The organism is Arthrobacter psychrochitiniphilus (assembly GCF_003185915.1).
Lineage (GTDB): Bacteria > Actinomycetota > Actinomycetes > Actinomycetales > Micrococcaceae > Specibacter > Specibacter psychrochitiniphilus.
In genome coordinates this window covers 1-56,013 of record NZ_QHLZ01000015.1, presented here as the reverse complement: position 1 = coordinate 56,013, position 56,013 = coordinate 1, and the positions used below count along the sequence as shown (strand labels likewise).

56 protein-coding genes, 1 tRNA gene and 1 other RNA gene (1 of these 58 only partly in view) are annotated in these 56,013 nt (G+C 58.4%); 27 read left to right on the top strand and 31 right to left on the bottom strand.

The window, feature by feature from the left end; genetic code table 11:
• Positions 1 to 270, bottom strand: partial view of a cysteine synthase A gene (gene cysK, locus CVS29_RS16810; RefSeq protein WP_110107604.1) — the 5' end (the start) only. The gene continues 666 nt to the left of window position 1, outside the view; 270 of the gene's 936 nt are visible here — the first part of the coding sequence; its start codon is at positions 268 to 270; its stop codon lies off the left edge, out of view.
• Positions 271 to 373: 103 nt separating this feature from the next.
• The gene (msrA, locus tag CVS29_RS16805) at positions 374 to 898 is read right to left on the bottom strand and encodes a peptide-methionine (S)-S-oxide reductase MsrA (protein WP_110107635.1); all 525 of its coding nucleotides are present in this window, start codon (positions 896 to 898) and stop codon (positions 374 to 376) included.
• Positions 899 to 986: 88 nt separating this feature from the next.
• On the opposite strand from msrA, the gene CVS29_RS16800 reads away from it, so the two are divergent.
• Both CVS29_RS16800 and CVS29_RS16795 read left to right on the top strand, forming a co-directional pair.
• Entirely contained in the window at positions 987 to 2,027 is a 1,041-nt protein-coding gene (locus CVS29_RS16800) for a Nif3-like dinuclear metal center hexameric protein (RefSeq protein ID WP_245932310.1), read from the top strand.
• Between the two features lie 49 nt (positions 2,028 to 2,076).
• Entirely contained in the window at positions 2,077 to 2,814 is a 738-nt protein-coding gene (locus tag CVS29_RS16795; RefSeq protein WP_110107602.1) for a zinc ribbon domain-containing protein, read from the top strand.
• A 78-nt stretch (positions 2,815 to 2,892) separates the two neighbouring features.
• On the opposite strand, the gene CVS29_RS16790 is transcribed toward CVS29_RS16795, so the two are convergent.
• Complete coding sequence (locus CVS29_RS16790; RefSeq protein ID WP_110107600.1) at positions 2,893 to 3,657, bottom strand: YaaA family protein; 765 nt, start codon at positions 3,655 to 3,657, stop codon at positions 2,893 to 2,895.
• A 262-nt stretch (positions 3,658 to 3,919) separates the two neighbouring features.
• Between CVS29_RS16790 and CVS29_RS16785 the strand changes: the two genes are divergently transcribed.
• Both CVS29_RS16785 and rnpB read left to right on the top strand, forming a co-directional pair.
• On the top strand, positions 3,920 to 5,401 hold the full coding sequence (locus CVS29_RS16785; protein WP_281268052.1) for a glyceraldehyde-3-phosphate dehydrogenase: 1,482 nt from the start codon (positions 3,920 to 3,922) through the stop codon (positions 5,399 to 5,401).
• An 89-nt stretch (positions 5,402 to 5,490) separates the two neighbouring features.
• Positions 5,491 to 5,874: RNase P RNA component class A (gene rnpB, locus CVS29_RS16780), an RNA gene on the top strand.
• A gap of 307 nt (positions 5,875 to 6,181) precedes the next feature.
• Here the strand turns inward: rnpB and CVS29_RS18550 are convergent.
• Entirely contained in the window at positions 6,182 to 6,340 is a 159-nt protein-coding gene (locus CVS29_RS18550; RefSeq protein ID WP_170121021.1) for a hypothetical protein, read from the bottom strand.
• A gap of 261 nt (positions 6,341 to 6,601) precedes the next feature.
• Here CVS29_RS18550 and CVS29_RS16775 point away from each other — a divergent pair, with 261 nt between their 5' ends.
• Positions 6,602 to 7,435, top strand: coding sequence for an HNH endonuclease family protein (locus tag CVS29_RS16775; protein WP_245932309.1), 834 nt, complete (start codon positions 6,602 to 6,604; stop codon positions 7,433 to 7,435).
• Between the two features lie 45 nt (positions 7,436 to 7,480).
• Here CVS29_RS16775 and CVS29_RS16770 read toward each other — a convergent pair whose 3' ends face one another.
• The 5 genes from CVS29_RS16770 to orn form a co-directional block, all read right to left on the bottom strand.
• Positions 7,481 to 9,091 (bottom strand): peptide chain release factor 3, encoded by a 1,611-nt coding sequence (locus CVS29_RS16770; protein ID WP_110107599.1) that lies wholly within the window; start codon positions 9,089 to 9,091, stop codon positions 7,481 to 7,483.
• 98 nt (positions 9,092 to 9,189) lie between these two features.
• The gene (locus CVS29_RS16765; RefSeq protein WP_110107597.1) at positions 9,190 to 10,056 is read right to left on the bottom strand and encodes an acyltransferase domain-containing protein; all 867 of its coding nucleotides are present in this window, start codon (positions 10,054 to 10,056) and stop codon (positions 9,190 to 9,192) included.
• A 213-nt stretch (positions 10,057 to 10,269) separates the two neighbouring features.
• The gene (def, locus tag CVS29_RS16760; protein ID WP_110107595.1) at positions 10,270 to 10,842 is read right to left on the bottom strand and encodes a peptide deformylase; all 573 of its coding nucleotides are present in this window, start codon (positions 10,840 to 10,842) and stop codon (positions 10,270 to 10,272) included.
• 111 nt (positions 10,843 to 10,953) lie between these two features.
• A tRNA-His gene (locus tag CVS29_RS16755) sits at positions 10,954 to 11,029 on the bottom strand.
• Between the two features lie 191 nt (positions 11,030 to 11,220).
• Complete coding sequence (orn, locus tag CVS29_RS16750) at positions 11,221 to 11,823, bottom strand: oligoribonuclease (RefSeq protein ID WP_110107593.1); 603 nt, start codon at positions 11,821 to 11,823, stop codon at positions 11,221 to 11,223.
• Positions 11,824 to 11,937: 114 nt separating this feature from the next.
• On the opposite strand from orn, the gene mptB (CVS29_RS16745) reads away from it, so the two are divergent.
• Positions 11,938 to 13,449, top strand: a complete 1,512-nt coding sequence (mptB, locus tag CVS29_RS16745; protein ID WP_245932308.1) for a polyprenol phosphomannose-dependent alpha 1,6 mannosyltransferase MptB — start codon at positions 11,938 to 11,940, stop codon at positions 13,447 to 13,449.
• 22 nt (positions 13,450 to 13,471) lie between these two features.
• On the opposite strand, the gene CVS29_RS16740 is transcribed toward mptB (CVS29_RS16745), so the two are convergent.
• Both CVS29_RS16740 and CVS29_RS16735 read right to left on the bottom strand, forming a co-directional pair.
• A complete protein-coding gene (locus CVS29_RS16740; protein WP_110107592.1) occupies positions 13,472 to 14,725 on the bottom strand; it encodes a glycosyltransferase 87 family protein in 1,254 nt (417 codons plus the stop codon).
• Between the two features lie 40 nt (positions 14,726 to 14,765).
• Positions 14,766 to 16,259: a hypothetical protein gene (locus tag CVS29_RS16735; RefSeq protein ID WP_373366692.1), complete on the bottom strand. Its 1,494-nt coding sequence runs from the start codon at positions 16,257 to 16,259 to the stop codon at positions 14,766 to 14,768.
• A gap of 234 nt (positions 16,260 to 16,493) precedes the next feature.
• Here CVS29_RS16735 and mptB (CVS29_RS16730) point away from each other — a divergent pair, with 234 nt between their 5' ends.
• A complete protein-coding gene (mptB, locus tag CVS29_RS16730) occupies positions 16,494 to 18,059 on the top strand; it encodes a polyprenol phosphomannose-dependent alpha 1,6 mannosyltransferase MptB (RefSeq protein ID WP_245932307.1) in 1,566 nt (521 codons plus the stop codon).
• A gap of 15 nt (positions 18,060 to 18,074) precedes the next feature.
• Here mptB (CVS29_RS16730) and CVS29_RS16725 read toward each other — a convergent pair whose 3' ends face one another.
• Positions 18,075 to 18,770, bottom strand: a complete 696-nt coding sequence (locus CVS29_RS16725) for a DNA alkylation repair protein (protein ID WP_245932306.1) — start codon at positions 18,768 to 18,770, stop codon at positions 18,075 to 18,077.
• Positions 18,771 to 18,807: 37 nt separating this feature from the next.
• On the opposite strand from CVS29_RS16725, the gene CVS29_RS16720 reads away from it, so the two are divergent.
• The 4 genes from CVS29_RS16720 (at position 18,808) to CVS29_RS16705 (ending at position 22,751) form a co-directional block, all read left to right on the top strand.
• The gene (locus CVS29_RS16720) at positions 18,808 to 19,638 is read left to right on the top strand and encodes a putative protein N(5)-glutamine methyltransferase (protein WP_110107625.1); all 831 of its coding nucleotides are present in this window, start codon (positions 18,808 to 18,810) and stop codon (positions 19,636 to 19,638) included.
• A 133-nt stretch (positions 19,639 to 19,771) separates the two neighbouring features.
• On the top strand, positions 19,772 to 21,139 hold the full coding sequence (gene gad / locus CVS29_RS16715) for a glutamate decarboxylase (protein WP_110107586.1): 1,368 nt from the start codon (positions 19,772 to 19,774) through the stop codon (positions 21,137 to 21,139).
• A gap of 165 nt (positions 21,140 to 21,304) precedes the next feature.
• Complete coding sequence (locus tag CVS29_RS16710; RefSeq protein ID WP_110107585.1) at positions 21,305 to 22,228, top strand: oxygenase MpaB family protein; 924 nt, start codon at positions 21,305 to 21,307, stop codon at positions 22,226 to 22,228.
• 61 nt (positions 22,229 to 22,289) lie between these two features.
• On the top strand, positions 22,290 to 22,751 hold the full coding sequence (locus tag CVS29_RS16705; RefSeq protein WP_110107583.1) for a DUF3817 domain-containing protein: 462 nt from the start codon (positions 22,290 to 22,292) through the stop codon (positions 22,749 to 22,751).
• A 54-nt stretch (positions 22,752 to 22,805) separates the two neighbouring features.
• Here CVS29_RS16705 and CVS29_RS16700 read toward each other — a convergent pair whose 3' ends face one another.
• On the bottom strand, positions 22,806 to 23,519 hold the full coding sequence (locus CVS29_RS16700; RefSeq protein ID WP_110107581.1) for a hypothetical protein: 714 nt from the start codon (positions 23,517 to 23,519) through the stop codon (positions 22,806 to 22,808).
• A 211-nt stretch (positions 23,520 to 23,730) separates the two neighbouring features.
• Here CVS29_RS16700 and CVS29_RS16695 point away from each other — a divergent pair, with 211 nt between their 5' ends.
• The gene (locus CVS29_RS16695) at positions 23,731 to 24,516 is read left to right on the top strand and encodes an isocitrate lyase/PEP mutase family protein (RefSeq protein WP_110107579.1); all 786 of its coding nucleotides are present in this window, start codon (positions 23,731 to 23,733) and stop codon (positions 24,514 to 24,516) included.
• 310 nt (positions 24,517 to 24,826) lie between these two features.
• Here the strand turns inward: CVS29_RS16695 and CVS29_RS16690 are convergent, their stop codons facing one another.
• From CVS29_RS16690 to CVS29_RS16675, 4 genes are read right to left on the bottom strand one after another with little or no spacing between them, the layout of a single operon-like run.
• Positions 24,827 to 25,855: a hypothetical protein gene (locus tag CVS29_RS16690; protein WP_110107577.1), complete on the bottom strand. Its 1,029-nt coding sequence runs from the start codon at positions 25,853 to 25,855 to the stop codon at positions 24,827 to 24,829.
• 58 nt (positions 25,856 to 25,913) lie between these two features.
• On the bottom strand, positions 25,914 to 26,267 hold the full coding sequence (locus tag CVS29_RS16685) for a GntR family transcriptional regulator (RefSeq protein ID WP_110107575.1): 354 nt from the start codon (positions 26,265 to 26,267) through the stop codon (positions 25,914 to 25,916).
• Complete coding sequence (locus CVS29_RS16680; RefSeq protein WP_110107574.1) at positions 26,264 to 26,962, bottom strand: hypothetical protein; 699 nt, start codon at positions 26,960 to 26,962, stop codon at positions 26,264 to 26,266. Before CVS29_RS16680 ends, CVS29_RS16685 begins: the two co-directional genes overlap by 4 nt.
• A 33-nt stretch (positions 26,963 to 26,995) precedes the next feature.
• The gene (locus CVS29_RS16675; RefSeq protein WP_146213094.1) at positions 26,996 to 27,193 is read right to left on the bottom strand and encodes a hypothetical protein; all 198 of its coding nucleotides are present in this window, start codon (positions 27,191 to 27,193) and stop codon (positions 26,996 to 26,998) included.
• 223 nt (positions 27,194 to 27,416) lie between these two features.
• On the opposite strand from CVS29_RS16675, the gene CVS29_RS16670 reads away from it, so the two are divergent.
• Positions 27,417 to 27,644, top strand: a complete 228-nt coding sequence (locus CVS29_RS16670; protein WP_110107570.1) for a hypervirulence associated TUDOR domain-containing protein — start codon at positions 27,417 to 27,419, stop codon at positions 27,642 to 27,644.
• A 937-nt stretch (positions 27,645 to 28,581) separates the two neighbouring features.
• Positions 28,582 to 28,839, top strand: a complete 258-nt coding sequence (locus CVS29_RS16665; RefSeq protein WP_110107568.1) for a DUF6458 family protein — start codon at positions 28,582 to 28,584, stop codon at positions 28,837 to 28,839.
• Between the two features lie 202 nt (positions 28,840 to 29,041).
• Here the strand turns inward: CVS29_RS16665 and CVS29_RS16660 are convergent, their stop codons facing one another.
• The 4 genes from CVS29_RS16660 to CVS29_RS16645 all read right to left on the bottom strand — a co-directional run bounded on the left by CVS29_RS16660 (position 29,042) and on the right by CVS29_RS16645 (position 32,582).
• Positions 29,042 to 30,040 (bottom strand): diacylglycerol/lipid kinase family protein, encoded by a 999-nt coding sequence (locus CVS29_RS16660; protein ID WP_110107566.1) that lies wholly within the window; start codon positions 30,038 to 30,040, stop codon positions 29,042 to 29,044.
• 48 nt (positions 30,041 to 30,088) lie between these two features.
• Positions 30,089 to 30,922, bottom strand: a complete 834-nt coding sequence (locus CVS29_RS16655) for a phosphatase PAP2 family protein (protein WP_110107564.1) — start codon at positions 30,920 to 30,922, stop codon at positions 30,089 to 30,091.
• A 53-nt stretch (positions 30,923 to 30,975) separates the two neighbouring features.
• Positions 30,976 to 32,052, bottom strand: a complete 1,077-nt coding sequence (locus CVS29_RS16650; protein ID WP_245932305.1) for an App1 family protein phosphatidate phosphatase — start codon at positions 32,050 to 32,052, stop codon at positions 30,976 to 30,978.
• A 128-nt stretch (positions 32,053 to 32,180) separates the two neighbouring features.
• Entirely contained in the window at positions 32,181 to 32,582 is a 402-nt protein-coding gene (locus CVS29_RS16645; RefSeq protein ID WP_373366691.1) for an ArsR/SmtB family transcription factor, read from the bottom strand.
• Between the two features lie 99 nt (positions 32,583 to 32,681).
• Here CVS29_RS16645 and CVS29_RS19120 point away from each other — a divergent pair, with 99 nt between their 5' ends.
• The 5 genes from CVS29_RS19120 to CVS29_RS19300 all read left to right on the top strand — a co-directional run bounded on the left by CVS29_RS19120 (position 32,682) and on the right by CVS29_RS19300 (position 34,487).
• Entirely contained in the window at positions 32,682 to 32,813 is a 132-nt protein-coding gene (locus CVS29_RS19120) for a hypothetical protein (RefSeq protein WP_257032514.1), read from the top strand.
• A gap of 67 nt (positions 32,814 to 32,880) precedes the next feature.
• Positions 32,881 to 33,297: an arsenate reductase ArsC gene (locus CVS29_RS16640; RefSeq protein ID WP_110107562.1), complete on the top strand. Its 417-nt coding sequence runs from the start codon at positions 32,881 to 32,883 to the stop codon at positions 33,295 to 33,297.
• Between the two features lie 29 nt (positions 33,298 to 33,326).
• Entirely contained in the window at positions 33,327 to 33,893 is a 567-nt protein-coding gene (locus CVS29_RS19310; RefSeq protein ID WP_373366690.1) for a hypothetical protein, read from the top strand.
• Positions 33,847 to 34,194 (top strand): hypothetical protein, encoded by a 348-nt coding sequence (locus CVS29_RS19305; protein ID WP_373366689.1) that lies wholly within the window; start codon positions 33,847 to 33,849, stop codon positions 34,192 to 34,194. Before CVS29_RS19310 ends, CVS29_RS19305 begins: the two co-directional genes overlap by 47 nt.
• Positions 34,191 to 34,487, top strand: coding sequence for a hypothetical protein (locus CVS29_RS19300; RefSeq protein WP_373366688.1), 297 nt, complete (start codon positions 34,191 to 34,193; stop codon positions 34,485 to 34,487). The genes CVS29_RS19305 and CVS29_RS19300 overlap by 4 nt, the downstream gene beginning before the upstream one ends.
• 985 nt (positions 34,488 to 35,472) lie before the next feature.
• Here CVS29_RS19300 and CVS29_RS16630 read toward each other — a convergent pair.
• The 6 genes from CVS29_RS16630 to CVS29_RS16605 all read right to left on the bottom strand — a co-directional run bounded on the left by CVS29_RS16630 (position 35,473) and on the right by CVS29_RS16605 (position 41,313).
• Positions 35,473 to 35,766, bottom strand: coding sequence for a Dabb family protein (locus CVS29_RS16630; protein ID WP_110107560.1), 294 nt, complete (start codon positions 35,764 to 35,766; stop codon positions 35,473 to 35,475).
• 59 nt (positions 35,767 to 35,825) lie between these two features.
• Positions 35,826 to 38,279 (bottom strand): xanthine dehydrogenase family protein molybdopterin-binding subunit, encoded by a 2,454-nt coding sequence (locus CVS29_RS16625; protein WP_110107558.1) that lies wholly within the window; start codon positions 38,277 to 38,279, stop codon positions 35,826 to 35,828.
• Positions 38,276 to 38,773 (bottom strand): (2Fe-2S)-binding protein, encoded by a 498-nt coding sequence (locus CVS29_RS16620; RefSeq protein WP_110107556.1) that lies wholly within the window; start codon positions 38,771 to 38,773, stop codon positions 38,276 to 38,278. Before CVS29_RS16620 ends, CVS29_RS16625 begins: the two co-directional genes overlap by 4 nt.
• Positions 38,770 to 39,567 (bottom strand): FAD binding domain-containing protein, encoded by a 798-nt coding sequence (locus tag CVS29_RS19295; protein ID WP_110107554.1) that lies wholly within the window; start codon positions 39,565 to 39,567, stop codon positions 38,770 to 38,772. Before CVS29_RS19295 ends, CVS29_RS16620 begins: the two co-directional genes overlap by 4 nt.
• Before the next feature lie 12 nt (positions 39,568 to 39,579).
• Positions 39,580 to 40,323: a maleate cis-trans isomerase family protein gene (locus CVS29_RS16610; RefSeq protein WP_110107553.1), complete on the bottom strand. Its 744-nt coding sequence runs from the start codon at positions 40,321 to 40,323 to the stop codon at positions 39,580 to 39,582.
• Positions 40,324 to 40,518: 195 nt separating this feature from the next.
• Entirely contained in the window at positions 40,519 to 41,313 is a 795-nt protein-coding gene (locus CVS29_RS16605) for an enoyl-CoA hydratase/isomerase family protein (protein WP_110107619.1), read from the bottom strand.
• Between the two features lie 107 nt (positions 41,314 to 41,420).
• Between CVS29_RS16605 and CVS29_RS16600 the strand changes: the two genes are divergently transcribed.
• From CVS29_RS16600 to CVS29_RS16580, 5 genes are all read left to right on the top strand, one after another.
• Complete coding sequence (locus CVS29_RS16600) at positions 41,421 to 43,826, top strand: xanthine dehydrogenase family protein molybdopterin-binding subunit (RefSeq protein WP_110107551.1); 2,406 nt, start codon at positions 41,421 to 41,423, stop codon at positions 43,824 to 43,826.
• On the top strand, positions 43,823 to 44,659 hold the full coding sequence (locus CVS29_RS16595; protein ID WP_110107549.1) for an FAD binding domain-containing protein: 837 nt from the start codon (positions 43,823 to 43,825) through the stop codon (positions 44,657 to 44,659). The genes CVS29_RS16600 and CVS29_RS16595 overlap by 4 nt, the downstream gene beginning before the upstream one ends.
• Positions 44,656 to 45,168, top strand: a complete 513-nt coding sequence (locus CVS29_RS16590; protein ID WP_110107547.1) for a (2Fe-2S)-binding protein — start codon at positions 44,656 to 44,658, stop codon at positions 45,166 to 45,168. Before CVS29_RS16595 ends, CVS29_RS16590 begins: the two co-directional genes overlap by 4 nt.
• A gap of 65 nt (positions 45,169 to 45,233) precedes the next feature.
• Positions 45,234 to 46,259: a quinone oxidoreductase family protein gene (locus CVS29_RS16585; RefSeq protein WP_110107545.1), complete on the top strand. Its 1,026-nt coding sequence runs from the start codon at positions 45,234 to 45,236 to the stop codon at positions 46,257 to 46,259.
• A gap of 81 nt (positions 46,260 to 46,340) precedes the next feature.
• On the top strand, positions 46,341 to 47,471 hold the full coding sequence (locus CVS29_RS16580; protein WP_110107543.1) for an XdhC family protein: 1,131 nt from the start codon (positions 46,341 to 46,343) through the stop codon (positions 47,469 to 47,471).
• 116 nt (positions 47,472 to 47,587) lie between these two features.
• Here the strand turns inward: CVS29_RS16580 and CVS29_RS16575 are convergent, their stop codons facing one another.
• The 4 genes from CVS29_RS16575 to CVS29_RS16560 all read right to left on the bottom strand — a co-directional run bounded on the left by CVS29_RS16575 (position 47,588) and on the right by CVS29_RS16560 (position 53,037).
• Positions 47,588 to 48,262 (bottom strand): GntR family transcriptional regulator, encoded by a 675-nt coding sequence (locus CVS29_RS16575; protein ID WP_110107541.1) that lies wholly within the window; start codon positions 48,260 to 48,262, stop codon positions 47,588 to 47,590.
• Positions 48,263 to 48,456: 194 nt separating this feature from the next.
• Positions 48,457 to 49,083 carry an isochorismatase family protein gene (locus tag CVS29_RS16570; protein ID WP_110107539.1) on the bottom strand — a complete coding sequence of 209 codons (627 nt, stop codon included), beginning with the start codon at positions 49,081 to 49,083 and terminating at the stop codon, positions 48,457 to 48,459.
• Positions 49,083 to 50,954 carry a hydantoinase B/oxoprolinase family protein gene (locus CVS29_RS16565; protein ID WP_110107537.1) on the bottom strand — a complete coding sequence of 624 codons (1,872 nt, stop codon included), beginning with the start codon at positions 50,952 to 50,954 and terminating at the stop codon, positions 49,083 to 49,085. Before CVS29_RS16565 ends, CVS29_RS16570 begins: the two co-directional genes overlap by 1 nt.
• Before the next feature lie 4 nt (positions 50,955 to 50,958).
• Complete coding sequence (locus CVS29_RS16560; protein WP_110107535.1) at positions 50,959 to 53,037, bottom strand: hydantoinase/oxoprolinase family protein; 2,079 nt, start codon at positions 53,035 to 53,037, stop codon at positions 50,959 to 50,961.
• A 361-nt stretch (positions 53,038 to 53,398) separates the two neighbouring features.
• Between CVS29_RS16560 and CVS29_RS16555 the strand changes: the two genes are divergently transcribed.
• The 3 genes from CVS29_RS16555 to CVS29_RS16545 form a co-directional block, all read left to right on the top strand.
• Positions 53,399 to 54,616: a CaiB/BaiF CoA transferase family protein gene (locus tag CVS29_RS16555; RefSeq protein ID WP_110107533.1), complete on the top strand. Its 1,218-nt coding sequence runs from the start codon at positions 53,399 to 53,401 to the stop codon at positions 54,614 to 54,616.
• Positions 54,613 to 55,563, top strand: coding sequence for a hydroxymethylglutaryl-CoA lyase (locus CVS29_RS16550; RefSeq protein ID WP_110107531.1), 951 nt, complete (start codon positions 54,613 to 54,615; stop codon positions 55,561 to 55,563). Before CVS29_RS16555 ends, CVS29_RS16550 begins: the two co-directional genes overlap by 4 nt.
• A 181-nt stretch (positions 55,564 to 55,744) precedes the next feature.
• Positions 55,745 to 56,013: aconitase family protein (locus CVS29_RS16545; protein WP_245932303.1), on the top strand; the 269-nt coding region annotated here is incomplete at its 3' end.

Below are 56,013 nucleotides of genomic sequence, written 5' to 3'. Positions count from 1 at the left end.
CTTGTAACCGCGGGCGGCACCCACCATGGCCAAGGCGATGCCTGTGTTACCGGAGGTGCCTTCAACAATGGTTCCACCAGGCTTGAGTTCACCGGAGGCTTCGGCGGCATCAACAATGGCCACGCCAATCCGGTCCTTCACGCTGTTAGCCGGGTTGTAGAACTCCAACTTCACAGCGACGGTGGCGTTCAGGCCTTCAGTCAGGTGGTTCAGGCGCACCAACGGGGTGCCGCCAACCAGCTGTGTGACATTGTCATAGATACGTGCCATGGGTGGTCCTTCGTCGTTCTAATGGGTGTTGGCAGCGGGAGTTCACGCAAGGGAACTTCATGCTGTGCTTTGTGGTCAGCGTAGTCAGTACCAAGACGTGGTTCTAGGCGGTCAGCCACTTCGCGTAATGTTTTCTAACTTTCGCAATTTTTGGGTTGATAATGACCCGGCAGTAGCCCACCTCGGGGCGCTGCGCATAGAAATCTTGGTGATAATTCTCTGCCTCATAGATGGTCCCTAGCCGGGTGACTTCCGTGACTATGGGGTCTTTCCACAGCGGCTGATTGCGCACGATTGCTGCCCGGAATTCCGCTTCTTCACTCTCATCACGGTAGAACATGGAAGAGCGGTACTGGGTGCCGGTGTCATAACCCTGGCGGTTCAAGGTAGTGGGATCGTGCTGAACAAAGAACATGTCCAAAATGGTTTCAGAAGGGATGATGTTCTCGTCAAAAGTGACTTGAACAATTTCTGCGTGACCTGTCATGCCCGAGCAAATTTGATCATAACTGGGGTTGGGTAGAGCGCCGCCGGTATAACCGGACACTACCGATTGAACGCCCCGGGTCATCTGATACACGGCGTCGAGGCACCAAAAGCAACCACCGCCCAATACAAAAGTCTTCATGTTCATTTATAAGTCATTTCTGAGCCAGATGATTCCCAACCCTCACAAAGTGTGCTCCGCACCGGCCGCCCGCAAGTAAGGTAGGAACATGAGCGAGGAACCAACTTTCCCCCCGTCAGAGCCCGGATCTGGCGAAGTTGCCCGGATGGGCGATACCCCGGAGCTATCCGAGGATGCTAGCGATATGGCTGAAGCCGATGTGTTGGACAGCCAACAAAACGGCATCGCGGAAGAATCACCGGAGCATGTCGAGGCCGGCGACGCTGAGGACACGGCGCACGATGCCCCTGAGCCCCCCGTCCTCTCTGATGTTCTGCTCGCTGCGGAAGAACTCTGGCCAGAATCTCTCGCCGAGGAATGGGACCGTGTGGGCTTGGTAGTGGGCCGCCCCGAAGCCGAGGTGGACAGGATCATGTTTGCCGTGGACCCTACCTTGGAAGTGATTGAGGAAGCCCTGGAATGGGGCGCCCAATTACTGATCACCCACCACCCGCTTCTGTTGAAGGGGGTCAACTCTGTGGCCGCCACAACAGGGAAAGGGCGGGCCATCCACCGGCTCATTGAGGGTGGTTGCGCTCTCCTGACGGTTCACACTAATGGCGACAGCGCCGTTGGCGGTGTCTCGGACGTCTTGGCGGACATCTTGAAACTCGGTGACGTGCAGCCACTCATGCCAGCCGTCAACGGACTCGTGGAAGAAGGCATTGGGCGCGTAGGTTTCTTGCCAGCTCCGGAAAAACTTGGTGACCTGGCCGCAAAGGTGTTCCTCACCCTGCCCGCCGTAGCCGGGGGAGTGCGGGTCTCTGGTGAGCGGGATGCTCTGGTGCGCAAGGTAGCTGTATGTGGCGGAGCTGGTGACTCTCTCTTTGACGCCGTACGGGCAAGCGACGCCGATGTGTTTGTCACGGCAGACCTACGCCACCACCCAGCCTCCGAAGCCCGCGAGGCGCGACTGGACGGGCGGCCCTACCTCATTGATCTTTCACACTTTGCCAGCGAATGGCTGTGGCTACCCAACGCCATGGTGGCTCTGGGTAACGTGCTTGCCGATCAGGGATTTGCCGCAGAATTGGCATTGAGCCAGACCAACACGGACCCGTGGGACTTTATTCTGACTCCCGGGAACTAGGCTTGTTCTAAGAACTATTGTCATCACGTGATGCAGCAGGAGGAGTTACATGGCTAAGGCAGCACCGGCCGAGCAAATGCGTTTGCTGGATATTGCGGTATTGGACGGAAAATTGCGCGGACTTGATGTCCAGGCAAAGGCGTTGAAGGAAGATCCCAGGCTGCCAGATCTGCATGCCGGGGTCACCGTGGCGAAGAGCGATCTGGTTGTCCTTGACACGGCTGTCAGCGATTGCCACCGGGCTTTGACCAAGGCAGAGGACGATGTTGCCGCCGTCGTAGCGCGGATTGAACGTGATGAGGCCAAGCTCAATAGTGGCACGGGGCTCTCTAAAGATCTCATGGCACTGCAGAGTGAAATTGAATCACTGACCAAGCGCCGTAGTGACCTTGAAGATACAGAACTTGAAGCCATGGAGGCGTTCGAGGCGGCAACATCTGACCAGGCTGCCCAGCAAGGGCTCGTAGCGCAGATGCAGTCTGTGCTGGATGAGGTCCTTGATGAGGTGCGGAGCAAGTTGGTCGGGTTGAAGCTTGAGCGCGATGCCACGCTAGGCGAGCGCACCGAACTGACGGCCACCTTTGATCCGGCACTGCTGGCCATCTACGACCGTTCGCTGGCTAAGTATGGGGTGGGTGCGGCACGGCTCTTCCACGGCAAGTCAGAAGGTTCGGGCATGCAGCTTAGCGCCGGTGACTTGGTAGATATTAAAAAAGCTCCGGCTGACACCATTGTCTTCTGCCCGGACTCCGGCGCCATTTTGGTCCGCTCGGAGGAGTGGGGCTAAACCGCTCCCTGATCTCATTCCTCGAAGGGGCCGCTTAGGTGGGCCCCATTCGAGGAATGAAAAGTAAAAAGCAGGGGATCAGTCCGTCAGAATGATGTTCAGCGCGTGCGCCTTGCGGGCCGTTCCTGGGACCAGCTCCACAACCCACCGTTCCGCAGCAGCGTGTGCCAGCTGGGCGGGTGTTTCGGGGGTTTTGCCTCGGCGGGTGAGCAGGTGCCTAGCCAGTTCCCCTCGAGTGTGTTTGGCGAAGTGGGAGACAACCTTGCGGGCGCCGTCGCGTTCGGTGAAGACATTCACGGCCACAGTGCGTTCCGGGTCAGGCACCCAGGCAGCCGCGTAACTACTGGAGCGGCAATCCACCAGAAGGTGCCCCTGCGCATGCTCCGCCAGCGCCTGCGCCAGTTGCGGTTTCCAGAAACTGGCCAGCTTTCCCAGTCCGGGCAGGCCCACCGACATGGAGAGCCGGTACGCGGGAATGCTGTCGGCGAATCCCACTGCACCCCATAGCCCGGAGATAACCACGACGGCGGCATCGGCCTTGCGCTTCTGCATTGCCGTCATGCTGTTGTAGCCAAGGGCATCGAAGAGCACCCCCGTGTAAATACTGTGGGCGGGGGCTGCCGGCTCTTGGGCCAGGCGGGTATTGCGGTGCACTTCATGCCCCAAGGAGGCACCCACACCCAATTGATTGAGGGCATCATCCTGGCCGGAGACTAAAGCCAAAGCGGTGGACACGGCCTGCCTTGCCGTGGTGAGTGAGGGGAAACTCAAGGTGGCCAGATCAACGGGGGATCCGGAATCGGCGGGGGTCTTGCCTTCAGAAGGCGGCAACAGAATCAGCACCCTAGGAGCTTATCGCCTCGAAGCTGCACCGCTTTCAAGCGCACCGCATTCCAAAGTGCTGCTAAGGCACGTGCTTGGAGGACAGACAGCGGAATTAACTCTACGTTCGGCAGGAGAAGTAGGGGCGAGTAGCTGCCAGGTGACCAGGGGCTAGACCGGTCTAGTGAAGTGGTTCACGTAACTCGCGGGTAAACACGGAGCGCTGTCACACTGGGAGCAGGCTTAAACCAAGGGTGTTTTGGGCCAGGAAAGGTAGTTTGACGTGACGATCAACCAGGCTCCGACACACACGGATGCCGCATTACAAACCTGGATCCAACGCGAGAGCATGGCCGAGGCCATGATTCCGCTGATCGGACGCCTGTACCGTGAGAACAATGTCATTGCTAATGTTCACGGGCGCTCACTGATCAACAAGTCCCCCTATGACATCCTCAAGGCCCACCGCTTTGCCCGGCACATTGACAGCTGCGAACTGCCCCTAGAGCAGACGCTGCCCCTCATTGAAATCCTGGACAAGCTCGAGCTGGGTCCGGCATCCCTGGATGTTGCCCGCCTCAACGCTGCTTTCAAGGCCTCCGGCGAGGCTGATCTGGAAACGTTCCTGCGCACTGAGTTGGCCTCTATTGTTGGCCGCCGCGGCGAAGACGGACGCACCAGCACCGATGTGGTGTTGTACGGTTTTGGCCGGATTGGGCGCCTGCTGGCCCGCATCCTCATCGAACACAATGGCGGTGGCCACGGCTTGCGTCTGCGTGCCATTGTGGTCCGCAAGGGTGGCGAGACAGATTTGGCCAAGCGGGCCAGCCTGCTGCGCCGCGACTCCGTGCATGGCCCCTTCGACGGCACCATCACCATAGACACCGAAAATAACATCATCCAGGCCAATGGCACATCCATCCAGGTGATTTACTCGGATAGCCCCTCAACCATTGACTACACCGCGTTTGGTATTACGAACGCGATCATTGTGGATAACACGGGCCGCTGGCGCGATGAAGAAGGCCTGTCCCAACACCTGTTGTCCAAGGGTGCTGCCCGCGTCCTGCTGACAGCCCCGGGCAAGGGCGCCCTGAAGAACATTGTGTACGGTATCAACCACCACATGATCGAGGCCGGGGACAAGATTGTCACCGCTGCCTCCTGCACCACTAACGCCATCACGCCCGTGCTGAAGGTCCTCAATGACAAATACGGGATTGTGCACGGACATGTGGAGACGGTGCACTCGTTCACCAATGATCAGAATCTCACTGATAACTTCCATAAGGGTGACCGGCGCGGCCGTTCTGCCGCCCTGAACATGGTCATTGCCGAGACCGGTGCTGCCAAGGCCGTGGCCAAGGCGTTGCCCGAGTTGGAAGGCAAACTGACGGGCAACTCCATCCGCGTACCAACCCCCAACGTGTCCATGGCTATTTTGAACCTGACACTGGAAAACGGGACCACCAAGGATGAGGTCAACGCGTTTTTGCGGGACATGTCACTGAACTCTGACTTCCGTAAACAGATCGATTACATTGATTCACCCGAGGTGGTCTCCTCGGACTTCGTGGGCTACCGGCGCGCCGGGATTGTTGACGGCCTGGCAACCATCAGCACCGATAAAAACCTTGTCCTCTACGTCTGGTATGACAACGAGTTTGGCTATAGCTGCCAGGTAGTGCGTGTCATGGAGGAAATGGCCGGCGTACACCCCCTCCAATTCCCGGCGCTCGAGTCAAGTACCGCATTGATCAGCTAGGTACCCCAGGTGCGTACCGGCGTCGTGCTTAAACGTACGACGCCGCTACGCACCTTTGCGCACCTTGCCCTGTACACTTAGTAGCTGGATAGGGCAGTTGGGCAACCGCGCGTCACGTAAGTGGCTCGAGGAACGTCCGGGCTCCGCAGAACGGGGTGGTGGGTAACGCCCACTCGGGGTAACCCGCAGGAAAGTGCCACAGAAAGTAGACCGCCGGCACGGTTCGCAAGGACTGTTGCCGGTAAGGGTGAAACGGTGGTGTAAGAGACCACCAGTTCCCCAGGTGACTGGGGAAGCTCGGTAAACCCCACCCGGAGCAAGGCCAGACAGGGCATGATTGAGGGCTGTTCGCCCGAGTGCCTGGGTAGGCTGCTAGAGGGCGTCGGCAACGGCGTCCGTAGATGGATGGTTGCCTCTTTGCCGCAGGTAACTGCGGCGGACGACAAAACCCGGCGTACAGACTGCCCTATCCACTTTTTGCATTTTTATGGTGCGTTTTGCCCGTTTTTCAAGGGGGAACGTGCCATATTTATTTGGTTTGCGGGCACCTTCGGTGCATGCTCAGAGGTCTGGCCCCAACACCGCAGGCAGACGGGGCAAATACGGAATCTGGGCGAGATAGAAAACTGCCCAACAACCAGTGCGTACCGCACTACATCTTCTTCACTCCATCTGCATCGCCTACTGAACAGATCCTCGATGCAGAAGGGAAGCGCTGGCTAAGAAGAGGTGCGGGCATGAAAAAGGCCGGCCGCTTGAAGCGACCGGCCCAACCCTCGATTACTTGTTTAGCGCGTTACGCCGTACCCAACCAACCGCAGCCGTAACCACGAACAATACAACGCCAATAATGGCCAGCCACAATAGCCCCTTGACTACAAAGCCCAGGACAGCAAGGACTAGCCAGATGATAAGAAGAACAGCAATGATTTGTACCATTCATCAAACCTACGCTACCCACTTTGCTGAGTAAAATTCGGCACCATGACCACAGCCATAGAAATCCGGGCGGAACTTCTGAGGAGAATAATTGATGTGTAGTTGTTCGGGTTGCGGCAGCCACGCACGTTTCTCTGGATCGTGGTCCTGCCCAAGGGCTCCCGGTGGGCGCTCTTCCTGTGGACAACCCCGCTGTGGACAACCCCGGACGCGCTGGCAGCCAAACTCCTAGACTTAAGGCAACTGGTCAAAGGGGTGTTTATGGCACGGCATGCACGCCTGCTGCCGCGGCGCACACAGCTCCGGGGCCGGCAGCGCCGGGACACCCTGCACCCGGAGCCTCGAGCTCCCACGCGCACCATGGCGGTTTTTGTGATCATTGTGCTGGCGCTGCTGACTGGGTGGCTGCACAGCTCCGGGAGGTGGCCCTTTGAGCCGGATCCGGGACCGCCACCGGCCGTTGCCACCCCGCCGGCTGCCTTGGGGCAACCCGTGCTGGTGGTGGGCTCTGCCTCCGCGCTGGCAATTCTTCAAACGCTGCCGGTCAAAGGTAAGGCGGCACGCAACAATTATGACCGCAGCGCCTTTGGAGAGGCGTGGATGGACGCGGACTCCAATGGCTGCGATACCCGCAACGACATCCTGCGCAGGGATATGACGGCTGTGAAATTCACGGCCGGGTCCCGGTGTCTTGTCGCATCGGGAACGCTCGCCGAGCATTACACCGGTAAGGAGGTTGCCTTCAAACGGGGCAAAGACACCAGCGGTGCGGTGCAGATCGATCATGTGGTGGCCCTCGGTAATGCCTGGCAGACAGGGGCCCAGGTGCTGACCACTGTCCAGCGCCAAAGCCTGGCCAATGATCCGTTGAACCTCCTTGCAGCAGACGGGCCCGCCAATCAAGAAAAGTCAGATGGCGATGCGGCCACTTGGCTCCCACCAGATAAGAAGTTCCGTTGCCACTATGTGGCCCGCCAAATTTCTCTGAAGGCCGCCTACCGGTTGTGGGTCACCCCGGCAGAGAAGGCCGCCATGCAACGGGTGTTAGGGCTGTGCCCGAAACAACAAAGCCTGCCCTCCGGCTATCTCCCCTGAAGGGAAAATACCGGAAGGGCAGGCTTTGTCTGCGGGCTGGCCAGACTACTTTTGCATCGAGGTGCCGATTTCACTCAACGGCAGATCCGGATGGTTCTTTTCCACGCGGCGCATGGCCCAAATATCGTTGAACAGAGCCAGGAACTCTCCGTCACTGCGCTCGAGGACCTCAGCGCCATGAACGTTGGCCAACACGGCCGTTGCATCAGCCGTGGTCAATCTGGCCAAGGAGTAGGGGAGTCGTTCTAAACGCATGGGGGCGTTGAAGTCGTGGTGCATGCGGTCCTCAACCACCTCAAATTGCATGGGGCCCACGGCGGCGAGCACAGGTGCCTGGTCTCCGCGCAGGTCAGAGCGAAGCACCTGGATGACACCTTCGTGCTCGAGCTGCTCAATGCCACGGCGGAACTGCTTGTACTTACTAGGGTCCTTGGAGCGTGCCACCTGGAAGTGTTCAGGCGCGAACAGCGGGATGGCCGGGTACTCCACGGATTCTTCCACGAACAAGGAGTCGCCCACGCGCAAGGATGAGGCGTTGACCAAACCCACCACGTCACCCGGGAATGCGGTGTCAATGACTTCGCGTTCGCGGCCAAACACCTGCTGGGCGTACTTGGTGGCGAAGGACTTGCCCGTGCGTGATTGAGTGACCACCATGCCGCGCTCAAACATGCCCGAGCAAACCCGCACAAAGGCCACATGATCGCGGTGGGCCTGGTTCATACCGGCCTGGACCTTGAAGACGAACCCGGAGAAGGGAGCGTCAACGGGGCGCTCGGTGCCTTCTATATCCGCACGGGGCGTGGCCGGAGGGGCAAAGTCCACCAGGGTGTCCAAGATCTGCTTCACACCGAAGTTCAAGGCGGCAGAGGAGAACAGCAGGGGAGTGGCCTTGCCCGCGTAGAAAGCGTCCAAGTCCAACGGGTTGGCCTCATCCACCACCAGGGAGGCCTCGTCAGTGGAATCCGTCCAGGCATCGCCTTCGGAGATGGCGGCCTGTTCCGGGGTGAGGTACTCAGTCAGCGCAATCTGGGCACCGGAACTATTGCGGGCAAACTTCGCGAACTCATTGCGGCGGATGTCCCACACTCCGCGGAAGTCTCCGGCAATGCCAATGGCCCACGTCAACGGCATAGGGGTCAGGCCCGTGCGCTCGGTGATCTCATCCATGAGTTCCAACGGATCAAGACCCGGACGGTCCCACTTGTTGATGACAGTGATGATGGGAAGGTTGCGCTGGCGGCACACCTCAAAGAGTTTCATGGTCTGGGTTTCCAGGCCCTTACCGGCGTCTACCAGCATGACGGCACAGTCCACGGCGGCCAGCACCCGGTAAGTGTCTTCGGAGAAGTCGGCGTGGCCGGGGGTGTCCAGCAAGTTGATGACAGTATCTCGGTAGGAGAACTGCAGCGCCGCAGAACTGATGGAAATACCGCGGTCCTTCTCCATCTGCTGCCAGTCAGAGATGGTGTCCCTGCGGTTGGATTTGCCGTTTGTAGCACCGGCAGTACCAATCACCTTTGCGTGCAAGGCCAACGCCTCGGTCAGCGTGGATTTACCGGCATCGGGGTGTGAGATGACGGCGAAGGTTCGCCGACGCTCCGCCTGGCCGGAAATTTCGGTGGCGAGGGCGGGGGACTGAGCCGGAGAGGACACGAGACTACTTTCTAGCGGTAAAGACTTAGTTTATGCATGGGCAGGGCGCAACTATCAAGTTTAGCGCAGGGTGCAGGTGGGCGCTTCCGTGTGCTCCATCACTCGCGGCAGGGAAGCGATAGATATCCAAAACCCAGCTGCCAAGTACCTCCGGCATCGATCCGGTTCAAGACGGTCTGTTGCAACGCCGTGGTGCGGGGCAGTGCCCCCAGATTGTCCATGCTGCGGGTGCGGAAGGTGAAGTACACGGCGTCCGTGGGTTCGTTGCGCGGCTCACCATAGGGGGTGAAGAGTCCCGCGAAGGCAGCAATGTTGGACGCCGGGTCCAGATGTGCGCTCAGGTACGGGTCCAGAAGCCATGATTCACAATTGCCGGTGCGTACGGGCTTCTCCGGAAAATACTCGGCAAAGAATGCTGCTGCCAAGGTCAGGCTTTCCTGGACGGCCGCGGTGCCTAGACCGCCGCCTTCGGGAATATGGATGCCCAGAATCCATTCCTCGGCTTCCACGCCTGGGATGCTGGCCACAGGTTGGTGGATCAGGTATTGCAACCGGCCCAGCTGGTAAATGCGGCCGGAGAAAACGTGATTGAGCCACTTGTAAGTATCCATACCGAAGCGGTTGTGGACGCGGCGGTTGATGAGCATATTGCGGCCAAAGTCTGCCAAGGTGGCATTGGAGACTGCCTCGGGGATGTTCTTGGCCCTGTGCCACTGAAGGAGCTCGGGGGAGAAGCGCAGCATGGCGCTGAGCCAGTCGAACTCGGTCACGGGGACTTCGGCGGTGCTAAGGTCCGGGACGGAATCATCGGAACTGCCCAGCCGGGACCTCAGGTGGGCCAAGACTTTTTCAACGGCGGGAGTTGCCGGCCCTTCGAGTAGCGCAATAGATTCCGCACGGTCTTCGGGAGCAATGCCCAGGACGTCCAGGGTCTGTTCAGGGTTCAAGGCGGTGCGAGAGGTCATGGAACCAGTTTAGCGAATCAGTGGCTGCTGGTGATCCGGCGGTTATGCGCCTTGCCACGGTGCTGGCGGTGCGTATGGCGAAAGTGACACAACTTGTCCAACGCCGTGGAGTTCAGCGTGGCACCAGTGCGTCAGTGGCGCCACGTTAGCCCCTGACGGGGCGCATACGGAAAGTCTGTGCGGAGGCAGATGGAATACCAGGCGCCGCAGCGGTCAGTGACCGAAAGGGTCCGGGTCCACGCCGGGCATCCAGGTCAGCCCGGGCACGCCCCAGCCATTGTTCTTGGCCGCACGCTTGGATTTCTTGGAGTAGCGGGCGTTGAGCCGGTCCACGTAAAGTTTTCCATCAAGGTGATCGAACTCGTGCTGCATGCAGCGGGCAAACCAGCCGGTTGCCTCAAAGTCCAGGGCGTTGCCGTCCACGTCGAAGCCACGCACCCGCACCCATTCGGCCCGTTTGAGCGGGAAGTCGATGCCAGGAACTGACAGGCACCCTTCCACCTCGTCATCCACGCTGGGAGGATTGCCGGAAATTTTCCCCACAGTCAGCGTGGGGTTGATGAGCACGCCCCGGGCGGGGACGTCGTCGTCGTTCTCCAGCTGGTAGGTGAAAATACGCAGACCCACCCCAATCTGAGGTGCTGCCAAGCCAACGCCGTGGGCGGCATCCATGGTCTGGTACATATCAGCCACTAGGTCCTTGAGGTCCTGATCGAAGGCAAGAACCTCATCGGCGCGGCGGTGAAGTACTGGCTCACCCAAGATGGTCACGGGACGGATGGTCATGACTGATTCCTTTTCAGGCTCGAAACAATGCCAAGTTTTAGCGCATTCAGGCAATGAAAAACACCCCGATCAATTGACCGGGGTGTTTAGTGATTCGTAATGAACCACACATGGGGTGAGATACGGGGGTTGAACCCGCGACCTCCTGGACCACAACCAGGCGCTCTGCCAACTGAGCTAATCCCACCATGTCCGCCGCTGCGTAGCATGGCATCTTGCGATGTCCTGCGCGCTTTTGGCAACGACAAATAGTCTACCCGAAATAAAAGGGGGTCAAGACCAAAGTGGTCTCTTTTGCCCTATTTGTGATTCAAGTCGCATTATTGCGGCGGTTCAAGTGCGTCAAGTCGCGGAAGTTATCCCGTATTTATCCGGGATTTATCCGGAATATTTGGCCGAAATCTTCTTGGCGGTGGCTGTGTCGGGCCCCGGAGCGGGCACAAAAACGGCCTCCCGGTAGTACTTAAGCTCATTGATGCTGTCAATGATGTCCCCCAGTGCGCGGTGGCCCCCGGTCTTGGCCGGCGACTGGAAGTAGGCGCGCGGGAACCAGCGCCGGGAAAGCTCCTTGATGGTGGAGACATCAATGACCCGGTAGTGCAGGTGATCCACGAGCTCGGGCATGTCACGGGAGAGGAACACCTTGTCGGTGCCAATCGAGTTCCCAGCCAGGGGGGCCTTGTTAGCCACGGGCACATGCTTGCGAATGTAGGCCAGCACCTGCTCCTGGGCGTCCTCGATGGTGGTGCCACCGGCCAGCTCATCCAACAGTTTGGACGTGGTGTGCATGTTGCGCACAAAATCACTCATCTGCGCTAATGCCTCGTCGCTGGGCTTGATCACCACATCAACGCCCTCACCCAGAATGTTCAATTCGGAGTCGGTTACCAGCGCCGCCACCTCAATCAAGGCGTCATTGACGGCATCCAAGCCGGTCATTTCACAGTCAATCCACACAATGCGTTCATTAGTAATAGCCACCGCTCCAATGTACCGTGAACCCTGCGCTCACCGCCGCCTGAGCTAAAATTGGGTCTTCGGGACCGTGGTGCGGTCCTGGGAACCTAAATGGACGACGACGGCCGGAGACTTTCAATGACAGCGTTGGAGCCTGCTGTGCCTCAGCATGGAACGGCCGACCGGCGCCCTTGGATTGCTGTGGTGCAGGGTTTTATTGGCTCAACCATGATCCTTTTTGGCTCCTTTGGCGTGGGCTGGATAGCCAATGGCTCGCCCATGGTCCGCAATCCGATGGTTATTGCACTGCGCACCGAGGGCGCAGGTGTGCTCATTTCAACTACCCTGCTGACCCTTGGCGCAATGCTCCTGCTGCGCTCCTGGCTGAGACTGGGCCAGCATCTCCGCAACTGGGAGGCCGGCTCCTTGGGCACCGTTGTGGCGGCGGTGGCTGCCTGGGGTGCGCCGCTTTTTGGTGCTGTACCCATCTTTTCCCGCGATGTTTACGCCTACGCTGGTCAAGGCCGGCTCATGGCTGAAGGGTTGAACCCTTACACCACGGGAATCTCGGCGTTGAGTAACTGGTTCATGCTTGGCACGGACCCGTCCTGGGCTGAAAACCGAACCCCGTATGGGCCGCTATTCCTCTGGCTGAGCCGCGGTGTTGTTGCCGTGACGGGAGGTCAACCCGATGTTTCGGTGCTGTTTTTCCGGGGCCTTGCGTGCGTTGGTGTGGTGCTTTGCGTGATCTATGTACCCAAGCTGGCAGCCCTGCACGGCGTTGACGGCGCCCGGGCGCTCTGGATTTCCGTGGCAAATCCGCTGTTCCTCATCTCCTTTATTGCTAGCGCCCACAATGATGCGCTCATGCTGGGACTGGCCGTGGCGGGTACGTATTTTGCTGCGACCCGGCGGGGGTTGCTGGGTGTTGTACTGGTCACCGCATCCATCGCCGTCAAACCCATCACCATAGTGCTGCTGCCCTTTATTGGGCTTTTGTGGGCAGGAACGTCAGCTGGCTGGCGCCGGCGGTTCCTGTTCTGGGCGGGCACGGGATCCTTGAGCCTGCTGCTGCTGTGGCTCATGGGAATTGGGCACCAGCTGGGCCTTGGCTGGACGTGGGCGCTTACCGAGACGACTCCTGGCTATACCGGTTATTCACCGTCCGGGTTCGGGGGTCAGATGGCGGAGTTGGCGGCCAACGCCGTGGGCCTGGACGGTTTGGCGGTCAGCGGGGGATTCAGGACCGTGTTGACGGCAGCCAGCATACTGATAGCGGCCTGGTTGGTTTTCTTCGGTGACCGCCGCAAGGGGGTGCGCCGGATGGGGTTGGCGTTTGCCGCGGTGGTGCTTCTGGCCCCTATCATTCAGCCCTGGTACATCCTGTGGTTCTTGCCCTTTTTGGCCGTGACGGGAATGCGCAACAACTGGCAGATCAAGGCCTGCTACGTAGTGGTTGCCTTCTTTGTGGTGTTTGGTGCCCAAGACCAGCTCTTTGTCTGGAACTTTGTGCAACTACCGGTTCAAACCCGGGTGCTCTCAACGGCTGTGACGTTTGCAGGAGTGGTGTATCTGCTGGTGTTGGATGTGCACACCCGCAAGCTTTTATTCAGCAGCGAGAGTGACTTTGCGCCTGTTACGTTGAGGTAGCGGCTCTGCACCGAGGTGGTGCCTACTTCGCAGAGCGAGCGGGGATGGCAGAGCGGCCCAGTTCAACTGTTCGGCGCACAGCCCACACCAGCAGTGTCACAAGGAGCACGTTCCGGGCGGTCAGCACGGCCGCCATGATCGGGTTCGCGTGAATCAGTGGCGTGTAGAACAGCGGATAGACGATGAAGGTCATGAAGGCGATCCCCATGAGCAGAGTTGCCGGTACCTTCCAACGGTTCCAGTCATGAACCAACCCGGCCACCACCACTGGCAGCAGCCAGATGATGAATTGCGGGGAGCCCACCTTGTTGAACACGATGAACGCGGTGACCATCAGCAATGAGCCTTCTAGCAGGAGTTCCTGACGCTCTGCGCCGCGGCGCAGGGCCCACACCATCAGCAGTGCCCCCGCCAATGCGGCAACAATGAGCAGCGGCTGCATCAAGAAGGCTGCCACCTCGGCGCCGGGACCATAAACTTCGGTGGAGTTAATGGCCACGTTGTCTGCAATCTTGGAACCACCTATGTTGAACACGCTGAGCCAGACCCACGGGGTGGAGAAGGTGGCCTCAAGTTGCATGCCACGGTCACCCTGGTTGATGGCAAAATCAAGCAGGTGCGAGCCAGCCCCCGTCAATACCGCAAACGCGGCAACGCCAGCGCTGACCACCACGCCCGTGAGAAACACGTGGAAACGCCGCGCGCTGGCAATGAGCAGGGGAGCAATAACAGCGGCCGGCCAGACCTTGATCCACGTAGCCAAAGAGAGCAGCAGTCCCGCCACCACAGGGCGTTCGGAAGCGTAGAGCAGAGCCACCAATACGAATGAGGTGGTGATCCCTTCCACCCGGGCAAAGCTGAGGAAACCCATGAAAATGGTGAAAAAAAGCCAGAACCAGGCCGGGGCAATACCCGTCTGGGACCGTGTGCCGCGCACCAGGAACGCCATGCCCACAGCATTCAAGGCCGTGATGATCAATGTCCAGCCCAGCAAATACAGGGATGGTCCAAACATATTGGCAGCGAAAATGGGCAGCTGTGCCAGCAAGGGGTAGACCCACGGGCTGATCGCATCGCCTAGAACTGCTGGGTTGTAGCCTAGTTGCGCCCATTGCCGGTATTGCTCGGTGTCACTGAAAGTCTCGCCGTGGATGATGAAGCTCATCATCCACGCCAGGAAAAAGCCGTGGACTGCGGCGAATCCCCACCACACGCTGGCAGGGGTCCGGAACCAGGCAATAGCCGAAGGAGACAGGAGGCGGCCGCGCACTGCCACCGCCCGTTCCAGAACTGTGTCAAACAAGGGAGCTGAAATCTTAGGACTCCTCGGTCACAGCGGCATGGCCCGTGTGTGCGGCGCTATCCGGAGCAGCGCCACTATCCACGGCCGCGGCGGTGTCCGGGCCAGCCAGTGCGGTAGCTTCGGTGGCGGCGGGGGAGGTGACGGCGTCGTGCCTGGGAATAGCCTGGGGATTGCGGCCCATGATGACCAACTGACGTACGCTCCACACAAACAGGATCACCAAGAGGGCATTGCGGGCCGTTAGGACACCTGCCATGAGGGGGTTGTTGTGGGAGAGGGCGTCGTAGAAGAGGGGGTAGACCAGGAACGTCAGGACGGCCACGCCAATGAGCATGGTGGCGGGGACTCGCCACGCCTTCCACTGATGGGCCAAACCGACGGCAACTGCCGGGGCAAGCCAGACCATGAACTGGGGGGAGCCCACCTTGTTGAAGACCACGAAGGCGGTGACCAGGGCGAGTGAGCCAAAGAGCAGCAGCGCCGTCCTGTCGGCACCGCCATTGCGCTTGCCCGTGTGAAGCGCCCAGAAAATGAGCGCCGCTACCAACAGTGCGGCGGCGATGAGTAGGGGTTGCATCAAAAAGCTCATGAATTCCGAGCCCGGACCGTCCACCTGCATGGAGTTGATATCCCGGTTCATGTACATGCGCGCCCCGCCAATGCCCAGCACGCTCATCCACAGCCACGGGGTGGTGAAGGTGGCCTCAAGCTGCATGCCGCGATCGCCCTGTTCCAGGAGGAAGTTCAGCAGCAGCGGCAGGGCGTTCATGCTCAACGCCAGAGCCACCACGAACGCCGTCACCAGCACACCGGCCAGAACCACCTGCACCCGCTTTTTCACCACGGTGAAGAGCGCCAGCACCACGGCAGCCGGCCACACCTTGGTCCAGGTGGCCACGCTCAGGATGAACGAGGTCAGGAACGGGCTGGCCACGCCCAGAGACAGTGCGATCAAAACCACGGGTGCGGTGAGCCCGTCAACGCGGGCAAAGCCCAGCCAGGCCAGCAAGGTGGTGAAGGTGATCCACCACAGTGCCGCCGGAATAGCCTTGGTGTTGCGGCCCCAGCTGGTGAGTTTGCCCACGGCCAAGGTGTTCAATCCGGCAATCATCAAAACCCACAGGAACAAGAATGGTGCCGGGCCAAAAATGTAGGCCACAGACATGGGAACCAGCGCCAGAATCGGATACACCCAGGGGCTGGGGCCCAGCACGCGGTCGCCGTTGAAGTCCACTGAAGCCCAGATGCGGTAAATGAACGTGTCGCTAAAAGCCTCCCCACGGAGCGAGAGCACGCCCGCCAAGACAAGGAAAACAAGGTGCACGCCAGCGAAGACCAGCCACATACCGCGAGGGGTTTTTAGCCAGTTCTGGGTCTTCGCGGGCAGCAACGCATCCCGGGTTCGGCTGAGAGCGGCAAAGAATTTATCCGTGGAGATGGTCCGGTCCTTCTCGAGAGTGGGGTGGTCCGGGCCGGGCCCGGGCCAGAGCAGCTGCAGCAAGATCACACCAATTCGATGGCGTTGCTCCTGCCGACTGCCCAGATGAAGTGGGTAGAATGCCAAGAACGGGGTCCGCAGCTGCTTATATGTTAGCGCAGCGCCACCAAATTGCCCGGGCTGGTCAGAGCGAGATCATGCCAGCCGCAGCCGCCACCACCGGCGGAAACGATCAGGAGTTAGTTGTTGACCAGCACGCACAGCGCCCGGCCGGAGGTGTCAAACAAGGTGTCAAGCAAATCCTTGAGGAAGCTTCCGTTCCGCACGGGAACAGCCGATTCGGCTCTCTGGCAAGGTTTCGCAGGATCCGTGATGCTGCTACTGGGCTCCTTCGGGGTGGGGTGGCTGGCCAGCAGTTCGGTGTTGATCCGGAATCCGTTGTTCATTCTGGCCAGAACCACGCCTGTGGCTGTTATCACCGCAACCGTGCTGCTGTGTGTTGGTGCGGTATTGATGTTGCGGGCCTGGTTGCGGCTGCGTCAACATTTGGCCGGTTGGGATGCCAGCAGCCGCCCTATCCTCATCAAGGCTTTGATCCTGTGGGTTGCGCCCATGATGCTGGCGCTGCCCTTGTTCAGCCGAGATTCCTACGCCTACATTGGGCAGGGCCGGCTCATGCTGGAGGGGTTGAACCCTTACACGGACGGCATCTCCTCACTCAATAACTACTACTTGCTGGGCCCGGACACGCTCTGGACCGAAGCGCCCACACCCTATGGCCCGCTGTGGTTATGGCTGGAACAAATTGCCGTGCTGCTGCCTTCACACAGCCCCGAAATTGCTCTCATCCCGTTCCGGCTCGCCTGCCTGGCCGGGGTTATTCTCTTGGCCATCTACGTGCCCAAGCTTGCCGCCCGCCACGGATTCAACCCACAGCGGGCCCTGTGGCTGGTGGTGCTGAACCCTGTTGTTCTGATCAATTTCATTGCCAGCGTCCACAATGATGCACTCATGCTGGGGCTGGTGGTGGCGGGTATTTATTACGCCTCGGCGAAACGTCCGGTACTGGGCATCTTGCTGGTCACGGCCTCGATTGCGATTAAACCCATCACCTTGATTGCCCTGCCGTTTGTGGGCTTGTTGTGGGCCGGCTCGCAAGCCGGCTGGGTGCGCAAGTTTGGTCTGTGGGCAGCCACCCTTGGCATCTCCACCGCCATCATGGCCTTCATGGGTGCCATCAACGGGCTTGGTTTCGGCTGGCTCGCGGCACTGCAGACGCCCGGCACGGTCTGGATTTGGTATGCCCCCGTGGGGTTGTTCTCCAACGTGGTGGGCTTTGTGGTGGGATTCTTTGGCAGTGCCGGCCCTGCTGTCACCGATGTCATTCAAAACATGGGACAGATCGCCTCGATTCTGCTCGTCATGGCGTTGGCATTCCTGCCGGTCAAGGCCGCAGCGGCACCTTTTACTGAAAAGTTCGACGCCGGCACCCCCGTCCTGGAGGAATCGCAGCGTTACAGCCAAGCAGTTCTGCGACGCATGGCGTGGGCCTTCGCCGCCGTGGTTCTCATGGCTCCCATGATTCAGCCCTGGTACATGCTCTGGTTGTTGGCGTTCTTCGCCGTGACGGGGATTGCCGAAGGGTGGCAGTTGCGCACGGCGCTGTACCTCACGGCGTTCTTCACCATGATCGCCCTGACGGACCAGCTCAGCGTCTTCCCGTGGATTCCGGTGGTGCTGATCCGTGCCGTGGCCATTGTGGTGGGCTTGGCGGGCGTGCTCTACATCATGTTCTGGGACAAGAAGACGCGGGGGCTCTTTGTGCCCAGGCGCGGACTCGTCAGGGCCGGGGAAGCTCCCCAGAACTAGCCAGTGTTCCCACCCTTAGCCAAGGTGTTTGAGGGCCTCACGGCGGGAGAGCGGGCTAAGGTTTTCATGCGCCGCCACGTAGCCGCGCACCCAGTCCGGGTCGCTCCGTGCGTACTGGCGCAGCGCCCAGCCTATGGCTTTGCGGATGAAAAAATCCTTATCCGCAGTATTGACAGCGATGACGTCGCTGAGCAATTGCGTGTCCGTGGCGTTCTTTGCCGGAAGTTGGGAAATGATGGCGGCCCGGCGGAACCACAAGTTATTGTGCTGGCTCCACTGGCGCAGGAGCGGTTCCATGAGTGTGCGGTCCTTTTGCAAAAGCTCGCAGATGCGCGGGGCCACGGCGTCCACGAAATCCCACCATTGCCCCGTTTCAATGACCAGCGTGTAGAACGGCAGCAAGGCTTGTTCACCGCGGCCCAGCCGGGAGTCGGTGAGCATGATGGCGGCGTAGCGTTCTTCCCGATGTGCGGCGTCATTCCAAAGCGTCATGCAGGTGCCTGCCAGCTCGGCGAGACTGTTGAAGGGATGTGTTTTGGCCAGTTCCCGCACGCTCTGGCGAACCATGGGGGAGGGCACCCCCTTGAAGGGCATCGAAGATTTCATGTAAGCGGCCATGCCCTCAGCCTTCCCCGGGATGGCGGCTAGATCCAGCGCCGGGCGCAGGGCAGCAAGAAAGCCCTCATTGGGTGGCATTGCTGAATTTCTCATGCCCATAGCGTAGTGGCAGGACTATCATGTGGTTGGTATGGGGCAAAGCACACGGCTGAAGAGGGCGGAGATTGTTGCTGCGCTGTGCGCCGCCGGATGTGTCTACGCTGAAGAAGAAGCCGCCATCTTGGATGTGAGTGCTGCCACGGCCCAGGAACTTGCCCACATGCTTGCCCGCAGGGTGGAGGGCTATCCCTTGGAACACATTGTGGGCTGGGCCCTGTTTTGCGGGCTGCACATTGCGGTGGACCCGGGGGTATTCGTCCCTCGGCGGCGCAGCGAGTATTTGGTGGAACGAGCCTTGGCGGTACTCGGTTCGCACAGCGGGGGAGGGACTCTGCCACGCATCCTTGACCTGTGCTGCGGAAGCGGCGCAGTGGGAACCGCAATCGCCACGGCTCTGGTGTTCGACGCCGGTGCCGCTCGCGTCATGGCTTGTGAGGTGCACGCGGCGGATGTAGACCGGGCCGCCGTGGTGTGTGCCACCAAAAACCTGGCACCATTTGGTTCTCACGTTTATTGGGGGGACTTATTTGCCCCCATTCCGGCCCTGTTGCGCACAAGATTCGATCTCATTGTGGCCAACGCCCCTTACGTTCCATCGGCTGCCATTGCGTTCATGCCGCCTGAAGCCCGGATCCATGAGCCGGACGCAGCCCTGAACGGAGGCCGCGACGGGTTGGAACTGCACCGGCGCATTGCTGCAACAGCCCCGGACTGGTTGCGGCCAGGAGGATCCCTGCTCCTTGAAAGCAGTCTCAGGCAGGCGCCCGTCAGCGCAGCGATTCTGGCGGCACACGGATTCAGCACCAGCATTTTTAGCAGTGCCGAACTTGCCGGCACCGTGGTGATCGGTACTCTGCCTTGATGCTCCGGATGTTGATGCTCCGGATGTTGATGCTCCGGACGCTGAGCCGCCACGTGGCGAGCCTCTTCATTTTGGCTGCGGAACTGGCTAGCCTCGGTGTATCCGTACCATCCGCGGTTTAGCAGGGAGCAGCATGAGTTTGCACAGGCACCACAGTAATCGCGATGCAACAATCCAGGACGCAGCCTTCGATGGGGGTCTTGGCTCTATTCCCCGTCACAAACTGCCGCAGCGTACCTCCGATGCCCATGCGGCCCTGGAATTTGTGCGCGATGAGCTCATGCTCGACGGCAATGCGCGGCAGAACCTGGCCACCTTTGTCACCACGTGGATGGAGCCACAGGCTGTGGAGCTGATCCAGGAGTCGCTGGAGAAGAACATCATCGACAAGGATGAATACCCGCAATCGGCCGAGATTGAGCGGCGCTGCGTGAATATTCTGGCGAACCTGTGGCACGCCCCTGAGCCCACTGGGGGAGCCGACGCCGTGGGTTGTTCCACCACGGGTTCTTCCGAGGCTGCAATGCTGGCCGGGATGGCGTTGAAGTGGCGCTGGCGTGCACGCCGGGCGGCTGCCGGGCTGGATGCCACCAAACCCAATCTGGTCATGGGCGCCAATGTGCAGGTGTGTTGGGAAAAGTTTGCACGCTACTGGGATGTTGAGGCACGGCTTATCCCGCTCGACGGGGCAACTCACCTCACCCCGGCGCAGGCCGCTGCGGCGTGTGATGAGAACACCATTGGGGTGGTGGCCGTGCTGGGCTCAACATTTGATGGTTCCTATGAACCCGTGGCGCAGATCGCGGCAGCGCTTGATGCGCTCGCGGCCAGCACCGGTCTGGATGTGCCACTGCATGTGGATGCAGCCTCTGGCGGGTTCATTGCCCCCTTCCTTGACCAAGACTTGTTATGGGACTTCCGCCTCGATCGGGTGAAGTCCATCAACTCTTCAGGCCACAAATACGGGCTCGTGTATCCGGGTGTGGGCTGGGTGCTGTGGCGCAGCGCGGAGGACCTGCCGGAGGACTTGATCTTCAGCGTGGACTATCTGGGCGGCTCCATGCCCACCTTCGCCCTGAACTTCTCCCGCCCGGCGGCCCAGGTGATTGCCCAGTACTACACCCTGGTCAGATACGGGTTTGAGGGGTACCGCAGCATCCAGCAGCGCTCGCGGGACATTGCCGGAGCCATCGCCAAGGGCGTCGCCGATCTTGGCCTGTTCACTTTGCTCAGCCGGGGAGAGGAGTTGCCGGTGCTTGCCTTTAGTGTGAGCGCCCCGAATGGCTGGAGCGTCTATGACCTCTCACACGAGCTGCGCAGCTTTGGTTGGATTGTGCCCGCCTACCCCATGCCCGAGGGCATGGCTGAGATAGACGTGCTGCGTGTGGTGGTGCGTAATGGCTTCACTTTTGATCTGGCAGGGATGTTCTTGGCGGACCTTGGGAAGTCAGTGGAAAGGCTCAACGGTAAGGTGCCAGACAAGGTGGCTTTCCACCACTGAGCTGGACCGGTATAGCTGTTGTGGGCCCTCTTAATGTCTGGGAGTCAGTCCCCAGGTAAGTGTGGTGGGCGCTAGACGACCCGGACGCTGTTGGGGAGCCTCAGGTGCGACGCTGTTGGGGAGCCTCAGGTGCGGTCCGCACAGAAAAGGACCAGACTAAGGGTTATGGAGAATATTGTGCAACGCTGGCGCAGGGAGTTGCGCGGCACTTTCAGTAACAACTCGGCCACCATCCCCCAGTGGGAACTTGACTTGGAAAAGGGTGAAGACGGCGGCTACTTTGGGCCGGACTCGGCCGCATGGGCAGTACACGGGTCAATGACAACCCTGGTTGCCGGCATCCAGTCGCTACTGATTCAGGCCCTGCACCCGGGTGCGCTGGCCGGCGTCCACGATCACTCCAGCTACCGCAGCGATCCGCTGGGAAGACTGGCAGGGACCATCCAATGGATCTTTACCATCAGTTATGGTGACACGCAGGCTGCCCGAACGGCCTCCAACAAGGTGCTGCGTATCCATGAGTACATCACCGGCAGCTACACCGCCAACAACGGAGAGGTGCGCCCCTATACGGCGAACGACCCCGATCTGTTGCGCTGGGTACATTTGGCCTTCACCCAGGCATTTTTGGCAACCCATGAAGCGTATGGGGCCCCCATTGCAGCAGGCGCGGATGCTTATGTGGCTGACTGGGCTGTGGCAGGGACCCTCATGAGGGTGGCAAACCCGCCCACCACCGTGGCCGAACTGCAGGCGCAGCTGGCCGCGTTCAGCCCCGAGCTGCGCTACGACGAGCGTGTTGAAGAAATTGTTGCCTTCATCAAGAACCCGCCTCTGCCGCGCTCGCAGCAGGCGGGGTACAAAGTTCTTTTCGCCGCCGCGGTGGCCTCCTTACCGCCGGCCTACCAGGAGATGCTCAAGCTGCGTGCGCCGGCACTTGGCCCGCTCCCGTTACCGGTGACGGTACCCACCAAAGCCGTGCTCGCCGTCGTGGGGTGGAGTTTGGGTTCAACCGCGCCCAGCGAAGCCTCGGCGCGGGCCCGCAGGAAACGGCTGGGTGTGCAGGATCCTCCCAGAAATCACCGCTAGTCTGGTCATGGCATTTTGCCGACACTCTGTCACCCACTATTCCTAGGACTGTATTCAGCCCATGTCGCCACGCACTTTCTACCGCACCCTTGCCATTGCCGAGGCCATCACCTGGACGCTGCTAATTGCCGCCATGATCATGAAATACGTGTTCAAAGTGGGCGATTGGCCCGTCAAAGTGGGCGGTTTTGCGCACGGGCTGGTGTTCATCGCCTATGTCACCACGGCGGTTTTGGTGGGCTTGAACCAGCGCTGGCCGGTGCGGCTCATCGTGGGCGCGGCAGCCACGGCCGTGATCCCGTACCTGACCATCCCCTTTGATAGGTGGCTGGAGAAGAAGAACAGGCTCGACGGCGAATGGCGCACGCAAGCCACGGCGCACCCGCACGACGGGCATTGGGTTCAGGTGGTGCTGCGCTGGATGCTCAACCGCCCGGTGCTGTTGAGCGTGGTGTTTGTGGTTTTTGTTGGCGGCATCATGTCCACCATGATGTTCGTTGGTCCTCCCGGCGGCCGCGCCTAAGCTGATCCGGGCGCTTATTTAGCCGTCCCGCCGGTTGTTCGCCTGCCCTCAGGTTCAATCGTCCTCAGGGTAAACAGCGTCGCTGAGCCGGACTGAGAAGATATCCAAATCCGGGTGGGCGAAGAGATCCTTCAGGCACGGCCCACTGACGCCCAGTAAAACGCTGCGGGCGTAAATGTCCTGCCCCATGCACCAGGCCCTGTCCTGCGGCCACCAATACAGTGGGCGCCGGCCCCCGTGTGCGCCGCTGGGGTGTTCCATGCCGGAGTTGACGGGAGTGCCGGAGTTGCCCGTGGGCTGTGCGCCGTCGCTGAGCGGGCCGGCTAGGATTTTCATCTCCCGATCCGGGGGAAATGTCACCACGCCGTTGTTGCCCGTAACCGGCGCATAGCCGTCCCACTGGGCAAAGAAGCACTCCTCCGGTGTCCTGGTATGTTGTTCCAACACTTCAGCGAGGGCACGGGCTCTCACCTGGTCCAGATCGCCCATGGCGGGAGATGTCCACTCCCGGGGGAGGGCGCCGTCGGCAGCAAGAACAGTCTCGTGCCACTGCATCCACGGGTAGACGGGCGCACCCACGCTCGCTGCCGCCTCGCTCCACGCCAGCCGCCGTGGCTCTGAGCCGAAGCCTTCAACGCCCACAGGGTTCAGAATCCGGGCATAAAACGGGTACCCGGCAGGGACGAATCCGGCAACGGTGTGGCCCTCTGGATCCAGCGCGTCGCGGAGCCAAAATCCAGGTGTTGCATCCGGGGTGGGCGTTGCCATGAGAGTCCTCTCGCAGTGTTTGCCCCAGCCTAGCGGGAGCCGCAACAGCGTAGTGGCACCCGCAACGCCTCGCTCGGAAAAAGGAGGCAGGACCTTCATCAGATTCCGGTTGACGCAACTATTAAGCGGATTCCCCTGTGCCCGCTTCAGTGTGCCTTTGTAGACTGGAGGAACACTGTCCAATTTGTTGGGCGCGGGATGGGAGTCAACGGTGGCCACTTTTCTAGAGCTGCACCACACGGGGGTGCCACTGCTGCTGCCCAACGCGTGGGACGTTGGCTCTGCACTGGCCTTTGCGGCGGCAGGTTTCCTCGCCGTGGGAACCACCAGCTTTGGTATCGCGGCAAGCGCTGGCATGCCCGACGGCGGCCGGGCCAGCAAGGCGGCAACCGCAGCACTCGCCTCGCAGCTGTGCCGCCTGCCAGTGCACATCACGGCGGACATTGAAGACGGCTACTGCGACGATCCCCCCGAGGTTGCACAGTTTGTGGCTCTGCTGGTGGCGGAGGGAGTTGCTGGCATCAATATTGAGGACAGCCGGGACGGGCGCCTGGTAGATCCAGCCTTAGCAGCCTCTAAGATTTCTGCCATTAAGGAAAGCAGCCCGGCCGTATTTATCAATGCCCGGGTGGACAACATCTGGTTTGGAGAGGAAGCCACCATGGATGCTGTTCTACGCCGTGCCCGCAGCTACGCAGAGGCCGGGGCGGACGGCATTTTTGTCCCCGGGCTTGTGGTCCCGGAAGATATCCGGAGCGTCACTGCCGGGATTGAACTGCCTGTGAACGTGCTGGCACATCCCTCGCTGAGCGTTGCAGAGCTGGGCGAACTGGGGGTCCGGCGGGTGAGCTCCGGCTCCCTGCCATACCGGGCAGCCGTGGACGCGGCGGTCAACGTTCTCAACGCCCTGCGCGAGGGGAAACCAGTTCCGCCGGCCACACCCTACGGGGAAATGCAGGAGCGTCTCCAGGCATTCAGCCGAGGCGATGAAGGCTGAAACGGACCAGAACAGCACGTTTCAACAAGCGTGCCGTCCCGGTCACTGCCAACGGCAGTTCCGGTGAAACGGCCTCGGATTTCCGCTATGAAAGTAAGCACCAGATTCCCCAAATCGGTGCAGGGAATTTATCTGATCCCCACACCGAGGACGGACCCTCCCCGCAGGGAAGGCAAAGAGAAACATAGATCTGCGCGGATTGAACGAGCTTGATATGTCCCACAGGAACCACTTTCAGTTCAGTATTCTCCGGGTATTCAGAGCTGCGGCAGAGTTGCCCACCACCTCACTCACACCCACATGGTGCCGTTTAGTCTTCGTCAGCAGCGTACGGGTTCACCGCGCGGCCGTTGAAGGGGGTGAACCACGCGGACAGGTTCAGATCTGCTATTCCAAGCGATTCGTTTAGGGGGCTGGAGCTGATGCCGTCCATGGCCGGATCGTACAGTAGCTCGTGGTCCAGATCCTCATAGAGGGTGTCCTCCGCCATGCCGCGCCAATCCTGGGCCAGTGCCATGTTTGGCAGCATGGATTCAAGTGCCTCTACCTGATCGAGAACTAGTTTCAACGCCAATTCCTGTGCCACGCAGGACGGTGCCGCAAACTCTGTTGCCAGGGCCGAGCCTAGATCAATGGCAACGGTCAGGAACTGCTGGGCAAAAAGCGGTCCATAGCTGGCAGCGTGCAGGGGAGGGAGGTTGGCGATTTGCTGGGTCTCGGCTGCACTTTCGGTGCTCTCGCGCAGAAGTGAGAGGTCCTCAAAGAGCTCATCGATCAAGCTCACATAGGCCCAATTGATGGCGCCGCGCAACATGGTGGCTTCGCGAAGCTGGCTGCCACGCCTGTCCGGGTTGCTCTCTTCCGGGTCATAGCCCAGGCGCACCAGATCGAGTCCGGGCAGCTTGGCTCCATCGCTGAAAATCTTCTCCAGCCACTCATCTTCGCTGTCTTCATCCTCTTCGCCGTCTTCGCTCTCGAGGGCTCCGCTCCCGTGCGCGTGGGGCGTGCTGAGTGTGAAGTCGTCCTCGTCAGCCAATGTGCTATCTGTGCCCGCTGCGTCCTCGTCCTCTTCGCTCTCGTCCTCGGTTCCTTGCACCCACATGGTTGCGCCAAGGGCCTGAACACCAGGAATGCCGGCCACCACCTCAGAGGGCTCCACCAGCATCATGAGGGCCGATTCGGCACCCTCACCAACCTGCTCCACCATCCCGGCCAGGGTCTGCGCATTCTCTCCGGCGTTATCCCGAGCCCAGGCAAGGGCGTGAGCCTGTACCGCGCCGGGATTGGTGAATTCAAGGTCAAGTTCAAGGTGCAGCCGTGCTGTGTGAGAGGTTTCCATGCACGAAATCCTATCTCGGCACGGAGACCTGCCCGTCCGTGGTGGGAGGGCCTGAACGTTATTCGTTCCAGACGGCGTGCAAGACCCGGACGGCGTCGTCAAGGCTCACGCCGGCGTGCTTGCCGGCCTGGGCCAGTTCAATGGCTGCCTTGAGGACATCCCGGGGTGTGGCACAAGCCTGGGCGCTGACTCGGGTGCCACTGCCGATCCGGGTGAGTAGAAAGCCTTCAGCCTCGAGAGACCTATAGGCTTTTGCTACCGTTCCGGGGGCCACGCCAAGGTCACCGGCCAGTTGGCGCACCGAGGGGAGCCGCTGATCGGCTGCAAGGAGGCCTGTAGTGATGAGTCCGCGAATCTGGTCCCCGATCTGCTTGACCAGCGGAGCTCCGGACTCGGTGAGTGTGATGATCATGCCGGCACTGACGGAATCAGCTGACGCGTACGGGCCGGCAGGGTCCGTAAAAGAACGGAAAACCACAGGGCCAGGCCGAGAATGAGCGTCAGGAGGGCAGCCAAGGAGAGGGCGGGGCCCAGCGCGGCGAAGGACGTGCCCTGATCCACCCAGCCGGCCGCTCCTGCAGTGAAGCCGGAGCGCAGAGAAGACGTGCTGGCCAATGATTTCAGGATGGCGCTGAGGTGGAGCAGGAGCCCACCAGTGGTTGCAGCCAAAATGTTGCGAACACGTGCTGCACTCAGTGCGGTATCTGCGCCACCATCAAGGGCAAGTGCCGGGCGGGATATGACAGAGAGGCCCACAAACGTCAACGCGAGGAGTAAAAGGATCAAAATGTAGCAACGGGCAGAGAACCACCAGCCGTAGATGGTGGTGCTGGCGCTGCTGGTAGTTGACGTCTGGACAAGGAAGTTCAGGTATCTTCCCGCCTCATCCGGGCTTGACGCCAGACCTGAGAGGATCGAGACAAGGGCAACACTAAGAAGAGCGCCGGCGGCAAAGCCCACCCATCCTCGGGATGCGAAGGTCACAAGCGAGCGTGGAGCTAGAGCTGCGGTTCCGCCTGGCCCCGGTGACGGCGCCGGCAGGATCAGGAACACTAGCGCCACAATGCTCAGCGCTAGGGGTAGGCCGTACCGGATCAGCTGAATCACCAAGAAGCTATTGCTGTCAAAGGTTGGAAACCACTAGGGGGATATAGTCCAGCTCTGGTAGGTGATCATGGTGCCAAGAGCTAGAACCATGCCAATGGCCGTGAGGCTACGCTCACGTGGGGGCAGGCTTGGCCGGAGAGTTTCCCGCGCTCGCCGTCGGAGCAGGGGTGCGGCGGCGGCCAGGAGCAGTGCAAGCAACACCGGGACGGTCAGGTGAAGCAAAAAAATCATCGTCAAGAACGCCCATAATGTGTCAATGCAGTGGTACATAGTGTGCCATGGGTAGGGAACACAGTGATGCCCTGAATCCGGCTCCACACAGTTCCCTACCTTGTGATGAGAATAAGTTTCCACATATTCCGAACAGACTTGGGGACTAGTCAGCGATCATCACCGGTAGGCCGTGACTAGCCAGGGACTGGGTGCTTACACTAGGCAAAGGAGAGGGGTACTCATGTCCAAGAAGTTCGCTGTAGGGGATCACGTTTCATGGAATTCTGAGGCAGGGCGGGTAGCAGGTCACATCACCAAGGTGCATACGTCTGATTTTGACTACAAGGGGCATACTCATAGAGCCTCGGAGGAAGATCCGCAGTACACAATAAAGAGCGATAAAACCGACCACATTGCCGCGCACAAGGGTGGTGTTCTACGCCTCATCAAAGAGAAGTCCGGCAAGTGACTTAGCCCTCCTAGGAAGCATGCCGCCGTTTTGTGGGCGGGGTGCAGGTCGGCGACCTTGGTGGCATGGACGAAGCCAGCGCAGACCGGGACGTACGTACAATCCGTGCCCCATACCTGGTTCGGTGTCGGTAGCTCTAAGTTGCGGTTGAGCAGGTTAGAACCTCGACGTGTATCTTCAAGGTGCGCAGGGCCGGCATTTAGCTGTGATTAGATCAGCCAGCGGCGCAGCGGTTCGAGCCAACTCCGAGCTTCTGAGCCACCAACCGAGAAGAGCCACATACACACTGCACGGCCACAAACTCTCGGGGGAGAATTCTTGGCCCTAATCACCACCCTTTTCAAAAAAAGACAGCTGCATCAAACTGGAACGGTTCAGTGTGGGGCGAGCTTTCCGTGAGAAGCAACCCAAGCCTTTGAGGCCGTGAAACACTGCAGCGAGCGGGACGCTCAAAAGTCGGCAAATACGCCTGTTTGACACAGTAAGGGCTTGGGAAGCAAAATAATTTGCCTCCCAAGCCCTTACCTTGAACGAACCTGATCTGAGGATCAGGCCCGCCATTTTCCTATGTCAAGAAGACGTACTAAATCGCTGAGACGATCCAGATGATCAAGGCGACTGCCAGGAGTACTCCGACTATTGTCCATACAAGACTGCTTCCGCGCATGTTGGTCATTTCCGTTCTCTCGAGTGGGAATTACTTATCGCTTTTTATGCGACAAGTGAATAACTATAGCGGAACATTCCTCATGCGTTTGCCAAGGAAATGCCAATGTGACGTCCAGTCGAATGTTAGAGTTTGGCCCCAGAGTAGGCAACAGTGCGCTACATTTGATACAAAACCGGGGCACGCCCAGCATGCACGGCAGTAGAAGTGGATAACTTTACCGTTGTGGGTGTCAGGGTTCGCCTCCCACACTTTGAGGAGATAAACATAATGAGTATTGGTTCTGGAATATTTCTGGTCGTCATCGGCGCGGTCTTGAGATTTGCGCTCAACATGGAGCTCAGCTGGATTGACCTTGACCTTGTTGGCAATATCCTTATGGGCGCGGGCGTGGTGGTGTTCGTCTTGGGTTTGGTGTTCATGTTCCGTAAACGCCGTTCGGTTTCAACACGGCGCACCGTTGTAAACCCTCAAGAAGGAGTAAACGAAGTTCGCCGCACCGACAGGATTGATGACACTCAGCTCTAAGGTTGTGTGCCGCGCCGGTTGTGCGCCGAGCCGGTTGTGTGCTGAGCCGGGCAAGACCCTCTGGTTCGGGTCCACCTGACTACGCTCCAGGGGCATCCATGGGGACGGTCTCGATGAGGATCATCGGGACCGTCCCTATCGCTTTCGCTCTGGCGCCGGATAGCAAGCGAAACCCATGACCGGCCTTACAGGTTGTGGCTGCTCAGTTTTCAGAGGACAGAAGCAGCTGCGGGCTGGTGTGGCTCTGGCGCCCGCTCACTTCGGATTCACTCTTTTTCTCTGATGAGGCACTCATCTTGATGGTCAGTGCCAATGGATCAACACTTACCAAGAGGTGAGATACCAAGCCCACAGGGTCGCCGTCGATCTGGAATTCTTGCGGGCTGCTCAGGGTGATCTCTGCTCTCTTGCCCGCAAGGGACCGTACCGCGCGGCTCTTTCCTCGGCCCAAGACCCCGGCCACTACGCCTAGCCACCCAAATTTTTGCTGCGGAGAGAATGTCATGAGATCCAGAATTCCATCTGTTGGAACCGCGCCCTGGAAAATTTCTAGGCCACCCATAACTTTTCCACAATTACCCACCATGACACCTCGAACCTTGTGATGCGTCTCTGACTTTCCGTCCATGGAAATATGGGCAGTGACAGGCTCCCCCCGCAGGTTCCGGATGCCCGATTCTACATAAGCGAGCCAGCCCACGCGGTCCTTGAGGCCTTCCATGGTGTTGGACATGATGGCCGCATCGTAACCGAGTCCGGCTGCGACCAAGAACGTCAGTTCTTTCGCACCATGGTCAAGCACTGCCACGATGACGTCGATCTTGCTCTCGGCCCCTTCCAACACTCCCAGCACTGCTTTCGCCGGGTCCTCGATATCAATCCCCAGGTTGCGCGCTAGTAGGTTCCCTGTCCCCAAGGGCAGCAATCCCATGGGGGTGTCCTGACCGGCAAGAACCTCGGCCACAGCGCGAATAGTGCCGTCACCGCCGCCGGCAATTACAACGTCGACCCCGGCCTCCAGCGCTTCTGCGGCCTGGCCACGTCCTGGATCTTCCTGGGTAGTTTCCAGCCAGAGTGGTTCATCCCATCCTGCGTTGATGCACAGTTCCGTGATGGTTGCCTGGAAATGTTCGTCGGGGGACTTCATGGGATTGATAACCACGGCGGCTCGCTTGCCCTGCTGCGGGTTGTTCTTTGTCATCGGGGCCTCATGTTTTCGGGGAATCGAGCGGTGAACTTAATTATTAGCCTAGCTGGAGCTCGGAGGTGTCCGCTTGACGGTCAGGAACAGGCGATGTGCCGTGATGACCATGACCAGCCACACGGTACCGAGAGTCCAAGCCACGAGAACATCCGTGAACCAGTGGTGCCCCAGATAGATGCGGCTTAATCCCACTGTGAAAGCAAAGGCTCCAGCGGCAAGTACTGCAACGATTCGGCCCCGACGGCTTTCTAAACGCAGGATGATCAGGTAGGCCACAACACCGGCGATCACAGTTGCATTCAACGTGTGTCCGCTCGGGAACGATGGCGAGTATTCGTAGGGCGGGATGGCGTCAGCCAGTGGCGGGCGTGCCCTACCAAAAAGATGCTTGCCAACAATGGTCATCAGCAGCGATCCCGCGGCTGCGGTGAGAAGAAGAATCACCGGAGTCCACGAGCGGCGTTTGAGCGCTAATACAACCATGATGGTGGCAGCCACGATGGGCATACCGATGGTTCCGGCGATGTCGGTGTAACCCGTCGCGATCGCATCCATCCAGGGCGAGCGTACGCTCTTGGCGGCCTCCAGCAACGGATGATCCAGTGCTGCAACTCCATCTGCCTCAGCGACAGCCTCGTAAACTTCTGCGGAAACGTAAGTCAAAGCTGCCGCAATTACTGCGCCGGCGGTGAGCGTGAGAATCAGCGAGGCGTGTGGGCCTAGCCGGGCGCTGAGCCACCGCACAACACCGACGAGCCAGCGTCCCAGGGGTGCCCGCCAACTGGTGAGGTCAGTCTGCCCAACAAAACGGTCGCTATCCAGTTCACCGGAACTGCCGGACTGCGGGTCCCTGGATTCGGGGTGTGGTGGTTTCTTCATACTTTAGCCTTCCCGTTTCTGGTTGCACCGAAAAAAGTGCATTATGTGCGGCATCAGAGAAAACCAAGGTCCTGCAACTGTTGGGCGAGTCCGGCCCCGTCAGGAGCAGATACCCATGCAGCCTCGCCGCGGAGGAACTCTGATCTGGGCTCGTGGGCACGGCCTCCAGCTAATAATGCTTCCCCTGGGGAGAGCTCTCGGATGGCAACCGCGGCTGTCTGTGCGGCGTGAGAACGTGCAAAGTCAGCATAGATTTCCGGGTCATGTTGACCGTCGTCGCCCACTAGCAACCACTGGATGTTGGGGAATTCCTTGGCCAACCGTTTCAAATTATTGTTTTTGTGTTCTTGTCCGCTGCGGAACCAGCGTTGACGGGTGGGCCCCCAATCGGTGAGCAGCAGCACGCCTTTTGGATAGAGGTTCCGCTCCAGGAATCGCACCAGCGCCGGGGCTACGTTCCACGGTCCGGTCGAGAGATACAGGACAGGAGCGCAGGGGTGTTTATCTATGAGCCTATCCAGCAGAACGGCCATGCCCGGAGTGGGTGTGCGCGCCTTTTCGCTCAGAACAAGGGTGTTCCACAATGCGAGGAAGGGCCTGGGCAGTGCCGTGACCATGACGGTGTCATCAATGTCGGAGACGATCCCGAAGGTAGTCTCCGGAGCAACAATGAGGATGTGCGCCTCCGCAGGGGGCGCCTCTTTGCTGCGCAGGATGATGGTGTGCCATCCAGGATCCAAGGAAGCTTCTACTACTACGTCCACAAGCCCGCCGGAATCGGCGTGCACAGTGTGGATAGCGCCGTCGATCTCCACCTCTACTTGGCTGTTGCGGACGTGCACGCTGGTGAACGCCCGCCAACCCCGGAGCTTGCCGTTGGTTGCAGGGGGCTTAGATTTTAGGACCACGCGCGCTAGAACACGCACCCACGTTGTAGTGCCGTAGCCGGGGTAGGCGACGATGGTGGGAGTGAAACCAGTGGCGCGGGCCACCCGTGTTCGTAGTCCGTGGAGAACATCCGCCGTCTGCATCACCAGCCCGAGCACCGCTGGCGCTGCGGGGGTAGTGTCCTGATCCTGCTCTTGTTCGGAGGAAGTTTGTTGCGCTGATTGGTCTGAAGCTGAGGCCATGGTTCTACTTTGCCATGTAGTGGGCCAAGAGACGTACTAGCACGAGCCTAGGAGGGCGTGAAAATTTTTGCGCAGCTTACTTCTACAGACTGCTGGGCAGGATCTGGAATGTCCTAGGGCGCACGAACCTATGAAGAACACACGAGCGTGGCCGCTAGGCTGTCCAGCGGTCCGGGAACGAGTGAGTAGTAGGCCCAGACGCCACGCTTTTCGCGATTGAGCAGGCCTGCGTCCACCAGGATCTTCAGGTGGTGCGAGACAGTGGGCTGGCCCAGCCCCAGCGGTTCGGAAAGGTCACACACGCAGGTTTCCGCATCCGGGGATGAAGAAATAATAGAGAGGATGCGCAGCCGGTTGGGATCGGCCACGGCTTTGAAGCGCGTGGCGAGGGATTCGGCGTCGGAGACGCGCAACAATTCTTTTCCGAGGGAAGGGGTGCAGCACACAGCTTGCGATTCCGCGGCAGAAGCCGGCGCCTGTACCTTGTCTAGTACCGGGAGAACTTGTACCGGGACAACAGGTGAGCTCACGTGGTGTGCCTGGCTTTCTCAGCATTGAAGCTCGGGACATCTTGGGAGATTGACAATCATCGATGTACGTCACCATATTCGAGATATTGATGTTCATCGATGTCTGATTTTTCTGCAGACCGTGCCGTGACGCCTGCCGCCGCACCTGTACAGACGGGGCCGCTCAGCGCCAAGCGTTCTCCCGTGGACCGCTACTTTGCGGTGTGGGTTTGGCTCCGTCTTTTATGGTGATGCTGGCCTAAGTTGCCCTCTGGTCTCGCAAGTACTTCACCACCGTCACCCCATAGAAGGTCAGCGCATGAATACTTCACCCAAGCCGTCCGTCCTGTTTGTCTGCATTCACAACGCCGGACGCTCGCAAATGGCGGCTGCCTTCCTGCATCACCTCTCGGGCGGGCAAATTGAGGTCCGCTCCGCGGGTTCAGCCCCGGCTGACATGGTTAACCCCGCCGCAGTGGCGGCGATGAAAGAGGTAGGCATTGACATATCCGCCGAAACTCCCAAAATCCTGACCACTGAGGCTGCCAGGGAATCCGACGTCGTCATCACCATGGGATGCGGGGACACCTGCCCCATCTTCCCGGGTAAACGCTACGAAGACTGGGAGCTCGAGGACCCCGCGGGACAAGGCGTGGATGCTGTGCGCTCTATCAGGGATGACATCCATGCGCGCATCGAAACCCTCATTTCAGAGCCTCTGCCCGCCACCAAATAGCACCCCTGCCGCCCCAGGAGGAGACGAGAATGAAGCAGATATACCCCGTAGTCATCATCGGAGCAGGTGCTGCCATCCGGGAGTGGGGGCATATCAAGCTTTTCTCTACATGGCGGTATAACATCGATGCCGTGGCACGCAGGCTGCTGGAAACTTCTGCCGGGAACTATGCAGGTGGCTGGGAAACACCGAGGGAAACCCGTCTGCCCACCGGTGCGGAACTGGTCCCTGAATACCTCCAGCCTCTGGCCAACCACCCGGTACTGGCTCCCGTGATCAGCTACGGCCACCGCGTCATTCACATCACCCGTGTCAGTGAGGATGGCAAGGGCGTGGACAAAACACGCACCCAAGGCCGGGAGGATTCGCTCTTTCTGATCCGCACGGAAACCGAAGCCAAGGATGCAGGATTCATCACCTCACCGTTGCCGGATCCACTGAGCGTGGACCGAGACCAGTTCTCAGGAAAAACCATCCTGGTATTGGGGGCGGGGCATTCGGCGGCGAACACGCTGATCAACCTCGGCCGGCTGCGGAGCGGTAGCCCAGTTGCCAGCCCGCGGGCAACTGGGCACGTCTCTGCGCGTCTTTGTTGACAACGGTGACATCACCATCGTGGAAAATGCCTCCGTAGCCTCCATGGAGACGGGGGAGAGGTTGAGAGTTAACCTCACCGATGGCCGCAGCCTCAAGGTTGACCTGCTGGTTCCTGCCACGGGGTTCCGCCCCAACCTGGCCGTGCTTTCCGAGCTCCGCCTGGACCTTGATCAGATTGTGGAAGCCCCCGCGCCCTGGGGCCTCTCATTGACCCCGAATTCCATAGTTGCGGCACGGTCACAGCGCATGGCGAACGCGTCTTGGCGCACCCGGAAACCGATTTCTACATTGTGGGTATGAAGAGCTACGGGCGGGCACCTACTTTCCTCATGGCTACCGGATACGAGCAGGTCCGCTCCGTCTCAGCAGCCTTGTCCGGGGACCGTGAAGCCGCCAGCAGCAGCGTTGAATTACAGCTGCCCGAAACCGGTGTCTGCTCCACTGATCTGGGAAACACCTGCGATGCGCCGGCACCGAGCGGCTGCACACCAGAGCCGGAGGCCGATTCCTGCGCCGGATCTAGACGCACCATATGTGATTCAATTGCCGCTACCCACCAAGGAATGGTTTCCGTAAAGACTCGGACAACGTGATGAGTAGTCAACCGACTTTGAGCAGTACTTCACAACACGCACGTGCAATTCCATCATTACTGGCCGTACTGGCCGTACGGCCGTCTTGGCAGCTGTCTGCAGTTTGCTCAATCCGCGCAATGACGCGTTTTGCGTGCTGGGTCACTCGCTCGCATTGGTTCTGGCTCTTGCCGTGCCTTTGGAGTAAGGCTTGCTGAACCGCCACGCCGGCTCCGCAGCGCGCACGGGCGTTCACAGGTTCTTAGCTATTGGTCTCAGAGTCTTTGGGTTAATCTCGGCTTTGGTTAGAGGAGTGCTCCTGCCCTTCGGATCTCCAGATGGGGCTGCCGGAGACATCGGTGGAATCTTTACCTGGCTGGCATCATCCGCTGGTCTGCTTGTTCTCTCCATTGCCTCAGCCATCAGTTGGCCCAAAAATGCCGCCCGACCGGGAGTAGGCTGTGCTCCTTGAGCAGTTGCAAGCTTGGTCACCTATCATACAAAGTCATGCCCGCTTGGTCCGAGGACCACGCGGGCATGACTTACTAGCGGAGTGCTGCTTTCACTAGGCCGAGGGGTGTACTAACGCGGTGAGAGTGTAAGCCAGTTCGATTCCAGGGGACATGAACTAGGAAATAGAGCGCTACTTTACAGTAGAAATCCACGATCGATTCGTTAAAGGTGCGTACTTGTAAGCCATTGGGCCAGGGGTTCTGGCGGTGGATATATTGAAGAGATCTTCGCTATCCTCCTGTCCCGTTGGCCCAGTATGGTGATGCTAGCGCCTCGACGATTTCTGCCAAACAGGTCTCACATGGCTTAGTCTCGATCCTGAACCCACTCTCGAACAGCCTAGGGACAGGAGCCGCGAATACACCGTTGCGTTCCCTTGCGTACCTGCTCTGCACGGCGTTTTTTTGGGCGCATACTCCACGATCTTGTTGAGCTCAACTCGAAACGATGGAAACAAACTGTCCGGGCCCTTCTCCTGCGTGCTCGATCTTGATTAGCCCGCGAACTGTAAAGCGCTCTTGCTCACCAGGACCGGTTTAATGTGCTCGCTCGCTAGGGCCACATGCGCAGGGTGGGCCGAGTACCCGCGCCAAGAAGACTCGTTAGCGAACGACATCCGAAAGAAAATTGACGCATTTCCTTCAACAAGTCCAAGATCTGAGTGGACGTCAATTTCCTCAAGGCCTTCAATTACTGCCGGCAAGCCCACCAAACCGCTGACGATCGCATCTTTCTGCTCAGTGGTCGCGTCAGTGGTGAGGGTCAGCATGACATTGTGATGGATCATTGTTCTCCTTGGATTCAGTATTTAAAGTGTTCTTCAGGCGAAGTTGTTGGGTGGAGAAGTTATTGGGCAGCACTGGCATTACCCAACCATTTAAGGATCTTCTCCGGAGTGACAGGCACCTCGTTGATGCGCACACCGTAGGGAGATAGCGCATCTTCAATGGCGGAAACCACTGCCGCTGGCGCAGCCATTCTTCCGCCCTCACCGATACCTTTGACGCCTCGGTACGTGAACGGTGAGGGTGTTTCCATATGGCCCAACCGAATAGCAGGAACGTCCAAGAAGGTGGGTAGAAAGTAGCTTCTGAAATCAGTATTCTGTGGTCGAGCCTGTTCATCAAATGCCAACTCTTCGGTCAGCGCTGTGGCGATCCCTTGGACGGTGGCACCCACCACCTGACCGCGTACCGCGTCAGGGTTCACCACTGTTCCGCAATCGTGCATCACAAAGTAGTCCAGAAACGTTACGGCACCGGTCTGTAGGTCCACTTCAACCACGGGAACATGAACAGTGTGACCAACGATCGGGGCGTAATTTCCCCAGTCCGAGCCATCAGCATGCGGCATGCTGGACATTGGATGGTCGTAGGTGTAAGTGCTCTCTAGGCCGCTACGGCATCCAGCTGGAAGCCTGAGCGCATGTCCGTTGGCCAGGTGGGCGATGGCGGCCAGTGTTGCAGAGCTTTCGGGGACACCGACGATCGTGAAACAGGCTCGTGAGGGATCCCACATTAGATCCTCCGGGTTGGCTTCCAATAGGTGCGCGGCCAGTGGACGCATCTTTTCGATGACTTCGCGGACGGCGCCTGCCACCGCTCCCGAGAGCATGACCGTCATCCTGCTGGCCGAGGGACCCATGGCTGGTCCTGCCATCGAGGTGTCAAGCCGTGAGACAGAGACAGAGTCAGCTGGCACTCCGAGTTCCTCGGCCACCACCGTAGCTGCGATGGTCTCCGTTGGCGTTCCCAGTGACGGTGAATGTAGGGCTACGCGTACTGAGCCCTGCGAGTCGATACGCACGGAAGCTGACTCCGCAGCCGTGGTATTGCGGCCGGGTTCCTGATCGAACATCAACCACAGGGCAGTCCCACTCTGGACGCTTCGCTCTTGGCAGGAAACCAAACCAATGCCAATGGCACGGGTTGGATCCTTGACCTCGCGAGCCCTAGCCTGACGTTCGCGCCAGAGGTCATAGGACGACTCCTTGACGGCTCTGTGGAGAGCGGTTGGATAGTCCCCAGAATCGTAAATGTTGCCCGTGGCGGTGCGGTACGGGAACTGTTCAGGTTGCAGCAGGTTCAGTTCCCGGATCGCTACAGCAGACAGACCCAACTCAACCGCGGCCGCATCTACCAACCGCTCCAGCATAAAGTTGTGAGCCGCTCCGCCAAACCCCCGGTAGGCGGCTTGGGGCACCTTGTTGCTCAGTACAGCGGTGAAATCAAAAGCGAAGGCCGCAATGTCATAGGGACCAGTTGCTTGTGCCAAAGGCTCAGCGTTGTTGATCGGACCCAAGATGAACGCCGAACCATAGTCTTCTACGACTGAGAACCGAAGCCCCAGCATCTTGCCAGAACTATCCAGAGCAAGTTCGGCATCGTAGGTGCGGTCCTCACCATGGTTGTCGCCTCCTACTAGGTTCTCCACCCGACCCTCTACATAGCGCACCGGTCTAGTGGTCAATCGTGAGAATAGTGCACAAATCACCATTGCTCGAGGTTGCCAGAACTTGGCGCCAAAAGCGCCTCCAATGTCGCAGGCAATGCCCTTGATGCGATGCGGGGGCAATCCAAGGGTCGGTCCCAGCGTCCATAGCAGGACGTTACTCTGGTGATTACTCCAAAATGTGAGCTCGTCAACGCCTGGCTGCCATTGTGCAACACAGCCGAACGTCTCCAACGCAGCGCCCGTTTGCCGGGGCCATCTAAGTTTGCGCCGGACAACGTGATCCGCGTTTTTGAATACACTTTCGGCGTCGCCGAAGTCGTGCTGTCGATGCATAATCAGGTTGCCAGCAATATTCTCATGAACGAGCGGCGCACCGGAGGCTAAGGCTGCATCTGCATCCGCCACCGGTGGTAGGTCCTCATATTTCACCCTTATGAGCCTGACTGCATCTTCTGCAATGGCGCGGGTTCTAGCGGCAACAGCCACCACGGGCTCGCCCACATGACGGACCTTGTCAGTGGCCAGGGCATGGAGGGGGATATCCAGTGGCGGTTTGTGCATCTGGGCCATGGTGTAGATGCTCGAGGTGGATTTCTGCACGTCTGCGCCGGTGAGAATCGCGTGCACCCCAAGAAGAGATCGCGCCTGTCTCACGTCTATCTCCACGATTCTGGCGTGAGCTTTCGGGCTACGCAGCAACGCTACGTGCAGCATGCCAGGTAGTTGGAGATCGGCGACGAATTTTCCCCCACCGCGCACATGACGCGCTGACTCGATGGTCTCCCGTGGTTGACCAAATGCGTGATGCGTGTTTGTCTCACGTGGGCTCGGGATTGTTGAGTTCATGAGAGTTCTTCCTCTCGCGCTTGATCCTGTTTTATTAGCGTCGCGGCAAGCTGCACGGACTCGATGATCTGATCGAATCCGGTGCACCGGCAGAGGTTTCCGTGCATCCAGTCACGAATGACGGCGGGACTGGGGTCGGGGTCATGATCGAGCAGGGATTGGGCGGTGAGTAACATACCCGAAGTACAGAATCCGCATTGAAGGCCGTGCGCCTGGCGAAACGCTTGTTGCACCGGAGCTAACACTGTGGGTGAGGCAGCGAGACCTTCAATGGTGCCAATTGTGTCTCCCTCGGCTTGTGTTGCGAGCACAAGACAACTTCGTTCCGGGCGGTTGTTGACCAATACCGTGCAGGCCCCGCACACTCCGTGCTCACAGCCAAGGCGAGTGCCGGTCAATCCGCAGTCATCACGCAGCGCATCAGCCAGGGAAGTCCGGTCCTCGAGAAAGACTTCGTGCACAATCCCATTTACCTCAAGTTTCACTGGTTTCATGTGTTACTCCCTATCGCTTCGTCCAAGGCACGGCCTGCGAGTATCGGTGCAACCTGCCCGCGGTAGCCAGCCCGAGCACGTTCGTCATCAAACGGCAGTATGCGACTGCTCAGCTGTGAGAGAAGCTTGGCTCGATCGGCGCCCACCGCCAGGATTGGGGTTGGCGCGGCCCCGAAGACCACAAGCCGCAACTGCCCGGAGGGCTCCCGAACCGCCACTGCACCCACCACAGGCCAGGTGATGTGTGTTTTTCGGATCAGATGGAATCCCGATCCCGTCAGCTCGACCTCAGGTATTTGGATACTAACAATCAGCTCTCCTCGCCTCAGGACAGTTTGGTGCTGGCCAATTTGGAGATCCGCGGCATCAAGGATGCGCTCTGTTGTTTCTACTTGGGCATTCAGAACAATTAAAGTGCTGGGTAGTTGGGACGTGGAATCGGCCCAAGCTAAGCTGCCACCCAATGTGGCGCGGCTTCGGATTCCCACCGCTCCCACTGAACCGAGCACTCTGATTAGCAGGGGTGCCGAAGTGGCCACCTCAGGTGAACCGCAGACCTCCCACATGGGTACGCCAGCCCCAATCCTCAAAAATCCATCCGCGTGAGTGATGCCTTGTAGCTCTGCCAATCTCGAGATGTCTACCAGAGAGCTTTCGGACCGTTCCCCGAAGCGCAAAGCGGGAATTATGCTCTGCCCTCCAGCGAGAACTGCAGGCATGGACTCTGAACCAAGCATTAGAGAGGCTTCGCGCAGGTCTGTTGGTCGTTGATATGACAGGGGAGGGAGTTTCATGGCTGACCTAGCCTAGTGTTCACGAAGAAGCGCACCATGTCCGGATAGCTGGTCGGTGATCCCGTTCTCCCGGAGCGCCAGCCACCAGGTTGCGGCATTGATTGAGATCACCGGCTTGCCCAAAGTCTGTTCCATTTCGTCGGCCAAGCCGACCGCCGAGAGGTTTGTTCCCACTTGGACGATGGCATCCACACTATCGTCATCAACCTCATAAATGGCTTCGCGCAGGGTTTCTTTGGGTACCCGCGCAATCGAGACAGCTGTTGGACAGCGCAGCCCCTTGATGTTGGCAACGGGATGCCCAATTTCTTCGAAGAAGCGCACCACGTTTTTGTCCCCCACCTCTTGATAAGGGGAAATGACACCGATTTTTTTGGCACCGAACAATTCCAGTGCCTTTCGGCACGCATCTGCGCCGGTGGCCACGCGCAGTCCAGAAAATGACTCGATTTCCTTGGTGAATTTTATGTTTCCCTCGACCCCTCCCCAGAAAGTTTCTGCACTCATCCCCATCACAAGGTAGTCGGGTTCTGCGGTCAGCACACGGGAGCAGGCGTGGTCAATCTCTCCTCGAATCTGCTCCAGCAACGCCTCAAAGGCTGAATCGCTGGTTATTTCTTGGTCCCTGATGTGGATCCGACCAACGTGCGCCGTCACGCCCGGAACTGCCATGCGGTAATAGTCGGGCTCAACGACCGTATTCGTGGAGGGAGCAAGCACTCCGAATACTCCTCGCCATCCAAGTACATCCGTCATGGGGGTTCCTTCCGTTGGGATCAAATTTTCGATGATTGTATACTATCTGACACATAGTGAACGAAGCTTAGCAATCTGAGGAAAGGAAAATTTGGCACTTTAGTCCATACACTCGCGCTAAAGATTGCATTTCTACTGCGAATCTATCGAACCTTCTTGGTCGAGTCAATTAGATTGCATACAATAATGTTTTATTTAGCGAGTTTTTCTGTGTGTGGCGAACTTCTGCAACAGCTTCACCGATTCGGGGGTAGTGACTGCTCGAGCGATCGTACGAGCTTCTTCGGCACCTACCTGCGCCCGAGTGGATTCCCAGCCGCCGCGGATGAGCCGGCGAGTTTGCCCCAGCGCGAACTGCGGCCCAGCTGCAAGGTTCCGAGCTAGGTCCAGGGCGCGTTCCTTCGAGGGAGAGTCTTCTGCAACTTCAGTGATCAAACCCCAAGCGAGAGCTTCCTCTGCAGTCACGGCCCTATTCATGAGCGCCATCGCTAGGGCCCTCTGTTGTCCGATGGCTCGCGGTAGGAGATACGATGTGCCACAGTCCGGTGTCAGGCCAACCCCTGAGTAGGCCAGCGCGAATTTGGTGGATGGATCTGCAATCACCAAATCGCAACTGAGCATAAGAGCTATTCCAGCCCCTGCCACGGCACCTTGCACGGCGGCGACTACAGGCTTATCCCCCTGAGTTAGCTTTCTCAGAGCACTATCTAGTGTTTGTGCGAGCTCTTGTAGATAATCTGCTTGCTCGTCTGCAGCGAGCACGGAGTGCAAATCTCCGCCGGCACAAAAGCGTGCCCCTGCGCCAGTGATCAAGATGACGCGTGCGTCGTCATTGTTGGAGGCCTTCTCGATTGCCAGTTCCAACTCTTGAGCCGTTGCTTGATCAATCGCGTTGGCCTCGTTGGGTCGGTTGAGCTCGATGTGAGCAACGGCGCCCAAGTCCTCGTATCTAATGCGAGCAATGGCAGGGGGTGGATTGGTATTGGCCATGATGGGATCCTTTTCTTGGAAAAAACTGAAATTGTATGCAGTAGTCACCATAATGCCCTTCAATTGGCTATTGACAGACCAACACAGCTTCTGGTTGCATACAACATGTGACCCAGACCATAGCCCCTACCCAGTCCGCCAACTATGTTGGGACCTCCGAACGCAAACACAATGGAGAGAAATTCCTCCGCGGTGAAATGGTGTATATCGACGACATCAGAATCCCGGGAATGCACTTTGCCGGGATCGTACGCAGCCCCCATCCGCATGCCCGGATCAAGTCGGTGGACCTGAGCAAGGCTAGTGTGGCCGAGGGGGTCATCTTTGTCCTCTCCGGAGCGGAAGCAGCAAAACATACTGACCCGATTCCTCATTTTATTGATCCTGAAGCTTTTGGCGGTAAGACCACAGATGTGCGGTGCTTAGCGGTAGACAAAGTTGTGTATGTGGGTGAGCCGGTAGCTGCGATCGTGGCGAGAACCCGCCAGGATGCCGAGGCAGCTGTGGAGTTGGTGGACGTTGAGTATGAGATTCTCCCCTTTGTCATCGATGGCGAGGAGTCACTGCAACCTGATGCGCCACGGATTTACGAGCATTGGGATGACAACAAGATCATCAGCATTCCGTTCATTAGCGGAGATACGGAAGCCGTATTCGCCCAGGCAGAGCACATTCTGGAGGATGAACTCAAAATCCAGCGATACTCCACTCAACCGATTGAGCCGCGCGGGTACGTCGCTGTTTATGACTCACGAGAATCAAGCTACACCTTCTATGGTGCCTGCCAGAACCCCCATCCGCTCCGCTGGGTTCTCTCACACACGCTGCGTGTTTCGGAGAATGACGTGCGGGTGATTGCACCAACAGTGGGTGGTGCTTTCGGTTTGAAGATGCACGGGCATCCCGAGGAACCATTGACCTGCATTCTCAGCAAGCTCAGCGGTAAGCCGGTCAAATGGATAGAGGATAGAACCGAGACGATGCTGGTTGGTGCTCGCGAGCAGATGCACCGGTTCAAAGTTTCCTTCACTTCTGCCGGTAAAATAACCGCGCTCAAGGACCATTTTGTTGCCAATGTGGGTGCTTTGGGTGCCCCTCCCGGTTGGGGAATGGTTTTCCTGAGCGGATTGGCCTTCCCCACTGGCTACAAGATCGCCGCCACCGATGTACTGGCTACGGTGGTAGCCAGTAATAAGAGTCCCTGGAATGCCGCACGGGGATATGGCAAAGAAGCAACTGCCTTGGTCATGGAACGCATCATCGATCTGGTGGCTCGCGATCTTGGGATGGATCCGTTGGAAGTCCGCCGCGTCAACCTCATCGAGTCCCATGAGTTCCCGTACAAGACCGCTGGAGGTCTGAACATAGATTCCGGCGACTACCACGCGGCCTTAGACAAGGCAGTGGAGATGATTGGGTTGCCGGCTCTGCGTGCAGAACAGGAAGAGCTGCGCAAAGACAATCGCTATCTCGGCATTGGCTTTGCCTTCGAGCTGACTCCGGAGTCGGGTGACATTCCTGGAACTCTAGTGGGCGGATTCGACACTTCCACGGTGAAGATGGACCCCTCTGGAAAAGTCACCGTCCTGACGGGTGTGACCACTCCCGGTGGCGGAAACGACACCTCCATCCTCCAGATAGTCTCGGACCAAGTTGGCATTGAGATATCCGATGCGAGGATCATTCAAGGCGATACTCTGCTGACGCCCTATGGGTTCGGCAACTATAGCGGGCGAAGTATGGTGACCGGAGGGAACGCCGCCTATTTGGCAGCCAAGGATATCCGCGCGAAGCTTTTGATAATTGCGTCTCGATTGCTCGAAACCGATGAGAGTGACATCGATCTACGGGCAGGCTGGGCCAGAAGTCTCAGCAATCCGGACAAAGCAATCAAGATCTCAGAAATCGCCTACACGGTCTACACTTTGGCTTTCGCCACTGCTACCGGAGTGGAGCCACCCCTTGAGTCAACGCGTGTTTACCAGCCTGAGAACATTCAACATACTCCTGACGCAGAGGGCAAAATAAACATCTACCCGACCTATTCCAATGCCGTGCATGTTGCGGTAGTGGAGGTGGACGCGGACACCGGCCACGTAAAGGTCCGTCGTTTCGGAACCGTTCATGACGCCGGGACTATCATCAACCCGCGTTTTGTGGAAGGTCAAATGGAGGGTGCCACCGCCATGGGAATCGGTGCTGCTTTGATGGAGCACTCGATTCATGACCCAGCGACAGGTCACCTCTCCACCAATCGGTTCAAGACTTACCTCATGCCCCGAGCAAGCGACGTACCCATGTTTGAGTCGGTGCATCAGGTGACCCCCAGTCCATACACAGCGCTAGGCACCAAGGGGGCAGGGGAGGCTGGTGTTGGCGGGGCGCAAGCTGCGGTAACGAACGCAGTGCATGACGCCCTGGCGCCGCTGGGGGTCACGATCCGTCAGATGCCGCTCAATCCACAGAATGTTCTTCACGCCATCATCACTCGGGAAACGGGGAAACAAGCATGATTGCACACCGATTCAAGTATTCATGTCCTCGATCCGCGGAGGAGGCTGCCGCTGAACTCGCGCAGATGGAGGGAGAAGAAACAGCCATTATCAGCGGTGGTACGTGGGTAGTGCCTGAAATGAGTCATCATCTGCGCAGACCCAAGCTGGTCATCGATTTGAAATTAGCTGGACTCGCCGGTGTAAGCGCAGAAGCAGATGCTGTTGTGATTGGTCCCGCTACAACGTACACTCAGCTGGCGCATTCTAAACACACCCCGAATTTTCTGAAAAAGGTTGTAGCTGGAATCACTGGAGGCTCACAGATCCGCAACCGTGGAACCATTGGTGGTTCAGCTTGCTACGCGAACCCTGCCTCGGACATCCCTGGGGCGTTGGTGACAATGAAGGCCTCCTTGCATCTTCGCGCCCATAGCTCCACCAGAATTGTCGAAGCCGCGGATTTCTTTCTCGATGCAAACGTAACGCTCTTAGAACCTGATGAAATATTAGAGTCAATCAGTATCCCCTCCACCAACGACGAAAACCTTTTTTCCTACGCAAAGTTTAAAACTGCCCAAGGAAGCTGGCCAATAGTCACTATCGGTTGCATTGCATCCGAGGACGGCGTGGCGCGGCGAGTAATCGTGGGCGGTGCTGGAGCCATTCCGTTTGCGGTGGACCTAGACGGGCAGGAGAGCGAGGACGAAGTCCTCCAGCGGGTACATGCTGCAATGCGCCAGCCTTGGAGTGACGTGTTCGCCACCGCTGATACCCGGCGTCATATTGCAGGAGTCATGACACAACGTGCCGTACGAGAAATTGCCGCAGCTAAAAATGGAGAAAAATCATGACCAACCCACAGCAAAACCTTCCCGTAAATGTGGTTGTCAACGGTGTTAGGCACCAGGTTGAGGTTGACCCACGCCTGGCGTTGGTCGACTTCTTGCGTGAGGATCTGGAATTGACCGGAACTAACGTAGGCTGCCGCACTGGTGATTGCGGTGCCTGCACTGTGACTGTTGACGGAGAGGTGGTTAAATCGTGCCTTTCTCTAGCGGTCAGTGCCGACGGCAGTGAGATTCGTACCATCGAAGGCTTCGCCGGAGAAGGGGAAGAGCTCTCTCCCATCCAGAGCGCATTCTGGAACGAGTTCGGTTTCCAGTGCGGGTATTGCCTTCCTGGGATGCTTTTTTGTACCGAGGAACTGCTAGGCGAAAACGCTGACCCCAGTGAAGCCGATATTAGACACGCTATTGATGGCAACTTGTGCCGCTGCACTGGATATCACGGAATAGTTCGGTCGGTACAGACCGCTGCTGCGGCCACCCGCACCTGCAACCGTAAACGAGTGAGTGAATAGAGCAAATCATCCACCCCGGCCACGCTAGGGGAGTCATTGGTAGCCACCCCGGCAGAATGGAAGCAATGCGAACCGTTGTCATAGAAAACCCTGGTAACGCCGATGACATGGTGGTTAGGGAGTCATTGCGCCCTGTCCCCGGTGCCGGAGAAATTTTAGTGCAAGTAGAAGCCGCGGGTGTCAATTTCATTGATATTTACCGACGCTCCGGCGCCTACCCGGTGGACTATCCCCATGTTCCCGGCCTTGAAGGTGCGGGAGTTGTCATTGAGCTTGGCGACGGCGTGAGGGATTTCGAGCTCGGTACCCGCGTTGCTTGGGTGTGGGTGCCGGGTTCTTACGCCGAGATGCTCGTTGTTCCTGTGGCAGCGGCGATACTCGTGGAAAGCTCAGTCGACAGCGTGACAGCGGCAGCCGGCCTTCTCCAAGGTATGACAGCTCAGTTTCTGACCGACTCAACTTTTGCAGTTTCCAGAGACCACACCCTATTGGTGCATGCCGCAGCGGGTGGAGTTGGGTTGATGCTGACCCAGCTGGCTGCCGCACGAGGCGCGCGCGTCATTGGGACGGTATCCAGCGACCACAAGAAGTCACTGGCGCACGCGGCAGGTGCCGAGCATGTCATTCGCTACGACTTGCTTGCCGATATAACACAGCAACTACCTACGTTGGTCCGCGATTTGACCGGTGGTGTGGGTGTTGACGTGGTCTACGACGGTGTCGGAGCGACAACGTTTGACGCATCGTTGGCTTCATTGAAGCCACACGGACTCCTTGTACTGTACGGGCAGGCCTCCGGCCCTGTCCCGCCTCTGGATCTGGGCCGGCTTAACACCGCCGGGTCGCTGTATGTGACCCGGCCAAACCTAAGGCACTTCATTTCCAACCGCAGTGACTTGGAACATCTGAGCGGTAAGGTCATGGATTCTATTGCGAACAAGGTCATTGATGTCCAAATTTCTCGTTCCTTCCCCCTGGACCAAGCTCCAGCAGCGCATCGTTTTCTGGAGAGTAGACAGAGCACAGGCAAGGTTGTTCTGACCACGGTTTCGAACCGTGAGCATGCGGTAAATGTAACGAGTCTGCGTTAGTGCTTGATTTTTTACACAGTGGCCGTGAACGTTCACACCACCTTCGGTGGAGTTCTAAAGAGTTATGGGAGGTGCTTTTAGATGCGTGATGTACTGGCCGAGCTTAAAACGGAGTGGGAACTCGGGAACACCACAGGGTTGGCAACAGTGGTCAGAACGTTCCAATCCGCTCCGCGTCCCGCTGGGGCTTCCATGCTCGTTACTGGCGACGGACGAGCTGTGGGATCGGTATCCGGCGGCTGCGTGGAAGGTGCGGTGTATGAGTTGGCCAGAGAAATGGAGCACACCGGCACTGCGGTCCTGCAACGCTACGGGGTGAGCGACGACGACGCGTTCTCTGTGGGGCTTACATGTGGCGGCATCCTAGATATCTTTATTGAACCTGTAAGCCCGGCAACGTTTCCCCGGTTGGAGGAGGTCTGGGCTGACATCGGTGCAGGAAGGCCGGTCGCCGTAGCTACAGTCATTAAGCACCCGTCGGATGGCTGGGTGGGCCGACGGATGGTGGTGCGCCCTGATGATATCGACGGTTCTCTTGGTCACCCACTCGCCGATCACGCCGTCGCCGAGGACGCGCGTGGACTGTTGGCCGCGGGCCGCACTACAACTTTAGGCTATGGCCCTCAAGGACAACGACGGGGTGAGGGAATGGAAGTCTTTGTGGCCAGCTATGCCCCGCGACCGCGAATGCTCATCTTCGGCGCCATTGACTTTGCCGCGGCTGTGGCGAGCCAAGGATCGCTCCTGGGTTACCATGTGACGGTCTGTGATGCACGTAGCATCTTCGCCACGGCTGCCCGGTTTCCGGGCGCGGACGAAGTGATCGTGGACTGGCCGCACAGGTACTTGAGCCACCAGCTAGAGGCTGGCCAGCTGGACGGACGCACTGTGATCTGCGTCCTGACCCACGACCCCAAGTTTGATGTCCCCTTGTTGGAGATTGCTCTTCGTATTCCGACGCTGGCTTATGTGGGGGCCATGGGGTCAAGGCGTACCCATGAGGACCGTATGGAACGGTTAGTGCAGGCGGGCCTACACGCGGAGGAACTCGCGCGACTGAGTAGTCCAATTGGCCTTAGCCTGGGGTCCCGTACGCCACAAGAAACGGCTGTCTCGATCGTTGCAGAGATAATAGCTAAACAGTGGGGTGGTACTGGAGCGCCGCTGAGCGCAATTTCCGGATCGATTCACAGTTCCGCCGCCGGGTCATAGTCACGTACCTGCCAGTAGCCATGGGTGCGATTCTCTGCACCATGGAGTGATGGAGTGATGGAGTTGCTTCGCCTGCGGGACTCCATGATGCTGCCTGCGTGTGGAGACAGAAAAATCTAAGGGTTGGAGTTCGCGGTGACTACGGCGTTCTTGGCGGCCAGAATGTGAACTCGCATAACAGCTTCGGCCCATTCCCCGTCGCGGGCTTTTGCAGCTGCGACGAGTTCGGCATGGTGTTGCATGCTTCGCTTGAGTTCCTCAGGGGTGTAGCTCATGAAGGTGTGTGCCACCATTGTTGGCCGGAGAATTGCCCGCAGAGCAATAGAAAGGTGTCTGTTTCCACACTGTTCTACGAATATGCCATGAAATGCACCATTGAGAGCGCTCAGCTCACTGTGCCGGCCAGCCTGCACGGCGTCTTCCATTTGTTGTGCCAGCAGCCCCAGTCGCTCAACGTCCTCCTCTGTGAGACGGGGCACTGAGAGAAGGGCGGCATGGGGTTCAAACCCAGCGCGAACGTCATAAAGGTCTGCGATGTCCCCGGCAGTGAAGGAGACAACCTGTGCTCCCTTGTTGCGGCTGATTTCGACCAGGCCTTCCGCTGCCAACCTGTTAAGCGCCTCGCGAATAGGTGTCCGGCTGACTCCGATGCGCTCTGCCAGGGTTTTTTCCCGCAGCCAAGCCCCTGGCTGCAAAATACCCGAAGCAAGCATGGAGCGCAGCTGAGCGTAAGCGCTCTCGTCGGCGTTCTGCCCGAAGTCGTTATCCGGTGGAGTGGAATCGGTGTTCATGACGGTTGCACCTCAATACTTGGCGATTGGTTCTAGTCACAGAAAGGCAAGGATGCCGTCGGGGACGTTACCGGAAATTGTGGTTGTATGCAATATTAAGGTGACAACTGGGCCTCAGCGCTTGTACTGCGCTGGTGCTGTCAGGTTATGTTCAGCGCTGACAGCACCGCACAGTTCAAGCCGTCTAGGCCCCGCTAAGGAGTCTGAACGCTTTTGATATAGGCGATGGTTGCTTCACTGTCCATCACTTCAGCATATTTGGCTTGAAGGTCGTACAGTGAAGCGTTGTGCACAGTCTCGTTGCGATCCACCACACCGTCACGGACCACTATAGGAACGAAACCATGTTGAATGGCATCCACAGCCGTTGCTCTGATGCAGCCGCTGGTGCTGGTGCCCACAATGATGAGGGTGTCCACGCCCCGAGCTTGAAGCATGGAACTGAGGCTTGTTCCGAAAAAGGCGCTCGCATATTGCTTGGTGATCACAGTTTCTTCAGGCAAGGCCCCGACCTCGGGCATGAGCAGCCCATTTCTTGTCTCCCCGATGAGGCTTCTCAAGGCAGGGATCTTCTTGACAAACATGCCGCCATCCAAGGCATCAGGACTGTAACGAACGATCGTGTGAATCACAGGCACTGCGCTTTGTCGGGCTGCTGCGATAACTGACGCCACTACGCTCAAACAGTCTGTTGAGGGCAGACATAAGGAGCTTTCTGGATCGAAGTAAGCGCGCATTAGATCGATCGAGATCATGGCAGGGCTTCGTCCAGGCACCAGAGTCCCATTGAAGCCATCGCTGAAGTTCTCCGTCACTTCCATCACACTGCCAATGGTGGGATCGGTGCTGGCAGTCCAGTTTCTGCCAGACAGTTAGCCAGTAATGATTCCATGTCCCCACCCCTATTGAACAGAGGCAACGGTTCAGAACGGGTTGATCGGAGTTGTGTACGCAGTTCCTGCGTTGCAACAGAGTCGAGTTCCCCCTCTTCACTGCACACCACACCGTTGCGCCGAGCGCCGTCGGCCGTTACCAGTCCGCGCCGCACCTCTTTGCACACTAGCTCAGGATCCCGCTCCAAAGGATCTCCCCAGCCACCTCCGCCCCACGTCACGAAGTGTAGGACATCGTTTTTGCCAACGGACACATCGTGCACTTTGCTGGGCAATATCTCCTTGGTACCGTCTGCCCTGTCGATCCATTTTTTGCCACGGTCGCCAGGCTCGCCACCCTTAACTCCCCATGGATACGTCAGCCAGCGGTCGTCGTGGATAGCGATGGTGCCAGGTTCCAGGAACCGGTAGGCCACGTCAACGCCGTTTCCGCCGCGGTGTAATCCTGCGCCGCCGGAGTCTGCGATTGTCTCCCAGCAGTCCACCACCAGCGGGTAATAAGACTCAAGATATTCGCAGGGAATGTTGACAAAGGAAGGCCACAACGAATGACCGTCGGGGCCATCGCCCATGGGCCGTCCAGGTATGCCACCGAAGCCGATGGAATAGAGCTGGAACCATTCACCTTTGCGCTCGCCACCACTGTAGTTGCCGGAGTACATGAAGTGAGGTGAAGAAGAGAAGCCGGCGGCGTTTAGTAGATCTGGGTTAGCTTGGCCCAGCAATCCTCCGAAAAGATCGAAGAGGCGGCCGATTCCATGGTTTCTTCCGTTGAGGGCAGCCGGGTATTGGGGCTTCCAGAATGAATTGTCTGGGATCTCAACATCCACTAACGGATAAAAACCGTCATTCCAGAGAATTTGTGGGTCCGCCACGGTGATCATGTAGATGCCAAAGAACATACGGATGAGATTTTCATTGATGTAATAGTTGATGGGGCCCTGGGCTTGGGGGCTGCTACCGGTGAGGTCAATCAGCACCTTGTCTCCGGTGCGGGTGATTGCCATGGTGAGCTCGTACGGACCGTACCCGCGGCCATCATCATCAATATAGTCGGTGAAAGAAAGAGTTTCCCCTTCCTTGAACACCAGCGCAAGCAGGACCTTCATTGCTCGGTAGTTGCGGTCTAGCAGGGCATTTAGTGCAGAAGTGTAGCTATCTACACCAAAACGTGCGCACATCTCCTGTACCCGCCGCGAAGCAGTTCGGCACGCCGCCACAATCCCATTGAGATCAGCCCGGTTCCAGTCAGGTTTGCGGACCTGGTTCAAAATGATCCCCAATGAGGTCTCGTCGCGTTCCCCCTTCTTGTAGAGCTTGAAAGGAGGAATAATAACGCCTTCTTCGAAGATGGTGCGTGCGTCCGTTGGCATGGACGCCGGAGTCTTGCCGCCAACGTCTGTCATATGGCCAAATTGGGATGCCCACCCGACGATCCGCCCTTCATAGAAGATGGGCATGACCACGAGCCAGTCGTTGGCATGGCTGATCGCAGCTCCACATGAGTAGGGGTCCGAGGTCATCAGCACATCCCCTTCTTCGATGGTCCCCTTGAAGTTCTCTAAGAAGTCCGGAATGGACAAGCCGAACTGCCCTACAATCATTTTTCCGGCAGGATCGGCGATCAATGGGAACTCATCATGTTGTTCCCGAATTCCCGGGCTCAGTGCGGTGCGAAACAGAGTCTCATCCATTTCGTAGCGGGCGCTGCGGAGCGCATTTTCGATCAGGTCAAGGGTTACAATGTCCACGTCCACTGCATTGAGGGGTTGTGTGGCGGTTTCAATTAGCGTTGCCATGGAGTCAGTCCTTTGTCGTTTCAGGGTCTTCAATGGGGCGGATCAGGAGGCTGCCGTGCGGGTGAACGGTTGCGGTGTGACCCGGGAGAACCAGCGTTGTGGAGTCCATTTCGGTAATGACGGCGGGTCCTGGAACCACGTTCCCTGCCTTGAGCAGACCTCGGTCATAAATAACGGCTGGGAGGTTGCTCCCATCTACGAAGATTGTGTGCTTGCTGAGTTCTGCAAGGTAGGGATCGGAACCGCTAGCCTCGAGGGTCACTGACGCTACTTCGGGCCGGGGCCCGCTGACTGTAGCTCGGGCGGTCACAAATTCGTGCTCATTGTCCAGCAAAAAGGCGAACAGTCTTTCGTGCTCGGTGTTGAACTGGGAACGAAGATGGGTTAGGCCATTCCCGTTGCGGAAAGTGCTCAGATCTACCGTGATGGGGATTTCGAATCCTTGACCGTGGTACCGCATGTCCGCCGAATAGGCGACTGTCAGGTCCTTCTCATCGAGACCGGCTGCAAGAAGCGATTCGCGGGCATTAGCTTCGAGGTCTTTCAAAATATCGTAGACCAGCTCGTCGCTGAGTTCGCTAAAGCGCTGGACCAAGGTGCGGGCAGATTCGTCACGCAGACTAGTGGTCGCGTCCCCGTAGGCGCACAGGACACCCGGCGACGGCGGGATGATGACCGGCCAGGCTCCGGTCAGTTTTCCAAGGGCGTTGGCGTGCAATGGCCCGGCCCCTCCGAAAGCCACCAAAGCGAAATCTCGTGGATCAAATCCTTGTTGAGTTGATACGAGCTTCAGTGCGCCGTAGATGTTTTCATTGACGATGTGGATGATGCCCTCGGCAGCGCTTTCTACCCCGTCCATTCCGATGGCTTCGGAGATGGTCTTCACAGCAGTTCCGGCCGCCTCAACGTCTAGACCTATTTCTCCGCCGGCTAGTTGGGGCAGAAGGTAGCCCAGGACAACATTCGCGTCGGTGACGGTGGGGTCCACCCCGCCGCGGCTGTATGAGGCGGGTCCCGGGGATGCACCTGCTGATTGAGGACCCACGCGCAGGGCCTGAGTTAGCGGGGGTACATGAGCGATCGAACCTCCACCGGCTCCAACGGTTCGAACGTCTACTGAGGTGGCACGTACTGTCAGGTCACCAACGGTGGTCTCGCGGCCTATGCGCGGTGTCAAGTTTTGCACAAGTGCCACGTCAGTGGACGTACCTCCCATGTCAAAAGTCAGCAAGTTAGAGAACCCCGCTTGTTCGGCAGCCCACACGGCACCGGTAACCCCTCCTGCTGGTCCGGAAAGCAATAAGGACACTGGGTTGTTCGCGGCCACCTTGCCCGAAACCAGTCCGCCGTCGCTGCGCAGGATTGATAATTGAGCGTTGATCCCCGCTTCGCCCAGCTTGCTCTCGAGATTGCCAACATAACGGGATACTTGACCCTGAACATAAGCGTTAGCGACTGTGGTGATAGTGCGTTCATACTCGCGAAGTTCGGGAAGAACTACTGAGGATTGGGACACGGGGATCCCGGGGAGTTCTTCGGCGGCGATCTGGGCAATACGGGACTCATGGTGCCCATAGGCGTAGGAGTTGATCAGGCTGATACTTAGGGCCTCGATGCCTTTTTTCTTTAGCTTGCGGAGCTGGGTCCTAACGTCTTCTTCGTCTAAAGGCGTGAGCACTTCGCCGTTGGTGGTCACCCGTTCAATGACTTCAACGGTGTCTTCAAGGTCTGCGAGTGGTTCAGGTTTGGGCCAAATGATCCATCCTGCCAGCCCCCCGGGAACGAACGATCGGGCGATCTGCAGGACCTGGCGGAAGCCCTTAGTTGTTACCAAGCCAACGCGGGCACCCTTTTTTTCAAGAATGGCGTTGGTGGCTACAGTTGTGCCGTGGAGGACTTCGTACACTTCTGAGAGCCCGATGTTGGCAGCTGAACAGACCTGTTCAATGCCGTGGAGCACGCCGATGGACTGGTCCTCGGGCGTGGAGGCGGTTTTGAATCGGTGAGTTTCCCCGGTCTCTTCGTTGATCAGCAAAATGTCCGTGAAGGTGCCGCCAACATCTACACCTAGTCGAAATGCCATCAGTTCTCCTCAATATCTGTCTCTGCTCTATGTCTCGCGCTGGTGCGCCGCTGAGCTGGGCCGTAAAGTAAAAAAGATTTTTTGTATCATCCAGGGCTGCCCGTAACGGGCCACTTCCTTGGATCCGGTACTTAGTGAGTGCCCGCACTGTTAGATGCTGTAATGCAGATCACATTAACTCAGATTCAGGCTAAAGTCATACCGGCCTGCTGTCAACTAGATTGCATACGATTTTGTGGAAATATTCAGAATTTTCTTGACTCCCAGCGGTAATTCTGCAAAGTTGTATACATCTTCACTGTTCGTATTCAACAGTTGAACAACTTCGCAATCGCCAAAGCCGTTTCCCAGGAGGGCTGCTATGACCGCCAACATTGAAGTTAAATCCGGTTCAGGACCCCTGTCGGGCCTGCGAGTTATTGAGATGGGCCAGTTGCTTGCAGGGCCCTTCTGTGGCCAGATGCTAGGCGATTTAGGAGCGGATGTCGTCAAAATTGAGGACCCCACCAAAGGCGATCCGCTTCGGCAATGGGGCCGGCAGCTACCTGAGGGGCAGTCGCTCTGGTGGTCGATTGTGGGACGCAACAAACGTTCCGTTACCCTAAATCTGCGCGAGCCCGAGGCGCAGGATATAGCTCGAAAGTTGCTCTCTACGGCCGATGTTCTTATCGAGAACTTCCGTCCAGGGACCATGGAGCGGTGGGGTATGGGCTACTCCGATCTGAAGGAACTGAATCCGAAACTCATTATGGTGAGGGTTTCCGGGTTTGGCCAGGACGGGCCCTACTCCCAACGAGCAGGGTATGGTGCGATAGGCGAGGCTATGGGTGGCCTCAGGTATGTGGTGGGTGATCCGTCCATGCCACCATCACGTGTTGGCATCTCAATTGGTGATACTCTCGCGGCATTGTTCGCAACCATAGGGGCGTTGGCGGCTGTCCATGAACGTGAGACCAGCGGGCATGGTCAGGTGGTGGATTCTTCAATTTATGAGGCAGTCCTAGGCGTGATGGAATCACTTGTGCCGGAATGGCAAGTATCCGGATACCAGCGTGAACGTACCGGCGCTATTCTCCCCAACGTCGCTCCTAGCAACGTATACCCCACTAAAGACGGGAAATGGGTGCTGATCGCCGCCAATCAAGACACAGTGTTCGGCCGATTGGCTGTTGCCATCAATCAGCCCGAGCTGGCCTCCGATGCGCGCTATGCAACACACGGTGCCCGCGGAGAACGTCAAGAGGAACTGGACGGGATAATCGGTGAGTTTACTTCCACGCAGATGGCAGAAGACCTAGAAGCTTTGTTGGAGAAGCATGGAGTCCCTGCAGGAAAGATATTCCGGCCTGTGGATATGCTCAGTGATCCACAGTATTTGGCCCGTGAGTCCATCATTTCAGTAGACCACCCTGTCCTGGGACCTGTCTCAATGCAAAACGTCTTCCCAAAGCTGAGCCGTACTACAGGCACCGTACGGTGGCCCGGCCCCGCACTGGGACAACATACTCAAGAGGTCCTCTCCGAGCTAGGGATCTCGGATTCTGACTTGTCAGCACTGCGAACTAGGGGTCTTGCATGAGTCTTCCACAACTGCCATCTTCTATTCGACTCGTTGAAGTCGGCCTGCGTGACGGCCTGCAATCGGTTGTTGAGCCAGTGCCCACCGGGGACAAAGTAGAACTGGTTCATATGTTGATCGATGCTGGAGTTCGGGAGATAGAGGCCGTCTCTTTTGCCCATCCGAGGGTTTTGCCGCAACTAGCAGATGCCAGTGAAGTCATGGCGGCCGTGCCGCGACTCCCCGGCGTTGTTTATAGGGGTTTAGCTCCCAATCTCCGTGGCGCACAGCGTGCAGCGGACTGCGGATTGGATGAGCTTGTCGTGGTGGTCTCAGCGGACACCGAAGTCAGCATACGCAACCAAGGTATGAATGTAGATGAAGTCTTGGCGGACCTTGCCAAAATTGGTGAATTGACGCAGTCGGTCGGCACACGTCTGGTTGTTGCCGTCGCGTGTGCGTTCTTTGCGCCAGCTCGCGGGCCTGTCAGCAAGGAAGAGCGGCTTCGCGTGGTGGAGGCTGCCATTGAGGCAGGCGCCAGCGGTGTCTACCTCGCTGCCACTTCGGGTGAAGAACATCCCGGTGAAATCTACGACGGCGTTGCGCAAGTGTGCCAGGACTATCCCGAGTTGGATGTGGGAGTGCACCTTCACAACCGCAACGGCTTCGCTCCGGCCAACGCTCTTGCATCCATGATGGCTGGAGCCAGCTGGCTAGAAGGATCCTTCGGCGGGTTGGGAGGGGACATGTGGTTCCCCGGAGATCCTGCAGTCTTGGGCAACGCGGCTTTAGAGGACCTGATCCACTTGTGTGATGGGCTGGGGATAGCAACGGGGATTGACCTTGAGAAATATATGAAGGTCTCGGACCGAATCGCTGAACTTACTGGCCGTCCGTCAGCATCCTTCGTCTCTCGTGGGGGCACCCGGAACGACCTGGCCGCGGCCCGTTGGCCCGAGAACAATTAAACGGTGACAACAACGTATCGGGGCACTGGAACCCAAATAGCTGACACTTCTCTGTGCTGAATCAGTTGTTCATGGCACACGATGGAGCGTAGGAGAGGGTTCTGCGATAACGCCAGTTGTTACTGGTGGTGTTTTCTGCAGTAGGAAATATATACATACCAAGTGCAATGAAAGGAAGGTCATGGCGAAGACGCTGGCCGAAAAAGTGTGGCGTGATCATGTTGTCCGTCAGGGTGAAGGCGTGGGCGATGCTGCTCAGCCTGATCTTCTTTACATTGATCTTCACTTGGTCCACGAGGTCAGCTCCCCGCAGGCCTTTGAGGGTTTGCGGTTGGCTGGCCGTCCGCTGCGCCGCCCCGATTTGACTATTGCTACGGAGGATCACAACACTCCCACGTTGGCCATTGACCGTCCTATTGCTGATCTGACGAGCCGTACGCAGATCCAGAC

Excerpts from the sequence above, each read along its gene's own strand:
- msrA (WP_110107635.1), bottom strand. The coding sequence starts at position 898 with ATGAAGACTTTTGTATTGGGCGGTGGTTGCTTTTGGTGCCTCGACGCC.
- CVS29_RS16800 (WP_245932310.1), top strand. The coding sequence starts at position 987 with ATGAGCGAGGAACCAACTTTCCCCCCGTCAGAGCCCGGATCTGGCGAA.
- CVS29_RS16795 (WP_110107602.1), top strand. The coding sequence starts at position 2,077 with ATGGCTAAGGCAGCACCGGCCGAGCAAATGCGTTTGCTGGATATTGCG.
- CVS29_RS18550 (WP_170121021.1), bottom strand. The coding sequence starts at position 6,340 with ATGGTACAAATCATTGCTGTTCTTCTTATCATCTGGCTAGTCCTTGCT.
- CVS29_RS16775 (WP_245932309.1), top strand. The coding sequence starts at position 6,602 with ATGGCACGGCATGCACGCCTGCTGCCGCGGCGCACACAGCTCCGGGGC.
- CVS29_RS16765 (WP_110107597.1), bottom strand. The coding sequence starts at position 10,056 with ATGACCTCTCGCACCGCCTTGAACCCTGAACAGACCCTGGACGTCCTG.
- def (WP_110107595.1), bottom strand. The coding sequence starts at position 10,842 with ATGACCATCCGTCCCGTGACCATCTTGGGTGAGCCAGTACTTCACCGC.
- mptB (WP_245932308.1), top strand. The coding sequence starts at position 11,938 with ATGACAGCGTTGGAGCCTGCTGTGCCTCAGCATGGAACGGCCGACCGG.
- CVS29_RS16725 (WP_245932306.1), bottom strand. The coding sequence starts at position 18,770 with ATGAGAAATTCAGCAATGCCACCCAATGAGGGCTTTCTTGCTGCCCTG.
- CVS29_RS16720 (WP_110107625.1), top strand. The coding sequence starts at position 18,808 with ATGGGGCAAAGCACACGGCTGAAGAGGGCGGAGATTGTTGCTGCGCTG.
- gad (WP_110107586.1), top strand. The coding sequence starts at position 19,772 with ATGAGTTTGCACAGGCACCACAGTAATCGCGATGCAACAATCCAGGAC.
- CVS29_RS16710 (WP_110107585.1), top strand. The coding sequence starts at position 21,305 with ATGGAGAATATTGTGCAACGCTGGCGCAGGGAGTTGCGCGGCACTTTC.
- CVS29_RS16705 (WP_110107583.1), top strand. The coding sequence starts at position 22,290 with ATGTCGCCACGCACTTTCTACCGCACCCTTGCCATTGCCGAGGCCATC.
- CVS29_RS16700 (WP_110107581.1), bottom strand. The coding sequence starts at position 23,519 with ATGGCAACGCCCACCCCGGATGCAACACCTGGATTTTGGCTCCGCGAC.
- CVS29_RS16690 (WP_110107577.1), bottom strand. The coding sequence starts at position 25,855 with ATGGAAACCTCTCACACAGCACGGCTGCACCTTGAACTTGACCTTGAA.
- CVS29_RS16685 (WP_110107575.1), bottom strand. The coding sequence starts at position 26,267 with ATGATCATCACACTCACCGAGTCCGGAGCTCCGCTGGTCAAGCAGATC.
- CVS29_RS16675 (WP_146213094.1), bottom strand. The coding sequence starts at position 27,193 with ATGATTTTTTTGCTTCACCTGACCGTCCCGGTGTTGCTTGCACTGCTC.
- CVS29_RS16670 (WP_110107570.1), top strand. The coding sequence starts at position 27,417 with ATGTCCAAGAAGTTCGCTGTAGGGGATCACGTTTCATGGAATTCTGAG.
- CVS29_RS16665 (WP_110107568.1), top strand. The coding sequence starts at position 28,582 with ATGAGTATTGGTTCTGGAATATTTCTGGTCGTCATCGGCGCGGTCTTG.
- CVS29_RS16660 (WP_110107566.1), bottom strand. The coding sequence starts at position 30,040 with ATGACAAAGAACAACCCGCAGCAGGGCAAGCGAGCCGCCGTGGTTATC.
- CVS29_RS16655 (WP_110107564.1), bottom strand. The coding sequence starts at position 30,922 with ATGAAGAAACCACCACACCCCGAATCCAGGGACCCGCAGTCCGGCAGT.
- CVS29_RS16650 (WP_245932305.1), bottom strand. The coding sequence starts at position 32,052 with ATGGCCTCAGCTTCAGACCAATCAGCGCAACAAACTTCCTCCGAACAA.
- CVS29_RS19120 (WP_257032514.1), top strand. The coding sequence starts at position 32,682 with ATGTCTGATTTTTCTGCAGACCGTGCCGTGACGCCTGCCGCCGCACCT.
- CVS29_RS16640 (WP_110107562.1), top strand. The coding sequence starts at position 32,881 with ATGAATACTTCACCCAAGCCGTCCGTCCTGTTTGTCTGCATTCACAAC.
- CVS29_RS19310 (WP_373366690.1), top strand. The coding sequence starts at position 33,327 with ATGAAGCAGATATACCCCGTAGTCATCATCGGAGCAGGTGCTGCCATC.
- CVS29_RS19300 (WP_373366688.1), top strand. The coding sequence starts at position 34,191 with ATGAAGAGCTACGGGCGGGCACCTACTTTCCTCATGGCTACCGGATAC.
- CVS29_RS16630 (WP_110107560.1), bottom strand. The coding sequence starts at position 35,766 with ATGATCCATCACAATGTCATGCTGACCCTCACCACTGACGCGACCACT.
- CVS29_RS16625 (WP_110107558.1), bottom strand. The coding sequence starts at position 38,279 with ATGAACTCAACAATCCCGAGCCCACGTGAGACAAACACGCATCACGCA.
- CVS29_RS16620 (WP_110107556.1), bottom strand. The coding sequence starts at position 38,773 with ATGAAACCAGTGAAACTTGAGGTAAATGGGATTGTGCACGAAGTCTTT.
- CVS29_RS19295 (WP_110107554.1), bottom strand. The coding sequence starts at position 39,567 with ATGAAACTCCCTCCCCTGTCATATCAACGACCAACAGACCTGCGCGAA.
- CVS29_RS16610 (WP_110107553.1), bottom strand. The coding sequence starts at position 40,323 with ATGACGGATGTACTTGGATGGCGAGGAGTATTCGGAGTGCTTGCTCCC.
- CVS29_RS16605 (WP_110107619.1), bottom strand. The coding sequence starts at position 41,313 with ATGGCCAATACCAATCCACCCCCTGCCATTGCTCGCATTAGATACGAG.
- CVS29_RS16595 (WP_110107549.1), top strand. The coding sequence starts at position 43,823 with ATGATTGCACACCGATTCAAGTATTCATGTCCTCGATCCGCGGAGGAG.
- CVS29_RS16590 (WP_110107547.1), top strand. The coding sequence starts at position 44,656 with ATGACCAACCCACAGCAAAACCTTCCCGTAAATGTGGTTGTCAACGGT.
- CVS29_RS16585 (WP_110107545.1), top strand. The coding sequence starts at position 45,234 with ATGCGAACCGTTGTCATAGAAAACCCTGGTAACGCCGATGACATGGTG.
- CVS29_RS16580 (WP_110107543.1), top strand. The coding sequence starts at position 46,341 with ATGCGTGATGTACTGGCCGAGCTTAAAACGGAGTGGGAACTCGGGAAC.
- CVS29_RS16575 (WP_110107541.1), bottom strand. The coding sequence starts at position 48,262 with ATGAACACCGATTCCACTCCACCGGATAACGACTTCGGGCAGAACGCC.
- CVS29_RS16570 (WP_110107539.1), bottom strand. The coding sequence starts at position 49,083 with ATGGAAGTGACGGAGAACTTCAGCGATGGCTTCAATGGGACTCTGGTG.
- CVS29_RS16565 (WP_110107537.1), bottom strand. The coding sequence starts at position 50,954 with ATGGCAACGCTAATTGAAACCGCCACACAACCCCTCAATGCAGTGGAC.
- CVS29_RS16560 (WP_110107535.1), bottom strand. The coding sequence starts at position 53,037 with ATGGCATTTCGACTAGGTGTAGATGTTGGCGGCACCTTCACGGACATT.
- CVS29_RS16555 (WP_110107533.1), top strand. The coding sequence starts at position 53,399 with ATGACCGCCAACATTGAAGTTAAATCCGGTTCAGGACCCCTGTCGGGC.
- CVS29_RS16550 (WP_110107531.1), top strand. The coding sequence starts at position 54,613 with ATGAGTCTTCCACAACTGCCATCTTCTATTCGACTCGTTGAAGTCGGC.